This is a genomic window from Afipia sp. P52-10 (assembly GCF_000516555.1).
Lineage (GTDB): Bacteria > Pseudomonadota > Alphaproteobacteria > Rhizobiales > Xanthobacteraceae > P52-10.
Genome location: NZ_AZSJ01000004.1, coordinates 458,032 through 514,031, shown reverse-complemented (window position 1 = coordinate 514,031; position 56,000 = coordinate 458,032). Strand labels below are relative to the sequence as shown.

The window sequence follows — 56,000 nt, the reverse complement described above, 5'->3', positions numbered from 1 at the left end:
GCGCTCCGGACGCTGCCGCCGCATCGTCGCCATGTGCTTCTCACGGTCATCACTGTCGTCCGAACCTTCTGACGATGACGATCACGATGACGGCGATGAGTACCGAGACAAGACCGGCCACAAGAAACCGCGGCAGCCGCGGTGTGATGCGGACGGCGGCGGGATGATGCCGCGCAGCCGGCAATGCCATGGCGCGTGCGTGATCGCGGTCCGCGCTCGGCTTGCCTGGCTCGGACATCACGCTCTGTGCGTGAGCATGTCCTTCAACATAGGGCGGTGAATCAGGAGCGGTGAAGAGCGCGGCGGCCTGCGCTGCCCGCTTCATCTCATGGATCAGCTGCGCGTATTCGGCGGCGAGCTTGCTGAACGCTTCCTGCCTGTGGCGATCCGAAGCGAGATTGGCGATCAAATCGCATTCGGCGGCGGTTTGCTCGAGCGCTTCGAGTTGCTCTGTGCACTCCTGCAGCGAGTGCTGGACGGCGGGAGATTCGCGCGTCGCGGCAGTCGGCAGTTTCAGTGCGCTGATGAGGGCATGAAGGGAAGCGGCGAATGGCTTTTGCATGGGCGGAGCGTATGCACGCGTCTCAGCGCAAACATTGATCCGAAGACTTCGCATCTCCGGCTCAACGGCAAACGCCCCAACCGCAATCAGTATGCGCGAAATGGAACAGGTTTCAAACGGAATCTGACGCGGTACTTACTTACTGCGTCAGTAGAGTGCATTTGTAGGGTGCGGGATTGATGATGGCCGGGGGGCTGAGGCTTATGAATCCTCGCGTGAGGCATCGCGCATGCGACACATCGACCGTGATGCGACACATCGACCGCGAGTTTCTCATGCGCGGATGCATGCGAGGCCGCCGCGTGTGAGGGTCGAGCCTGCAAGCTTGTCGCTCGTCAATGCCACGTCGCGCGGGACGTGGCATTGCGTATTTGCGGCGAACCGCAGCTTAGCGGTTGGCTGGAGCAGATCCCGGATTCTGCGGTGCCTGTCCCACTGTTCCCGATGAGCCGGATGGGGCCGGTGCGGTCGTTGCAGGCGGCGTATTCGACGTCGTGGTCGTGTTTGTCGGCATGCCTGCGTAGAAGATCGAAACGGCAATGATCGCAAGGACCACCAGCGCCGCGATGATCGTGCCGGTCGCGGCCTTCGAGGGACGATCGGACAGACGACGGGAGGGACGCTCGTAAGGATCGGGTGGCAAGTCGCGTGGGTCGCTCATGATCGGTCTCCTTCCAATGTGAGGGAAGCGGCGGCGGGACGTTTTGTTCCTGCGATGCGTCAAAGCGACCACTTGCGCGTCGCTCTCGTCATTGTTGCTTCGACAATTCTCCTGCCTGCCTTCGCAGCCGCGAGGAACCTGGATGCCGGGAAGCGGTTGCTCATCGGGTCCGCGGTGCAGCGCGCGTGTTTGCGGCCAAAGCCGACCGTCAGGAGCGATGAAGCGATGCCCGAACTTGCAATCTCGAAGGATAAAGTTGCCTTCCTCGCGGACAAGGCCAGGGAGTTCGCCGGCAAAGATGTGCCCGTGGACACGGAAACCGGGTCCAACCCCGCCGATGACCGCACGATCGATATCCTGGAAGACCGGGGCGCGGGCGACGCCGTGGTTCGCGAATTCGTCGGATTCGTGAACGCCTTGAGTGTCGATGAACAAACCGACCTGGTGGCCTTGATGCGGCTCGGGCGCGGCGATGGAACAGTGGAAGACTGGCCTGCGATCCGCGCGGAGGCGGCGCGAGGGCAAGGCGAGCACACGGCGCGCTACCTTCTCGGGGAGCCGCTGTGCGGCAATTTGCTCGAAGATGGTTTCGACCAAGTGGAGCGCGCGACGTCAAGCGCCCAACAGGGCTCGAACTGATCGCCTGCGACGCGTCGCATTGTCCGAACGCGGGTGGCGAGCGATCGCTCTTCCGACATGGACCATTTCTCGGACCATTTCTCGGAGGAACGCAGCCTCCTTGAATGAATTAGCCCGGCCACGGCTCCGCGAGCGGGGTCGTCGAACGCATGCAACGGGAGAGCAAAACCATGAAGTTGAACGAAGCGGAGGTGCAGCGGACGTTGAGCCAATTCGAGGCGCGGGTCGTGCCCGAAAGCCATCCGGTCGCGACACATCTCAGCGAGGTGTTCGGGCCGCATACGTTCTTCATCGACAGTTCCGGCGTCAATGTGCTGGAACCGGCGGCAGCGCCCGATGCGGGGGCGCGACGGGGCGAAATCGTCAACCTGGCTTACTGGAGCGACGGCACGTTCACCGCTCTGAATGCGCACGAGCCGGAGCCGACCGGCGTTCTTGTCATGCTGGAGCCGGAGCCGCATTGAGGTTGTGGAACGCGCCGCTGGTTGCCCGATTGCAGCCGTCGCGATCGCGCCAATGTTATGCTGACGGGATTTGATGCTTTGCGAGCCTGATTAGGAGACGATGAACGTCGTTCGTTGTGTCGGACAAGGCGAGCAATCTTGGGATTGACGCAGTCGCCGGCGTGAAGCTGGCGGCTGCGCTCGCATACGCGTCATCGACCGGCTTGTCGCCGGCCCGGCGTCGGGTATTGTTGGCACCGGCCGATCCTGGCCGTTACGCCGCACCTGCCGCTTCCCAAAGCATGATCCGGAAAAGTGTGAGGCGGTTTTCCGAAACGATCATGCTTAAACAATGAGGTAAGCGTGAGGATTCATCCAAATCTCATCGCGCTTTAGCTCGCTTCTAGGACAATGCCATGACCGACGTCGTCAGCCGGATCGAACGGATCGTACCGGATCTCGTCGCCTGGCGGCATGACCTGCACGCCCATCCGGAAACGGCTTTCGAGGAGCACCGCACCTCGGCCTTCATCGCCGAGAAGCTGCGCGCCTTCGGCCTCGATGTGCACACCGGTCTAGCGGGCACCGGCGTCGTCGGCGTGCTCCGCTGCGGCGAGGGCGCAACCGTTGGCTTGCGCGCCGACATCGATGCGCTGCCGATCATGGAGGCGACCGGCCTGCCTTATGCGTCGGTGCATTCCGGGCGCATGCATGCGTGCGGGCACGACGGGCATACGACGATGCTGCTGGGCGCGGCCCGCATGCTTGCGGACAATCCGCCCCACAAAGGCACGTTCGTTTTCATCTTCCAGCCGGCCGAGGAAAATGAGGGTGGCGCGCGGGTGATGATCGAGCAAGGACTGTTCGACCGCTTTCCCGTCGCTGCGGTGTATGGCATGCACAACTGGCCCGGCCTCGACTGCGGCCGGATCGCCGTGCATGCCGGGCCGGTGATGGCGGCATTCGATACGTTCGAGGCGGTCGTTCAGGGCAGGGGCAGCCACGCGGCGATGCCGCATCAAGGCATCGATCCGATCACCATCGGCAGCCAGCTTCAGGCGGCGTGGCAGGCGATCGTCAGCCGCGCCATCGATCCGACCGATCCCGCGGTGATCAGCGTGACGCAGATCCATGCGGGCGATACCTGGAACGTGATCCCTGACAAGCTGGTGCTGCGCGGCACCGTGCGCTCGTTCCAGCCGCATGTGCGCGATCTGCTGGAGGCGAAGATGGCGCGGCGGGCTGAGCTGATCTGTGCGGCGTTCGACGCGCGCTGCACGTTCACTTACAGCCGCCGTTATCCGGCGACGATCAATTCGCTTGCCGAGGCGGAGATCGCGCGGCAAGCCGCGATATCATCGGCCGGCGGCGACAAGGTGCATACCGATTTGCCGCCGAGCATGGGCGCGGAGGACTTCGCGTTCATGCTTGAGCACAAGCCCGGCGCTTATGTTTGGATCGGCAACGGTTCCGACGCAGACGGGCGCAATCTGCACAGCCCGCATTACGACTTCAACGATGCGGTGCTGCCGCATGGCGTGCACTACTGGCTCCGCCTCGCCGAGATCGCGGCGGTGGCCTAGAGGGACGCTCCGCAAGCGTGCGGCTCATTGCAGCGGCAATGGTGGCCGAGGTGCGCTGTTGAAGCCGGGCTCAGGCGGAAGCCGTGCCGGCGGTGGCGGCGGAATGTAGGCATCGCGTTGCGTCGTGCCTTGCGAATACACCGATCCTTGCGTGGGATATCCTTGCGACGGGTATCCTTGCGGGTAAGTCCGTCCCTGCGGAGAGGGCGGCGGCACATAGGCTGCGGCAGGGCGCGCGGCCGGCGGGACCGGCGCCGCCGTGCGTTGCACGGGCGGTTGTGAGGCGGGCTTTGCTGTAGACTTCGCCGATGGCGCGGGTTTGCGCCGCGTCTCATGCTCGGCAGCCTTCGCCAGATCGCGGGTCAGCTGCTGCTGTCCGGCTTTCAAGTCTTCCACCGTTTGCTTCAGCGTTGCGATTTCCTGCGACATCGCCTCGACCGTCTGCGCGAGTTCGGGTGCAGCCTGTGCAGGCGCGGCGGACTGAGGTGGGGCTGCGGGAGCGGCGGCTTCCGTTGCTGGGGCTGCAGATTGAGTGGCGGGCGCTGACGGCGCTTCGGCCGCCGCCTGCGCTGGGGCTGTTTGCTCGGCCGGCTGCGCAGCGTCGGCCTGCGCGGTTGCATCCTGCGGCTCGGCGCCATTGGCGCTGGGCGCCGTCGCGCTGGCAAACAGTTGCGGCACGACAGAGGACAGCGTTTGTCTGGCGTCGTCGCCATAGGCCTGCCAGGCGATGGTGACGGCGGCACCGGCACACATGCTCAGCAGCACGCGCATGACACCGCGCTTTTTACGGGGGCGGGGCTCAGGCTCGAGCGTGTCGCCGCTGTTGTCGTTCGTCGGCGCCAAGCGCAGCGGCGGCTCGACTGCTGGCGCCGATGACGTCGCCGTGTGGCCGGATGCGCCAGGCGCGATGTTCAGCTTGGCGAGATCGCTCGTCTGACGCGGCGCGTGATCGCGCAATAGCGCGACGATTGCGTCGTGCGGATCGGAATTTGGATCGGCGTGTTGCAAGGGCGATTGCATTGGCGCTCCGTGATCTGGAGGTGCGATGCGCGGTGGCTGTTCCCTCCATTATGCGCGGAAAGGGACACCGCGCTTTGGCCGCAGCAAGGCGGGACGATGAAAAGTATGGGGCCAGGGAACCGGCGCGCGGCCGGTCCGGTCGGACCTCCACCCTGTTAGCGGATATCGCTCAGCGTCTGCGCCAATTTGCGCAGGGCGCGGCCGATCTGGGCGAGTTCGTCCTCGCTGCGCGAGCGCGCAAAGACCGAGGCCGTCACGCACATGGCGGGTTCCACCTGCGGGATCACGGCGGCCAGCGAGCAGACGCCCGCATGTCCAAAGCCGTCGTCGATCGCGTAGCCACGCTGCCGCGCGGCTGCGACCTGTCCGGCATAGGCGCGAAAGCTGAGCGGCTTCTGCCAGCGCACCACGGCGTATCGCCGTTCCAGTTCCGCCAGGTCGAGATCGGCGCCCGCGGCGATTGCCCGTCCGGATGCGCCGCTGCCGAGCGGTTGGCGTTGCCCTTCGACCATGTGGATGCGCGTGGCGGCGCCGGAATCCTCGAGCGCGATCAGGGCGACGCGGCCGGACGCCACCTGCCAAAGGCCCGCCGTCGCTTCGTGATCCTTGGCGAAACGCGCCAGCAGCGGGCGCGCCTGGGGAACCATGCGCTCCGGTTCGCCGTCTCGTAGCACGGCGAGGCCCGCCCAGCCGTCCGCCAGCCGATAGCGCTTGCCGTCGGCTTCGCGCTCCAGCGCGCCTTCGGCGACCAGCGTCCGCAGGAGATTGAGGCAGCTCGACGGACTGAGCCCGATGTCGCGGCCGATGCCGGATAGCGTCAGCGGCCCGCGCCGCGCGAGCAGGCGCAGGATCGCGAAAGCCTGTGAAACCGAGCGCACCGGACCGAGCATGGGCGGCAGTATAGATTTCAATACATTGAAAAACAATTCTATATATTGAATTCGGTGCGGCGCCGGAGTAAACGACCGCAAAAGATCAATGCCGCCGGTTGGCCGCCGATGTCACAGTCGGATGGGCGCCTCCGGAGGCGGGAGAAGGTAAGGGAAACATGAGTGCTGCGAGCCCCGGCATGGATGCCGACGTCTTCGAACAATTCATCGAACAGCTGCAGCGCTATGTCCGCCAACGGCTGATCCCGGCCGAGCGGACGATCATCGAGACCGATGAAATCCCGGCCGACATCCTGCAGGAAATGCGCGAGATGGGCCTGTTTGGTCTGACGATGCCGGAAGAATACGGCGGCTCGGGCATGAACATCACCCAGTATGCCCGCACGGTTCACACGATCAGCTACGCCATGCCGGCGTTCCGCTCGATCATCTCGATCAACATCGGCATGTTCTGCTCGGCGCTGAAGAACGGCGGCACCGATGCGCAGAAGGCGACATGGTTTCCGCGCGTGGCGGCCGGCGAGATCGCGTCGTTCGGCCTGACCGAGCCGGGATCGGGCTCCGACTCCGCAGGCATGCAGACCTCGGCGATGAAAACCGCGACCGGCTGGGTGCTGAACGGCACCAAGCGCTACATCACCAACTCGCCGTTCGCCAACGTGGCGCTGATCATGGCGCGCACCAGCAAGGATAGCCAGGCGAAGAACGCGCACGTCTCCGCTTTTATCGTGCCGATGGATACGCCTGGCGTCACCGTCGGCAAGGCCGACAAGAAGATGGGGCAGGCGGGCAGTCAGATCGCCGACATCATCCTCGAGAACGTGCATCTGCCCGATGACGCGCTGCTCGGCGGCGAGTTGGGCAAGGGGTTCGCCTACGCGATGAAGAGCCTCGACAACGGGCGCATTTCGGTCGGCGCTGCGGCGACCGGCTACGCCCGGCGGGCGCTGGATTCCGCCATTCGCTATGCCACCGAGCGCAAGGCGTTCGGCGAGCCGATCGCCAATTTCCAGTTGATCCAGCAGATGCTGGCCGACAGTGAGATCGAGATCTATGCCGCCGAGAGCATGATGCACGACGTCTGCCGCCGGGCGGATGCGGGCGAGAACGTGCTGCGCAAGGCTGCGGCGTTCAAGGTGTTCGCGTCGGAGATGTGCGGCCGTGTGGTCGATCGTTGCGTGCAGGTCTATGGCGGCGCGGGCTATCTCGCCGAATACGACGCCGAGCGGTTCTTCCGTGATGCGCGGATTTACCGTATCTACGAGGGCACGACCCAGATCCTGCAGCTGCAGATCGCCAAGCACATGCTGCGCGAGTTTCACGCGGCCTAACCGAGGCGCTGATGTACGACCTACTTTCCGGGCTTTCGGTCATCGAGGCATCGTCGTTCGTGGCCTCGCCCAGCGCGGGGCTGTACTGTGCGCAAATGGGGGCGGAGGTGATCCGGGTCGATCAGATCGGCGGCGGGCCGGATTTCCGCCGCTGGCCGGTGACGGGCAACAACGACTCGCTCTACTGGGAAAATCTCAACCGGGCGAAGAAGTCGGTGGCGCTGGATCTTGCCCGGCCCGAGGGGCGCGAGCTGCTGCAGGCGCTGGTACGGGCGACCGGGCAGGTGATCACCAATTTTCCCGCCAAGGGCTTTATGGCCCATGACGTGCTGGCGCAAGGCCGGCCCGATCTCGTCACCGTACGGGTGATGGGATGGGCGGACGGCTCGCCGGCGCTCGACTATATGGTCAACAATGCGGTTGGCTACCCGATGATGACCGGCGCCGGCCCCGAGCCGGTCAACCATGTGCTGCCTGCCTGGGATCTTCTGAGCGGCGCCTACGCGGCGTTCGCCCTGCTCGCGGCGATGCGGCGGCGTGTCGAGACAGGCGCAGGCAGCGAGGTGCGCGTGCCGCTCTCCGACGTCGCCATCGGCACCGTCGCCAATCTCGGCGGCATCGCCGAAGTGCTCTACGAGCGCGAGAACCGGCCGCGTCTCGGCAATGCGGTCTATGGTCTGTTTGGCCGCGATTTCGTCACTGCCGATGGCGTGCGGACGATGATCGTGGTGGTGACGCCGCGCCAGTGGGCCAACCTGGTCGAGGCGCTCGGGCTGACGCAGGCGATCGCCGCAGTAGAGGCCGAACGTGGCGTCAGCTTCGCCAAGGACGACGGCCTGCGCTTCACCCATCGCGATGCGCTATTCCCGCTGTTCGATCAGGCGGTCGGCGCGCGCAAGCACGCCGACCTCGCCGCAGCACTTGATGCCGGCGGCGTGGTGCATTCCGCCTATCGCACCATGCTCGATGCGGCGAACGACCGCACGCTGGTTGCCGACAATCCCATCTTCGGCACGGCGGAGAATCCCAGCGGCTTCAGCTATCCTGCCGCAGGCGCCTTTGCCACCGTGCCGCAGCTTGAGCGGCAGGCGCCGTGTCCTGCCCCGCGCAACGGTCAGCACTCCGAAGAGGTGCTGGCTGATCGTCTGTCGCTTCCCGCGGGTGAGATCGCCCGCTTCATCGATGCCGGCATCGTCGGTGTCGCCTAACCGGAGACTGTTCTCATGACCAAATTGCGTCGCGCCGCCATCGTGTCCCCGATCCGTACCGCGGTCGGCAAGTTCGGTGGTGGCCTTTCGAGCCTCGGCGCCGGTGAGCTCGGCGCCGTCGTGCTGAAGGCGCTGGTCGAGCGCACCAAGATCGATCCCGCCCGCGTCGATGACGTGGTGTTCTCGCAAGGCTACGGCAGCGGCGAAGCGCCGGCGATCGGTCACTGGTCGTGGCTCGCCGCCGGCCTGCCGCTCGAAGTGCCGGGCTATCAGCTCGATCGCCGCTGTGGCTCGGGCCTGCAGGCCGTTGTCAGCGCGGCGATGATGGTGCAGACCGGCATGTCCGATCTCGTCGTCGCAGGCGGCGTGGAGTCGATGTCGAATGTCGAGCACTACACCACGGAGCTGCGCAAGGGCACCCGCATGGGCGGCATGACGCTGCACGATCGCCTGTCGCGCGGCCGGGTGATGTCGCAGCCGATCGAACGCTTCGGCGTGATCAGCGGCATGATCGAGACCGCGGAGAACCTCGCGAAGGACTACAACATCACGCGCGAGGAATCCGATGCCTATGCCGTGCGCAGCCATCAGCGCGCCGCCGCGGCCTGGAAGAACGGCCTGTTCGACGACGAGCTGGTGCCGGTGCCGGTGCCGCAGCGCAAGGGCGAGCCGAAGATGTTCGCGCATGACGAAGGCTATCGCGCCGATGCGAGCATGGAGACGCTCGGCACGCTGCGTCCGATCGAAGCCAACACCATTCCCGGCGCGATCGTCACCGCCGGTAACGCCAGCCAGCAGAACGACGCAGCGGCGGCCTGTCTGGTCGTGGCCGAAGACAAGCTGGAAGAATTCGGCCTCGAGCCGGCAGCCTGGCTGCACTCCTGGGCTGCGGCGGGCTGCGATCCGAGCCGCATGGGCATCGGTCCGGTGCCTGCGGTCGAGCGGCTGTTCGCGCGCACCGGCCTCGGCTGGTCGGACATCGACCTGGTCGAGCTGAACGAAGCGTTCGCGCCGCAGGTTCTCGCGGTTCTGAAGGGCTGGGGCTGGAGCAAGGACGATTCCCGCAACGACATCCTCAACGTCAACGGCTCGGGCATTTCGCTCGGCCATCCGATCGGCGCGACCGGCGGCCGCATCCTTGCCAATCTCACGCGTGAGCTGAAACGCCGCGACGGCCGCTACGGCCTCGAGACCATGTGCATCGGCGGCGGTCAGGGCATCGCCGCGATCTTCGAGCGGGCCGCCTGAGCATGGCGGGGGCAGGGATGGTGGACCTGAAGCAGGCCCTGGCAGCGGCGCAGAGCTTCCGCGCCGCCGCCCAGACCGCGCTGGCGGGTCGGCTGGCCACAAAGCATATCGACGCCGATCAGCGCGCCGCTCACGGCTTCGCCTGGATCGCCACCAGCGTTGCGGCGCTGGAGGCGGTGCTGGCGTGGGTTGAGGCCGGGAACGGCGCCAACCCGCTCGACGCCCTGGTTGCGCGTCTGGCATTCGCAGAGACCATTGGCCAGTTGGCCGGTGGCCTGCCGATGGGGCAGAACGAATTGCTGCGCCCCGCCGATCTCGGCATTGCTCCGGCGGGCCGTGCGCTGGCCGACGCCTGTGCCGGGTTGCTCGACACGGACATGACCGCCGCACGCGCCGAGCTTGTTGCGGCGCTGGCGCAGGGCCATTGGCCAAGCGAGACGCTGCACGATGCGGAGCTCGACGCCATCCGCGATCAGTTCCGCCGCTTCACCGACGCGGAGATCGTTCCGCATGCGCACAAATGGCATCTCGCCAACGATCTGATCCCGGATGCCACGGTCCAGGCTATGGCCGAGCTCGGCACGTTCGGCGTGTGCATTCCGACCGCGTTCGGCGGCCTCGGCCTCAACAAGCTGGTGATGTGCATCGTCACCGAGGAGCTGTCGCGCGGTTGGATCGGCACCGGCTCGCTCGGTACGCGCTCGGAGATCGCCGGCGAACTGATCGTGCTCGGCGGGACACCCGAGCAGAAGAATACCCTGTTACCAAAAATCGCCAGCGGCGAGATCCTGCCGACGGCTGTGTTCACCGAACCGGACACCGGCTCCGATCTCGGCTCGCTGCAGACCCGCGCACAGCGCGATGCCAGCGGTGACTGGCTGATCTATGGCGCGAAAACCTGGATCACCCACGCCAGCCGCTCGGACCTGATGACCCTGCTCGCGCGCACGCTGCCGGACGAGAAGGGCTATGCGGGCTTGTCCATGCTGCTGGTGCCGAAGCCGCGCGGCACGGCGGATGACGCCTTCCCGGCCGAAGGCATGACCGGCAGCGAGATCCATGTGCTCGGCTATCGCGGCATGCGCGAATACACGCTGCAGTTCGACAGCATGCGGGCGCCGGCGGACGCGCTGCTCGGCGGTGAAGAGGGACAAGGCTTCAAGCAGCTGATGCGCACCTTCGAAGGCGCGCGCATCCAGACCGCTGCCCGCGCGGTCGGGGTCGCCCGCCGTGCGCTCGAACTCGGCCTCGACTACGCGCTGAACCGCAAGCAGTTCGGCAAGGCGATCATCAATTTCCCCCGCGTATCCGATAAGCTGGCGGCGGAGCTTGTCGATCTGATCACCGCGCGCGAACTGACCTATGCAGCGGCGCGGGCCAAGGATTCCGGCAAGCGCTGCGACATCGAGGCGGGCATGGCGAAGCTGCTGGCGGCTCGCGTCGCCTGGGCGAATGCGGACGCGTCGTTGCAAATCCACGGCGGCAACGGCTATGCGCTCGAATACGAGATCAGCCGCGTGCTGTGCGACGCGCGCATCCTCAATATTTTCGAGGGCGCGGCGGAAATCCAGGCGCAAGTGATCGCCCGCGGCCTCGTCAGCGGCCGAAACTGAGCCGCGCCGGATAAGTCTGTCGGCGGGTATGCCCGTAACAACAAACGCCAGCACACGCGGCATCGTGTGCTGGCGTTTCTGCATCCGGATTTACCCGTGGGGACCGGGTCAGCTACCGGCGGAGCAGCCGTGGATCAATGCTGAAGAACCCCGGGCGAAGGTTCAATGCAAAAATCCGAAAATCCAGAGCAGCAGGATGAGAGGGATGGGAATGCCGATCAGCCATAGCAGGACGCCTTTGCCCATGATGTGCAATCTTCCGATCGTATCGTTTGATGATGGAGAGAGCGGGTTGCCTCACCACTTCTGCTGGTTGTACCAGTCGTTGATGTCCTTCTCGGCCTGATCCTTGGCTATGCCGTAGCGCTCTTGAATCCGTCCTTCGAGCTGGTCGCGGCGGCCGGCGATCTGGTCCAGATCGTCGTCGGTGAGCTGGCCCCATTTCTCCTTGATCTTGCCTTTGAACTGCTTCCAGTTTCCTTCGATGCGATTCCAGTCCATCGTTGTATCCTTTCGTGTGCTGTTGGCGCCGTGCAGGCTGCATCAGGTGAGCGGACCGGTGCGGCGCGGTCGAGTGTGCGGACGTAGTTACGATTGTTTCGCGCAGGGACGAGCCGCCGCTTACTTGCCGTCGGCAATCCACTGAGTCTTGGTGCGGTCGTACTTGTACCCGGGCGCCGCCTTCAATGCGTCCTTGGTGGCGTTCACAACCAGATAAGTCTTGCCATCCTTCTGGGTGACGCGAACCGCTTCGAATGGAATGGCGACATCCTTCTCGCCTGCACCAAGGAATCCGCCGACGGAGATGATCATCCCGACGACGCGGCCGGTCTTGTCAACGAGCACGTCCGCAACGTCGCCGATCTTGGTGTCGGAGGGGTCATAGATGTTCTGCTTGTAGTAGTTGGTGACCGTGACCGCGTCGGCAGGCAGACTCGTCATGACGCGCGCGGTCTCGACGGTGGTCGTGGTGGTTTGAGCATAGGCTGCCGAGCAGAGAGCGGCCATCAGCACAGCGGCACCAGCGATTTTCCTCATAAGCAAGTTTCCTTCGTAGATCGTGTGTGGATACTCAAGGGACGTCGTGAGACGACCCGAACCATCGCGAAGGAAGGTAGGGTTTTCGCCTGATGCAGCAAGAAACAGAAGTACCAATCGATCTGGTATGTTTGCGCTAATCGCAGCAGGCGGCTTTCGCGTTAGCATCGCTCGCGCGGATAGAGTCCACATGCCGCTCGGATTGTTTGAACTTGCTGGAGAAGACGCCATGTCGCTCGGGACCATCGTCCTCATCATTCTCATCATCGTACTGCTTGGAGGATTCGGCGGGATCGGCGGCCGCCCGTTCTATGGAACCGGCTATTACGGAGGCGGTGGCCTTGGGCTGCTGATTGTCATACTCCTCATCCTGATCCTGTTGGGCAAGATCTGATACCCCTAGCCACCAACGAGGCATGCTGAACCGATGGCGCGGACGCTGAAAAGACCAAGCCGGGATTACCGCCAGCTTCAGCAGATCATTCGAGGTCTCACCGACGGCGTCATCCTGATCGGTACGGATCAGAAGATCATCTGGGCCAATGACGCGGCGCTGGCCATGCACGGTGTCCGTTCCATCGGTGATCTCGGGGCCACGGTCAGCCAGTATCGCCGGCGCTTTCGCCTCCGCTATCGCAACAACCAGGCGGTGGAGCGCGGGCGTTACCCGATCGAGCGGGTCATCTCCGGCGATCAGTTCAGCGATGTGATCGTCGAGGTTCGGCGGGCCTCCGTTCCGGATCAGTGCTGGGTTCATTCAATCAGAAGTCTGGTGATCACCGATGACGACGATGTGCCTGATTATCTGGTGCTGATCATCAAGGACGAAACCGAGCGGGTCCGGGCCGAGGAACGCTTCGAGAGTGCGTTCAACGCCAATCCGGCGCCTGCGATCATCTTTCGGCTGGCGGACCGTTGTTACGTGCGGGTGAACCCGGGATTTCTCGAGATGACGGGCTACGCGCGAAAGGATCTGGTCGGCGCCGGTTTCAAGCAGGTCGATGTGCTGGCCGATGCTCGCGACCGGGACCTGGCCCTGGAGCGTCTCCAAGAAGGGCAAACCATTCCGCAGATGGAAGCGCGGCTACCGTTGCCTGACGGCGGATACAAGCATGTGATCGTTGCCGGGGAGCCGATCGACATCAATGAAGAAGCCTGCATCCTGTTTACGTTTGCGGACCTCGACCCGCGCGTGAAGGCAGAAGCCGCTCTGCGCGATAGTGAGGAGCGATTCGAGAAATCGTTCCGGCTCTGTCCGGTGCCGATGGCGATCGGCACCTTGCGAGGCCTGACATTCCTGGAAGTCAATGAAGCATTCAAAGCCATGACCGGCTACGCCGAGGAGGAGGTTGTCGGACGAAGTGCCGTCGATCTGCAGCTATGGCCGGACAGAGCTGCGCAGAGGCAGTTCGAGCTGGCCGTTCAGAGGGAGGCGGGCGTTCGCGGCGGCGATCTGCAGGTGCGGGTGAGGGACGGGTCGGTGTTCGATTGTCTCGTTTCGATCGATACGGTCACCATCGGCGGCGAGCGCTGCGTACTGCTCGTTCTGCAGAATATCACCGAGCGTAAGCGGTCCGAGGAGGAGTTGATTGCCGCAATCGAAGCGGTGATGGCCGATACATCATGGTTCAGCCACAGCGTGGTTGAAAAGCTGGCGGCGTTGCGCCAGAATTCTCAGCCAGGCTTCGTCAGGACTGAGTTGGAGAGTTTGACTGACCGCGAACGCGACGTGCTGGGACTGATCTGTCAAGGCCAGAACAATCGCGAAATGGGGCAGATACTCAAGCTGTCCCCGAACACGATCCGCAATCATGTTTTTGCTCTCTATCAGAAGATCGGCGTGAACCGGCGCGGTGCAGCGATCATCTGGGCTCGTGAGCGCGGTATCACTGGACAGGAGGCGCTGGCTGGGCGCCGGCGCAAGCGGGGTCGCTCATGAGCCCGTGATGGGAATACCAAGGCACCCGGTATGTTCGTCTCTGGTAGCGGGTATCCGGCTGGTTACGGTTGCAGTCTCGGTCGGTGGTGATGAGGAGGACGTTGATGAGCGGGCGTCGTGCGGAGGGTATTGCAAAGCGGCGGGTCAAAGGGTCCGTGAAGGAAGCGATCGGCAAGGTTACGGGCGACGCCAAGCTTGAAGCCGAAGGCAGAACTGAGAAAGTCAGGCCGAACCTCAAGAAACGAAAAGCAAACGCCAGCCTTCGTCATCGAACCGGTGGCTGAGATGTCGCGCAATGCGGGGACGTTTCGCGCCCTCTCGCGTTACAGCTTGTAGGGATCGGCGACGTGATTGCGGATGGCGATGGTGAGACCGGCGAGCCCGGCGATCACAGTACCGCCGATGACACTGATGAGTTCATGTCCGAAGATCGAATCGGCCAGCATGAAACCTGCTGCTGCAAAGGTGCAGACCACGATCACAGAACGACATACGCTACGCATCCTACCATCCCCCTTAGAGGCAGCAGTTTACACCAGCTTGTATGAACGCTTCATCACCCAAACGGGTAAATGGGGTTCCCCTCGATCATTGCGCGACTTCGGCGGCGGCACAAGGGTTTCTGTCGCAAAAGTCCGCCCGTGGCGTGAGTGGCGAGGAACCATGGAACAAAAGTTCCCCCAGCAACCGCCGAATCAAAGGATCGAATCATCTGGGTCTCCGCAGCCGAAAGCCGCAAGCCGCATAGCGCTGCGATCAGGCGCGAGGGATCGGTCGTGTGATCGCCCGATTTGTGTGATTCCTTGGCATGGAAGACGAGGGATACTGCTGCCGCCGGAACCGCGCAGGGATTCAGTGACGTCATGAGGCGGTGGATCGGATCTTGCCGGCGGTCTCAACGCATGTGACGCTTGTGAGACATCGGTTGAATGTCTCGCATGTGACACCGGAATGACTCTTGGACGCGAGTGACGCCATGTCCGACGATGCCCGATTGCTGAAACCGGCCAAGCCCGCTCCGCCGTCGAATGTATGGTCTGAGTACGAGATCGAGGCCAAGACCTCGCTGACCGATCGCGCGCTGTGCAATCTCAAATATGGTGACGCCTTCGCGGTGATGGATGCGCGCGGCGATATTGGCGCACTCGGCGAGACCGCGGAAGGTCTTTACTATCGCGACACGCGCTTCCTTTCGAAATTCGAGGTTCGCTTGGATGGAAAGCAGCCGCTGCTGCTCAGCTCCGCCGTGCACGAGGACAAGGCCGCGCTGACGGTCGAACTCACCAACCCCGATGTGGAGTTCGACGACCGAGACAGGCTGCCGCGCGATACGATTTTCTTTCACCGCACCAAGTTCCTCTGGCAGACAAGCTGCTACGAGCGGATCAACATCCGCAACTATGGCCGGGCCCGGCGTCGCCTGCGCCTGGATTTCCTCTATGACGCGGATTTCCGCGACCTGTTCGAGGTCCGCGGCACAAGGAGGCCGAAGCGCGGACGGGTGAAAAGCCATGTCAGCGGCACCGACCGCGTCGAGTTTCAGTATCTCGGGCTGGACGAAGTCGAGCGGCGGACCGTGCTTCAGTTCAGTCCGGCGCCCACTGCGATCGGCGCCAATCGCGCAACGGTGGAGATCGAGCTCGATCCTTACCAGCACGTCTCGCTGTTCGTGACGATCTCGTGTGCGGTGGCGACGATTCCGTTCGCGGCGCCATGTGATTTCTTTCGCGGCTATCGGGAAATCCGCAAAGCCCGCTGTGCGGCGACGGCGGATATCGCGACCGTCACCTCGACCAATCCGTCGTTCGACGATGTCGTCTGCCGCGCGACCGCCGATACCTATACGCTGGTGACGCGGGGGGCGAACGGGCCCTATCCCTACGCCGGGATTCCGTGGTTCAACACCATCTTCGGACGCGACGGCCTCATCACGGCGATGCAGATGCTCTGGCTCGACCCGTCGATCGCGGCGGGCGTGCTGCGAACGCTGGCCGCGATGCAGGCAACCGAGATCGACCCTTATGCGGACGCCCAGCCGGGAAAAATCCTGCACGAGACCCGTCATGGCGAGATGGCCAGGCTGCGCGAGGTGCCGTTCGGTCGCTATTACGGCACCATCGATGCGACGCCGTTGTTCGTGATGCTGGCCGGCATGTATCTCGATCGCACGGGCGATCTGAAGACGATCCGACAGATATGGCCCAACATTCGTGCGGCGCTGACATGGATCGACCGCTATGGCGACATCGACGGCGACGGATTCGTCGAGTACAGCCGGGCGGAGGAAAGCGGCCTTGCGAACCAGGGCTGGAAGGATTCCCACGACGCGATCTTCCACGCCGACGGGAGTGATCCGGTCGGTCCGATCGCGCTGTGCGAGGTGCAGGGTTATGTGTTCGCGGCAAAGACCGCGGCGGCGCGCATCGCCAACCTGCTCGATGAGCCGGCGTTGGCCGTGGCGCTGTCCGCACAGGCGGAGCAGCTGCGCCAACGCTTCGAGCAGGCGTTCTGGTGTCCGCAGATCGACAGCTACGCGCTTGCGCTCGACGGGAGGAAAAAGCCCTGCCAGGTGATCGCGTCGAATGCGGGCCACGCCCTGTTCACCGGGATCGCATCGGCCGATCGTGCGCGTCGGGTGGCGCAGAGCCTGCTCAGCGCCGATGCATTCAGCGGCTGGGGCATCCGCACGCTGGCGCTGGGCCAGCCACGCTTCAATCCGATGTCCTATCACAACGGCTCGGTCTGGCCGCATGACAACGCCCTGGTCGCGATCGGCTTCGCCCGCTACGGGCTGAAGGCGGAGGCGGCGCGGGTGTTCGCGTCGATCTTCGATACCGCGCGGCATCAGGATCTGAACCGGCTGCCCGAATTGTTCTGTGGCTTCACCCGGCGGCCGAACCGCGGACCGACGCCGTATCCGGTCGCCTGCGCGCCGCAGGCGTGGGCGGCGGGGGCGGTGTTCGGCCTGCTGGGCGCGTGCCTCGGCATCGACATCCGCCACGATCGCGATGAGATCCGGTTTCGCGACCCGGTGATGCCGGATTTCCTCGACGAGATCGTGATCCGCAACCTGTCGCTTGGATCGTCACGCCTGGATGTCAGACTGCACCGCTATGGCCTCGATGTGGCCGCGACCGTGCTGGCGCGGCGCGGCAGTGCGGATGTCCTGGTGCTTCGATAGTTGGTGCTTCGATAGCGGCGTTCTTCGATGGTGTGGTTCTTCGATAGCGCAGCGTTTGTTCCTTGGGAACTGTTGGGAACGGTCTGCGCCAGCCTCCGTTAATCGGTATCATTCACGGAGGTCCATGATGAGGAAACTGGCTCTTATCGCGGCTATCGGTGCGAGCATGTGGTTCGGCGGAACCGCGGCTCAGGCGGCGTCAACAGGCGCCCCGGGGGTGAAGGCCGGACATGCGGTCGATCAATCGACCGAGTTCAGCTCGCAGCGTCGTCATTGGCGGCATCGCCACTGGCACCATCGACACTGGCACCACCGCCATCACTGGCATCATCACCGGCATTGGCGGCATTACGGCTGGGCGCCGTACTACCGCAGCTATGGCTACTATCCGGCCCCGGTTGTTTCGTTCGGCTTCGGCCCGCGCTGGGGTTGGGGACACCGCCACTGGCATCATCGCCACTATTGGTGATCCGGGGCGCGGCTTCAGGCCGCTTGAGGAACGGGAGTGGCCGTTGCCGATTTGAATCGTGATTTCCCGGCAGGGGAAGACGCCACGGGACGCCATAGAGCCGCCGCCGGGTGCATGCTGGCGCCCGGCGGCCGGGACGAATTCCCCAAACTCCAAAACATCGGCTGAGTTCGGTGCGTGCCGTTGTGGTGCGGCGCAGGTCGCTGCGGTACGCTCCAGCGCGAGTCTTGGCTGCGACCGCTGTGTCAGTCGCGAGCGGTGAGCAGCTGTCGCGAGGAGACGACCGATGGGGCCCAGGTTTCGCGCCGTACAGACATGGCTGCGGACGCGGACTGTTGAACTCGGGCTCGGCATCCGTGTCACGGCGGCTTCGCTCATCTCGCTCGCCGTCGCCATGGCGCTGCAGCTCAAGCTGCCGCTCTGGGCGGTGCTGACGGCGATCATCGTCACGCAGATGAGCGTCGGACGCTCGCTCAAGACCACGCGCGACTATCTGATCGGGACGTTGGGAGGTGCCGTCTATGGCGCTGCGGTGGCGCTGTCGGTGCCGCACACCGGCGAAGGCCCGCTGCTGTTCGTGCTGGTGCTGGTGGTGTTGCCGCTGGCTTTTATCGCCGCACTCAACCCCGCCTACAACTCGGCGACGGTGACGGCCATCATCGTGCTGCTGCTGCCGGTGATGAACCGCGGCGATCCGCTGGAGTCGGCGATCGATCGGGTGCTGGAGGTGACGGTCGGCGCACTGGCGGGGCTGCTGACGTCGTTTCTGGTGCTGCCGTCCCGCGCTCACAATCAGATCCGCAGCGGTGTGGCCAAGGTGCTCGGCCTGATGGCTGACGTGCTGGACGAGTTCTTGGCGCGCTCCTCGCAGACGCGTGATGTCAATTCACTGCACCGGCTGCAGGATGGGATCGGCGGCGCGCTGGCGGGCCTCAACACGCTCGGCGCGGAGGCCGAGCGCGAGCGCGCGGCGCATTTGTCGAGCGGGCCGGAGACCGGGCCGCTGCTGCGCACCACGCTGCGTCTGCGTCACGACCTGGTGATGATCGGCCGGGCCAACCTGACGCCGTTGCCGGATGCGATCCAGGCGCGCCTGGCAGCCCCGCTTGCGGCGGTGTCTTCCGCGATCGGCGGATATCTCCGTCAGGCGGCGATGGCCCTGCGCGATGGCGCCAAGGCGCCCGATATCACCATCGTCGAAACCGCGCTTGGCCATTATGCCGAACAGATCGCCCACGTCCGGGCTGAGGGGCTGACACGGGGATTGGCGAGCGAGGCCGCGGAGCGCGTGTTCGCGCTTGGCTTCTCGCTCGAGCAGATGCGTCAGAACCTGCTCGATCTGGACCGCTGCATCGGCGAGTGGAACGGAACGAAGGCCGACAAGAAGCGCTGAGCGCCGACGTATACCGCCGTTCCGGGAACGGTCGGCGCGGCTGGCAATTGACCCAGCGGGGGGGGGCGACCTCAGGCCAGGAGGAACCGGCCAGGAGAAAGCTTATGCGCGCTGTGTTGCTGTTTGCGGTTTTCGTCGCGCTGCTGGCTGCGACCGCCGTATTCGCCTATTACGGCCTCGCCGGGCCCGAGGAGGTCGCCTTGGGTGTCCATGGCTGGACCGCCATGATCATCGGCGTCATCTTTTCGATTCTGGTCGGGGTCGGGTTGATGGGCCTGATGTTCTTCAGCAGCCGCCATGGCTATGACGAGCCGCCGCAGGTGCGGAAGGACCGTTAGCCCGCTTGCCTGGCGTATCTGACATGACGCTGTCGGTTTGTCGATGCCGGCCAGGCCGTGGCGGCCCGGTTCGCGTCGGGCCGGACTGCAAGCATGCTCATCCAGGTCAGTGAGTCTCACTGTCCTTCCACTTTTCCAGATCGTGCTTCTTGCCTTTCGGCTGGTCCTTCTCGACGTTGCCCTTCCAAGGTTCGTCGGTCTGTTTGAAGGTCTCAGGATCGGTCTTCTTGCGCGGATCGTCGGTGGGCTTCTCGCGGTCCATGGCGTTATCTCCCAACAATGGCTTGTCTCGAACAGGCATAGCTTGCAAACCAGCGAGAGCATCGCTTCGTTCCGATGTCACTGCGTTCATCGGGCGCTTATGAACACGAAGGTTTGAGCCAGCCCTGAGGCGACTGTGGAGCCGCAACGCGCCGGCGGCGTTGATGCTGTCATGCTGCCGCAATCTCCCAATCTCAGGATCACGGCGGAGACGCCGATCGCCCGCGGGACCGGGACGTTGACGCGCGTCACCTATGAGCGGCGCAGCCAGGACGGGCACTGGAAGCGTTTGCGGCGCGAGATTTACGACAACGGCGACTCGGCCGTTGCGCTGCCCTAGTGACGGGCGGCGGGGAACGGTGCTGCTGGCAAGGCAGTCGCGCATTCCGCCGTTTCTAAGCGACGGGCGCGAAACGATGCTGGAGGCCTGCGCAGGCAAGCTGGACGGCGAAGCGCCTGAGGTGCGAATTCGCAAGGAGCTCGAGGAGGAGCTCGGTTTCCGCATCGCGACGGTCGAACGGCTGTTCAGCCTGTTCATGAGCCCGGCCGGATTTCAGGAGAGGATCACCTTCTTTCTTTGCGACTATACACCGCAAGACCGGGTTTCGGCCGGAGGCGGTCTCGCCGCTGAAGGCGAAGATATTACCGTGGTCGAGATGCCGCTTGACGAGGCATGGCGGATGGTGGCTGCGGGTGAGATCGCCGACGCCAAGACTGTGGTCCTGATCCAGCAGCTCATGCTGCGGCGAGGAGGAGAGGGATGATGCTTCGCCGGTCGTCGCTTGGAACCTTGGCGCCACGCCGGCTGTTTTTCCTGGAGCGATTGCGGCGCACCGCACGGCAGCGTGCGCAGACCGATGCAAGGAGAGCCGATATGCCCCGACACTTCGCGGAAATCGCCGCCGCCATCTGGAATGAAGACAGACAGGCGATCGCCGAACTTCAGGACATGACCGCCAACGATGTGAAACGGGTCGAAGCGGCTCTGTTCGCGGAGCGCGGTTTTCAGCTCGATCTGACGTCCGCACCGGATGACATCCTAGCCTCGGTCCGCGAGATCAAGACGCAGAAGAGCCAGCTCGCGGTTGATTGACGCGCCGCTTCATGGCGGTGGTTTATCTCCGGTCATCGACACCGTCGGGTTGGCCTCGGCCGGCTCGTGCGTTCCGGGTGCGGTGCGCTGAAATGCGTCCCAGATCGCATTGACCTCGTCCTCTACCAGGCGGACGTGCTCCGCGGCGAGCGCGGCCATGCCGAGCAGCGACGCATCTTGCTGCCCTTGCGGCGACTGGCTGACCGCGAGCAGAAAATCCCGGACGCTGTCAGCGCATTGCTGGGCGTTCTGCAGCAGCTGCCGGTAGTCGGGTTCGGTCGGCATTGGATGCCTCCCTTCGTCTTACCTTTCGTAGATGCGCTGGAACTTGTGCCACAGCCGATCGATCTCAGCGCCGGCAGTCTCCAGATGACGCTCGGCCGCTTCCGAGAGGCTGCGCAGCTCATGATCGTTCTGGGCGGCTTCCGAGTTGTGCACCGCGTGGGTGAAGGCCCTGCCGCTCTGCAAGCCTCGCCATGTAAGGTCGAGCAGGACGCGATAGTCGTCTTTGTCGTGACTCGGCACCGTAAAGCTCCGGGATGCGATCTGCCTGTTGCGTTGTCAGGTGAACGCGCCGGCGGGGGTGCTTGTTTCCTTCGGCTATCGGCTGATGTGAGGCAGGTTCCAGAGCAAGCCCTGGAACCTGCCCCCGTGTGGGATCAGAAACGTCAGTAAAGGTTTGCGGGCTCCGGGAAGGCTCGCGCGCGAACCGACTGCGAGTAGGCCGCGACCGCAGCGTCGATCCGCCCGGACAGGTTCTCGTAGCGCTTGACGAAGCGAGCCACCCGCTCGGTCATGCCGAGCATGTCGTCCACCACCAGCACCTGGCCGTCGCAGGCGGGGGAGGCACCGATGCCGATGGTCGGGCATTCGACTGCTTGCGTGACGGAGCGCGCCAGCGCCTCCACCACGGCCTCGACCACGATGGCGAAGGCGCCGGCGTTATCGAGCGCCTGGGCATCCTGCATGATCTGCGAGAAGTCCTCGTTGCTGCGGCCCTGCACCTTGTAGCCGCCGAGCGTGTGCACCGACTGTGGCGTCAGCCCGATGTGGCTCATCACCGGAATGCCGCGCGCCTTCAGGAACGACACGGTTTCGGCAAGGCCGATGCCGCCCTCGATCTTGACCGCGCCGGCGCCGGTTTCCTGCAAGAGCCACGAGGCATTGCGGAACGCCTGCTCGGGGCCCTCCTCGTAGGAGCGGAATGGCATGTCGATCACCACCAGCGCGCGCTTGGAGCCGCGCACGACGGCGGCTCCGTGCGTCGCCATCATCTCGAGGCTGACCGGCAGCGTGGTCGGCAGCCCGTAGATCACCTGGGCCAGGCTGTCGCCGACCAGCAGCAGGTCGCAGTGCGGATCGAGGATCTCGGCCATGCGGGCGGTGTAAGCGGTCAACATCACCAGCGGCTCGCTGCGCTTGCGGCGCAGGATGTCCGGGGCGGTGAGGCGGCCGCCGGCGTTGCGCTTGATCTCGGCTTCACGGGATTCGGGCAGGGGGAGTGTCGACATAGGTGATGATCCTGGATGAGGATAAGATGCGTCTCGGCGCGGTCGCCCGGCCGCCGAGGCGCGCATTTGAGCGGCGGCGTAGGATTTGTGCAATCGGCAACGCTGGAAGAGCCCTGCATGGACTGCATTGGCCAAGGCGCTGGGCGGGGGGCGCGTCATGAAAGGGCAAGGCTGAAGGCGCCCCGAAGGACGCTCGGCGCGAGTTGGTCCGGCCGATCGAGACGCAAACCAGGACGTGGTGAGGGATGCGCGGCGGTGATAGCCATATGATGGAAGCGGGCTTTCAAACGTGCGACGAATGATTTTAGGTCGCCCACGAACAAGAAGAAGCAATTGGGGGAAACCAATGTGGAAGCGCGCGCTTTGCTTGGCTGTCTGTCTCTTTGTCGGTACGCCGACCAACCTTTCCGCGCAGCCCTATCCGAATAAGCCGATCCGTTTGATCGTCCCATTTACGCCGGGCGGTTCAACCGATGCGACCGCGCGGATTGTCGGGGAAGCGGTCTCCGAGATTCTCGGGCAGCCGGTCGTGATCGAGAACAGGCCTGGCGCTGCGGCGACGCTGGGGATCGATATCGTTTCGAAGTCCAAGCCAGATGGATACACGCTCGGAGTGAGCGGTGTCGGCGCCACCGCGATTATCCCCATCATCGATCCGAAGCTGTCATACAATCCGACCCGCGATCTGGACGTCATTTCGGGACTGAATAGCGTTTACGGTGTCGTCGTCGCGGCGCCTTCGCTGAAGCAGAACGACGTTGCCGAATTGCTTGAGTTTGCGCGTGCCAATCCCGACAAGGTGACGTATTCGACGGCCGGAGTCGCAGGTCCGGCGCATCTCAACTTCGAGTATCTGCAGAAGCTTGCCGGCGTTAAGATGCTTCACGTCCCTTTCCCCGGCGACACGCCCGCCATCACCGCCGTTCTGACCGGCGACGTGAGTGTCGCCGTGGTCGCCACGGCCTCGGCCACTCCTTATCTCACCGCCGGCAAGTTAAAGGCGCTGGCGGCGAATGGTCCCGGCACCGAGCGGATGAAGCTCTTTCCTGACGTTCGTCCCGTTCAGGAGCAGACGGGTTTCAACGAGTACGATCCTCACACATGGAGTGTTCTCGTCTCGGCCAAAGGCACGCCGTCGGACGTCATCACCATCTTGAACAAGGCGGTGAACGAGGCGCTCAGCAAGCCGGAGGTTCGGGAGAAGCTGGAAAATCTCGGCTTGCGGCCGCTCACCGGCGATGTGCAATGGGTTCAGGATTTCGTAAAAAAGCAGATCGCTGAAAAGGAAAAAATCATCGGACTGGTCGGCCTCAAACGCGAGTAGAAGCCGAGCCTCGTAAGCGTACGGGACTTCGCCGGTGAAGAACGACGGATCATTGTGTACGGATCGCTGTGTACGGATCACTGTGTGATGTCTGACGCTCCGGATACGTTCGACCACTTCGTCCGAACATGGTGCAGCGAGAACGTCGTCTCGCTCCACCAATGCGCGGAGCCGCGCGATCGGCTCTACATGTACAGGGTTTTGGGTGGGCGGCTTCAGGCCGCCGCGTCCGCGGCCGGGTATGAGCGCGAGTTCGCGCGCGCGGTCTTGATCGATGGCGCGGCTGCATTTGTTGAGCAGCAATATCGGCAGATGGGATTGTAGCGATTCCGGAGAAGCCGGCGCCCTTCGCTGGTCAGACTGTCGGCGTCGCCTGCTGCCGTGAAATAGGGCTTGCACGTTGATGCGGACTTCCGGGGCATGAAATCGGCACCTCAAAGGAGAGAAAGGCGGGACGTTTTGCGCTGCCCCTTTCACAGTACAGACCGGCAGCGAAAACGTCGTGGCATCTGTCCGACGTCGACGGCATCTTCTAAAGCGCGATGAGATCTCGATGAATCATCCCACGCCCTAGCTCATTATTGAAGTATGATCTCTTCGGAAATCCGCTTCACATTTTTCGGGATCATGCTTTAACGCTTCGCGCAGCTTTCAAGCGTATCACCGATCTCTCGCAGAAGTGCTGCGGACCATCGTTCGGCGCTGTCCGCTGAAAGGTGGCTGCCATCGAAGCTCGTCAATCCGTCCAATTTCGGCAATGCCACGCGTACGCCAAGTAGCCGCCCGATCTCCGTGAGATAATAGTCGCCAAAACCGGGTGAAGAGCAATAGGCTATGAAGTGGCCGGCCGGCGGCGGTTGGAAGCAGCCGAGCGACATAATCGTACGATCGAGCGCACGATAGGCAAGACCGGTTATGCCGGCGACGACAAGACATACGACGATATAGCCCCGCATTCCCCAGCGCATACTCAGAACCGGAAATAGAGGAAAACGGTCTCTCGGCCGAATGTGCCGGCGACCGCGATGCCGAACAAGCAACCGATCATGATCGCCCAGATTGGACGAGGACGCCAGATGATGCGCGCGCGTTCGGCGACCCAGGGGTGAGCCATTATTTGCTGTGTACTCGGGGCGTAAAATGCAATGATCGTAAGTGCGACGATCCAAGCCGATGAGATCAGGGGTGTGTCGGTTATCGCTGTGGCTGGGCTACCGCCCAGCATTGCTGTCCAGATCGTGGTCGAGACAGCCAACGTGTCCGCACGGAAAGGCACCCATGCGAACAGGACAATAAGCAACGTGAACACCCAGCCGACGGGCGAAGGGAGCGATGAACCCGAGCGCGCTGCAATCGCGCGCCAAAGATGGTTGAGGGCGAGTCCGGCGCCATGGATCGAGCCCCAAACCACGAAATTCCAACTTGCTCCGTGCCAGAGCCCGCCGAGCACCATCGTGATCAGAAGATTCAGATAGCGGCGGAACGGGCCGCGTCGATTGCCGCCGAGCGGCACGTAAAGATAATCACGCAAGAACCGCGATAGCGTCATATGCCAGCAGCGCCAAAAATCAATCAGCGAGCGTGCTTTGTAGGGCGAGTTGAAGTTGATCGGAAACGTGATGCCGAACAATAGGGCGAGCCCGATAGCCATGTCCGAATAGCCGGAGAAGTCGAAATAGATCTGTAGCATGTAACTCACCGCGCCAATCCAGGCGTCGGCAGGGCCTACGCGCCCCCTTTTGCTGCGGCGTTGAAGACTCTGTCGGCGAACGGCGCGATGCTATCCGCCAACATCACCTTCTTGAACAGTCCGATCGAAAGCCAGCCAAGGCCTTTGGCGACGCAATCGGCCTGTGGTTTATAGATATCCGGGCGATCGAACTGCGGTACGGTTTCCTTGTGATGGAGGATCGGGCCAGCGATCAGGTGCGGGAAGAAGGTGACGAAGAGGCTGTACTTCGAGAGCGCATACTCTTTCGCTTCCTTACGATAGACATCGACCAGGAAAGCAATCTGCGTGAACGTGTAGAACGAGATGCCGATCGGTAGCGGAATATCCGCATGTGGCATCGCATACCCGGTGATGTCGGAGATCGTGCCTAGCATAAAGTTGGCGTACTTGAAGAAGCCCAACAGCAGGAGATTGCCCGTCACGCCTACGATCAACAGGGCGCGGTTGCGCGCAAGTGCCAGCGAGCGGCCGACGATAAAATTGAAGCTGATCGATAAGAGGATGAGCGGGAGTTGCAGTGCAGGATTGTCAAAGCCGTAAAATACCAGCGACACAAATCCGAGCCACAGGACCGCCAGATGTCGTAATCCCAAATGTCCCAACGCAAAGAATCCTGCCAGGACTACAGGCAGGAAACCGAAGATGAACTGTGGAGAGTTGAAGAGCATGGGAGTGGCACATCGATCGGCGCGATTGGGGATGGGATACTCGATTCCAAATGGGCGGCGTGCACATTAACCGCTGCCCTGTCCGAAGATCGGACCCTGTAGAGTGTGCTCGAATGGAGGTTCTGCTCGCGCATGCAAGCCGTAATTCAGTCGCTCCATCAAGATAACAATATGATCTACAAGTGTATTTTCTACTTTAAGCATCATACGATGATGAGTCAAAATTGGTAAATGCAGGCCCTCGCCCTATTCTGGAAACGCTCGGACGCATTCGCGTAAGCAACGGAAAGCGATTGCGGTCTCGATCAGGCGGTTCGGATCCAGACACCCATGCAGATTTCGATGACATCGAGTTGATCGACTTCTAGCGCGGGGAGATCGATGTGATTCTTGCTGATAACACCTCTGGCAGCTTGGCTCCCATACCTGTTGAGTTTTCTCCATTCCGAGATATCCACGAAGCGGGCTTGCCGGCATCGATGTAATCAACATACAAGCCGTACTGCGCAATTAAAATTGGACGGCCATTCGTAGCCACTTTACCCGAGTGGGCTTTCAGCCAAGCTCATAAACCTTAGTTCTTCATTGACAAATGCCAAGGCGGCGAGCGTCGCGTCGATGTTGACGAATTGTCGACATCTGCGCGGCAATCGGGATCGATCCCGTCAAGCTCATTGGGCGCTAGTAGCCTAGTCCATTTGCGTCTTTGCTTGCTGCCCGATCTTACCGAGATGACGCGCGACGAATTGGCTTCGTTTTGTCAGACAACAATCGCTCCAAAGAGCAACAAGATTGCTCATGGAGGGACTGGACTTGTGCTGGAACTAGCGGTGATGCTGCGAATAAGATCGCTCAGGAGCGCGCTTTCTATGCACGATGCCGCCGTTGCCCTTCACTTGACCGAACTTAGTCGTCGGCTTGATAATGCCGCAGAACTTGGTCGAGCCGCTGCAGCTTGTCTGTCTGCGGGTAGCCATGCCGCTGCTCTCGATGTCGCGATGGACATTGAACAGCTGCTCTACGAGACCACCACACTCTTGAATGCTGCCAGCTTGCTGCATCGTATGGAGGACTAACGAGGAGAGGGCGCTTTTAACGAAAGGGTTGGCTTATGGTTTCAGCGGATTGTAGGCATTCGCTTAGGATGATAAGTTCGAAGCCCGACATTTGATGAGTTAATCTCAATCTTAGTTTGATGGTATGACGTCGACCGCTCGCGTGCTGGAGATCGGAGAAAATCCGGTCATGGGATTGGCATTTCCCGACTCTACCGATCATTGGTCGACGAAACCTGTTGCGAAACTAGAAAGTGCCGGTCCACGGGATCGTTTGGTCACCTTGGCGTCGTTGCCATGTCTTGCGAAAGCGCTTGCAGATCCGGCNTACGATATCGTTGTCATTCAGCCCGGTTCATTTCGGCCCTGGCATTGGCAGGGAATTTCTCGATCGCTGTTTCGTAGATCGGCGTTGCGTGGAAACGTGCCGTACTTTCGGATGTTCGGGCAGGAGTTAATCCGTGGTCGTGTGGCAGCGCCAATCGCTATTTGGGACATGGACGATGCGCCCCTGATTCATCGGAGGCATCTGTTCCTACTTGATCGCTCGACACTCTATTTCAAACGTGAACTGCCAGCAGATCATTGGCGCGTGTTCATGGGGACTGTTCACCGTCATCTGCCAACGCAACGCTTCCGGTTGGCGAAGAGAAATCGCGAGCGCCTGGCAAAACTTCGCCCGATTTCCCTTGGTCTGCCGATCGGGTTTGACACAAGTGTGCAGCCTGTTCCGGATAGCGAAAAGACGTCAGACGTTTTCTTTGCAGGCCGTGTCAATGGTTCATCGACCGTGCGAGAGAAGGGTCTACAAGAATTGCTTGCGTTAAGAGAGGAGGGCTATCGAATAGATATTCCCGAAACCAACCTTTCTACAGACCTTTATCTCAAGCGGATCGCACAGTCCTGGATGTCATGGGCTCCGGAGGGCTATGGTCACGAGACATTTCGCGCCTATGAAGCGTCGATGTGTGGTTCTGTGCCTATCATCAACCACCCATCGATTGAGCGCTACAAGCCTCTACGCGAAGGTGAGCACTGCTTTTATTACGACACTGAGCCAGGTGGGCTAACGCGTGTCATCAAGGCGAGGCTTTCGGATCGAGCAATGCTTGCGAGTATGGCTCGTTCAGCGCGGACCTTTGTCAAGGCAGAACATACGTTGTCGGCAGTTGCGCAATATATCATTCAAGCGACGTTACAACGAGCGGCGGTCGAGACGTTGAGTTAGGTTTTTCGATCGAGGATGTTCTCCCCCTTTTGGAATGAGCGAATAGTTCTTTTTTGTCGTTGTCTTGCTAAACGTTCATAGCGATCAAAACTGCCAAGGTGTTTGAGCGTTTGTGCATCGCTGCTGTCGTCGAGCGCGGTCATCAATAAGCTCAGTGTATGGTTGCGTGCGACCCTGACGCGCCGGATCTCAAGATGAGCGAGCGCGATGTGCATGTGGAGCTCGCGCCTCTCTGGATCAGTTGCTGCTCCGAAGATCGCGTCTGCCAGTTGGCGTGCCGCTGCAAGTGTGCGTGGATCATCTGTCAGCGGCTTTGTCAGGCCGTGCCGGAAGGCATTGCGGCTGGAGGCAGCGCGACCGACGAGAGTCTTCGGGCCGGTGCTCTTCAGCGCGTTGCGGCGGTTGGCGGCGATCTGCTTGTCGGTGGCCATGGTGGGCTCGAATAGCGGTTTGTGGCAGGCAATCCCAGTCCTTTTTAAGCAGACAAAACGAAGCCAAAGACGCAAGAAGATTGCTCGAGAAAGGACTGGTATTCGCGCGTGATCGGAGCAGTTCTGTCAGAAGCCGGAGGCACTCCGGGATACTCCGCCCCACGAGCGCAGCGCTTTGGTGGGGCTTCGGCACTGCGGCGGACGGCGCCGCTTGTGTTGGAAGGAGATCACCGGTGAGTTCTGTCGCATTGCGTCATCGGCCTGGTAAGGGCCAACGATCATCTGGCCCGCTTGATCGGCGCGGGTTTATCGGTGGCTCCGATGCCCGCATCATCATGGGCGCGGACGAACAGGCTTTGTTGCGCCTCTGGCAGGAAAAGCGCGGCGAGGTCGAGCCCAGAGATCTGTCGGGCAGCCTGGTGGTCCAGCTGGGGCACGCGACGGAGCCCTTGAACCGGCTCTGGTTCGAGCGGCATGCCGGCACCATGGTGACCAGCGTCCAGAAGCATGTGCGCCATCCGGCCCTCAGCTGGATGGGGGCGACACTGGACGGGATCGTTCGTTCGACCGGCGCGGTGTTCGAAGCCAAGTTCATGCTGCCCTGGTCGTTCTCGGAAGAGGCCGCGGCCGAGAAGCATATGGCGCAGCTGCAGCACAACATGTGGGTAACGACATCCCGAACGGCTGTGCTCTCGATCATCACCGGTGGCGGCAAATGGGTGAAGCTGAGCATCAATGCCGATCCCCTGTACCAGCACCTGTTGATCACCGCGGAGAAGAAGTTCTGGCGCTGTGTCCAGAGTGGTGAGCCGCCTCTGGTGTTCGAGGTCGAGCCGCCGCAACCTCGCCTCAGCGCGGTCCGGATCGTCGACATGAGTGCCTCCAATGCCTGGGCGGAGTTCGCCGGCGCCTTCCGGCGGACCCACGAGGCCTTCTGCGAGCATGATGTGGCCAGGGCGGAGCTGAAGAAGCTGGTGCCGTTGGATGCCAAGGAGGCGGTGGGACACGGCCTGCGGGCCAAGCGCTCCAAGTCTGGCGCTGTCAGCTTTGAGCTGCTTGCGACGGAGACGGTCGATGCACAGCAGCAGTGACACCATCGGCAAGATCGCTGCGGCCTTGGCGCTCGCACAAAAGCAGTTGCAGAACCCGGAGAAGACCTTGTCGGCAATCATCCCGTCGCCGTTCCCGCGTGAGGGTGTCCGTTCGTTCCGCTATGCCTCATTGGCGTCCGGGCTTGAGATCATCCGCAAAGCCCTGGGCGAGCACGAGATCGCCATCATCCAGCGCACGGCGACGGACCAGGAGACCGGGCTCATCCAGCTCAACACGGTGCTGGCTCATGCCTCCGGCGAGTGGATCGCCTCGGACTGGCCGGTCTGTCCGGCAAGCGAAGTGGCCTCGCCACACAAGCTGGGCGCAGCCCTGACCTACGCCCGCCGTTATGCCCTGTTCACGATCGTCGGCATTGCCGGCGAGGATGATCTGGATGCGCCGGAGCTCTCGGCACCGCCGGCCCCTATAAGTCCTCCCAGCGCCCCGCCGCGTTCATTGGCGCGCACCGCTAAGTCAGCAACGCTGCTACCGGCCGATCGCTCCCGCGCGCTGTGCGAGCGGCTCTCGACTGAACTGGCATCCCTTGCGACGGTGGAGGACCTGACCTTGTGGGCGCTACGGCGATTGCCGGCCAAGAACATCCTGCAGGGCCCGGACGCAGAAGCCATCAATGCGGCCTACCAGGCCAAGCTCGATACCTTACAAGCGGCTGTCGGCTCGGATCAGCTCGGCTCGCCAACCGAGCCTCAGGATAGCGACTCCCAGACCTCCATCACCGCTGCACCTGCGCCACCGCTGAATGATGGCGCGAGCAATGGCACGGACACGAAAACCTCAAAGGCGGTGATTCCGCTTCCCAAAACGCTGCGCCGTCGCAACAAGCAGCACCTCACATTCGTGGCGTCGCACCCATGCCTGGTCTGCAAGCGGACACCCTGCGATGCCCATCATCTGAAGTTTGCACAGCCGCGGGCGCTGGGACGCAAGGTCAGCGATGAGTTCACGGTGCCACTCTGCCGGGAGCATCACAACGCGCTGCATCGATATGGTGACGAGCGCGCCTGGTGGGGCAATCTGGGCCTCACGCCGATGGAAGCTGCAGCTGAGTTCTGGGCAGCAAGTCAGGTGCTATCAGCCGACGGTGCAACTGCCAAGCCTGCAAGGAAGGTCGGCTGATGACGCCAGATACCGCGACACCGGTCAGCTATCGCACCAACGAGCTCGCAATCCCGGAGCGGCTACGGCCGTTCGCCGAACCGGCCCTGATTGCCGGTGAAAGCCGTGAGGACTACGAACTGCTGCGCCAGTTGCTGATCGAGGATATCCAGCCGCAATCCAATCTCGAATGGCTCTGGTTGTTCGATCTTGCCGAACTCTCCTGGGAGATCCTGCGCTATCGCAAGCTTAAAGTCCGCACCATCGAGATGCATCGCGTCAAAGCTATCGAGGCCCTACTACTGCAGATCGACGGGGCGGGATTGCCGGACAACGATCCTGTTCTGCTCAAACACGCAAGAATCAATGCCGTGGAATGCAGAACAAATCCATCCACGATGCGGGAAATTGAGGCGCGCTTAGCATCGCATAAGCTGGACCATGACATGATCACTGCAGCAACCCTAGTTCAAGCGCACTCGGCGGTAATGCTATTCGAAGCACTCGTTCGCAGGGCACAAGAGCGACGCGTTCTGTTCGCGCGACGTCAGGCCGATCGTCCACACCGCTTCACCGACTGATCAATCTTGATCAAGCCATTCAATCTGTGTTTGGAGACCGTACCTGAACGATGTTCCAGAGCGCGACGCTCAAGAAGAACGCAATAAAGAACCCTTCACTCGTTGGCTTTGGGTTCGAGGTGAGTAACTTCCAGAGTGCGAACGGCAGCAATAAAAGGATGCGCATTATAATTGAAGTTCTCATAACCGATCGTGTGGCGTTGTACTATTAGGCCGAGCTGTGGCCAACTTGGATCGTCAAATAGCTCGACGGACCTCGGAACGAACAGAGAGATTCCGCGAGTTAGGCGGTCGCCGGAAAACGTCTCTGTATAGCTCGATAACGCAAGACCCGGGAGACCAATAGTCTGCAAGATAATAAACTGTGACTGCTCACAATACAAAAATTCATGTGACTGTGGCGATCGAAAAAAAATATCGCAATCAAAGCTTCAAGTGGGGGGCACTGCAAATCTGCCTCCCTACTGGAGCATCTCCTAATCTTGCAACAAGGCAACATAGACAAAATCCTGCTGTCATGGTGGCAAGGATGGAGCGTGCTGGATGACGCTACGCTCCGTCAGTAGTGAAGTCACCATCAAGGTGGGGACGATCACAAGGACGTAGAGAAAGGAAACGAAGAGACCAGATGTGCGGTCGATGTGGTGTGGTAGAGCGGCGGCTTGAATGGCTGTCAGAGTGGCCACAGCGACGATTGTAAGCGCAGAAGGTGAGAAAAAATTCAAAGCCGTAGCTTTTCCAATTGCGATGAAGATAATCCCGATAAGCGACAAAAGATCGCTGCGGCATACACGAGAGAGAGCAAGGCTCTTGTTGGGGCTCCCCATGAGACCCGCTCGGCGTGGTGGTGAAGCCAATTGAGCATTTCTTAGTTAGAATCGTCGGGATGACGGTGCTGAAAATGGGCGAGGAAGATAACAAGAAATGCCCATTAGCAAGAGTGCGGCTACGTGTGGCTGGCAAGATCGGCGGTGCGCCAGGGTATCAATGTCGAGGTCGGCGATCGTTTGCAATGCATCGTGGACGGGTCGGCGCGAACTGGTGGATCACCCAGGCAAACACCGATGGCGCTGATCGGACATGCTGGCGCGAAAAACAATGGTTTCTCCCGGTTCGATGGAACGTCTGGAAAGTTACTGAAGAATAGGGCGGAAACGGTTGCGCTTGGCTCCGAGGCGTCTGGTGTTCTGCCAGTGGCGAATGGGGGTTCCGGCGTTACCGTTGCATCGAAGTTCATCGTGTACCTTTCAGAAGATCAAAGCATCCCGAACGCGACACAAATGAAAGTCACCTTCAACGTTGAAGGCCTCGACAACAATAACAACTTCGATTCGACCACGAACTACAGATTTCAGCCGACAATTCCGCCATTGACGGAAACGGTGGAGCATCGTTCGCGACGTTGAAATTAACGATCTGCCAACGTCTATCCCGGCGTTGGAGGTGCTCTATGGAACGACGCCGGGACAATAAAGATCAGCTAGTCTGGAGTGTGCGACCTTGGCTCGCCGCAAAGCGTGAAGAAAAGAAGCCAAGCAAACCCGCCAAATGAGAGAAGAGTGGTAAATATTGAGGCGTTTAGCAGAGCGAACGTTAGGGGAAGGAGCGCAGGAATTGCGAAGCGCAGAGCCCACGTTCTCGATGCACGATTGATGGTGAATATCAGGATGGCGAAGATCGCGCCAACAACCAAGATGCCGACTGTGCCAGCGGCAGCTATCCCGTCGCTAGCAAAGATGTTGGCATTCTGATTGACGCCTCGGCTGGGATAATAGTGCTCTCCGACAATCCGACCTATAACCGGCCAGTCTGCGTTTTGAGCGTGCTCTGTTACTGGCGCGAGTTGGCCGATTATTCTAACGTTTGACCACCATGTGAATCCGTAGTTAGCAAAGTAATCATAGTATTGGGTGAAAGTCTGAGCCGGGATTCCGATTGTCCTTACTGCGAAGACCGAAGCAATCGCTGACCCTTCTGGGGACGTGCCAATCTTGACGCAAATTATGAGGGCCGCTGTTTCAACGAGCAGAATAGTAATCGTTGATAGTGCGATGTTTGGCATCCATCGGATCGCGAAGTAAACGCAGGCGATCGCTACCGGCATCGCAATGGCGACCTTCTGCGCATCGATGCCATAGATGAGTGCGAATCCAAAAAGACTTAACAGCACATAGTGCTTGATGCTGAGCAACAGCCCAGTCGCTAGCAGTAGCGGGTTGATCATCCAAAGGTAGTATGTTTGCGCGTATCCGATCAGTGTCCCGACGGCACCTTGCGTAACAGCACGCTGGTCGTAGGTCCCGCTGATCCCGACAAACCGTATTTGACCTCCATACTGGGCGAGGAGGATAGCGGTTGCAGCTATCCAGGTCACCACGACTGCGCGGATTGCCCATCTTGCCGGTATGACCCCGCCGTTTGGCATGCCGCCCAAACGAGCCGCTAGGAAGGCAAGTAAAAGCGAGAACGAGAGCGCAGTCAGCGCCGGGAGATAAATCGAAGTGTCTGGAGCAATGGCGAGTGTGATTACGATCGTTGGGATATAGACGGCACAATAGAATGGAACCAAGATAAGGTCAGCCGCAGAACGAATTGCGGTTGGAACGGCGCAGGAGACAGCGATTATCGATGATGCAGCGAAAATGTACTGCCACTCAAAAGGGGCAAAGAACTTGAATCCCGAATCTTCCCAAACTGGCGTTAAATAGTTTTGATGGGTGAAGTGGATTGTCGCCGCCAGGATCAGCGATGATGCCATCACCGCCAGTCGTTTTAGCGGGTCGAAATCATCCTCTTCGCAGTCAACTCGCTCAACGGGTTGCATTTCTGAACGGCCGCGTTTCATTCCGAGATGACAACAGGAATAACGTATATAGCAGCACTATAGTCAAAATGAGGGTTGCTAGCGCGGCTATGACAGCTGTCGCAACTTTTCCGCCGACAGCCTCTGGTTCGGAAGGCCATTCAAGGACGTCAGCTGATGAGGGCCCTTCCAGGCCTCGCTTCAGCGAGCTGAGTTTCACTTCTTTTTCGGAGATGTCATTCTCGATCGAGTAGAGCGTCGATGGTATTTGCTCGATATTCGTCGTGTCTTGGGGCGCTTGAGCCGCCGCCAACTTCCCGTACAGATTGCGTAAATTGGAGATGTTGTTTTCGAGCATGCGTATCTGCTCAAGACGTTCGCTCCGGTCGGAACCGACTGGGCGGGATAGATTGAGCGCCTCGTTGACAACGGCGGTCAGATATTGTTTCGACTGTTTCGGGTTCTTTGATGTCGCTTCGACGCGGTACAGACCGTAGCTTCCATTCATTTCTTTAGGTGACGCCAGTTGGCTTCCAACCTTAAGGTCCTTGGTTGGATCGCCGCCCGAAAGTTTAGAAGAAAACGCCTTAGAGCCCAGAACTAACTTTGCGTGAGCGGAAAGCGGTAGTGCAGCTTGAGACCGATAATAAGTCGGCGACAGGTACAGTATTGCAGATGCGATGGATGCGGAGAGCGCGACACCAGCCAACGCGACCCACCAGTTGGATCGTATTGATCTTAGGAAGCCGGTCGCTCGCTCAAAAGCATCATTAGAGCTCGAAAAGTCGCGAGCCAGCATGCCAATTTACTCCACGCTGTAGGCCATGGCTGCGTCAGCACAAGCGCGCAGCCCATTCGAATGATAGCCGAGACCATATCTCGGCAAAAGCGGCGGCGGGTCATTTTCTTGAGTTAATCCATCAGGGAGACAACGGTGACCAGCACGTCGATCGGAGCATTTCCGACGACACTTTGTCGCGTGATTTAGATCGAAGCAGGGTCGCGACTGCCTGTCCTAGGGGCGACCTCCATAAAAGGTGATGAGTGGCAACCTTCAAGTGAGTCAATATCCCAATAGATCGCGTACGGCCAGACGACGACGGACGAGTTACTTAGACCGCCGTATCAGTTGATGCCTTGCTGCTCACTTCGCAAGGAGAGTTGATACAGAGAATAAAGCAATAATGCAGTTAGTAATATAATGGTGACTGCAACTAGTGCAGCGATAGCAGGCCTTTCTCCAGTTTTTCTGGATCGGATGGCCACTCTATCACATCCTCAGTTGCGTTTCCATCGAGCGAGCGCCTAAGGGAGGCTAGTTTCGTTTGCTTTTGGGAAATGTCGTTCTCGATTGAGAACAGCGTTGCCGGAATGCGATCTAGATCTAGCCGATCTGGGTTTGATTTAGCTTGAGCTAATAGCTGCGAGTAAAGTTTCCGTAGGTTCGGAATGTTGTTTTCCAGCGTCTTAATCTGATCTAGTCGTATTTCCCGGTCTGATCCGATCGGGCGCGACCATTTTATGGCCTCGTTCACAATCGATGTTAGAAGCTCTTTCGCCTTCTTGGGACTGTCCCACGTGAGCTCAACCCGATAAAGGCTCGTAACGGGATCCAATTCTATAGGAGTGCTTAGGCGTTCCTGCAAACGAAGGATAGCGGCTGAGATGTCGCCTTTGAATTCTTCCGTGAGGCTATTACTTGCGATTGGGGTAAGGAAGGCGGTTGAGCGAAGGGCTATTCTCGCATTGACCGTTAATGGTAACGAGCTTTGAGAACGATAATAATTGGGAAGCATGTATAGGAGCACTGAAGCGACGCCTATTGCTAAAGTTGCGCCGCCTATCGGAATCCGCCAGTTTGTGCGGACGAAATAGTAGAAACCTTCCGACCAAGAAATGATGTCAGAACTCGAACGATCCCGAGTCAGCATGTCCGGTCTATTCTCCCGAGGATTGTCTTAGATTTGCTCAAAGAACGCCCGTGGATAGTAGATCAAGCTACGGATAGTACAAGCGGCAACAGTTACCGTAGCGGACGATAATGACATGGAGGAACTCCGGATCCCCGGATGATTCATGGAATTAAGGGAGCTTCGCTTCTCCAATCAGATAATCTTCATTCTCGAAAACGACCGAAGTAGGCGGTCGATTCTTCATATGAGCTTTTTCAAAAATAAAGTAGCGAATTCCATATCGTCTGCTCATGTCGCGAAACCAGCTTTCTGGTGCGCTATAGTAGAACTGGCGGGCGTCTTCGAGAGCCTTGGTGCGGGCGATGTTCGGGTCCATTTTAAGATAGTTGCGGGCGTCAAGTCCAAGCTCCGAGTATCGCTTAAGGCCTTCGTCGAATACGGCTTTGGACGTGTTGTAGGCAAATGACGTATAAAGCCATTCGCGTGTAGATCCGAATGATGGACGTTCAGATGCTTCGCGCCAACCATAGGCGTGCGCAGGGTCTGGCATAAAGAGGGCGTCCGGAGATGTTTCCAAGCGAGCCCATTGTTGTGCTGCAAGATAGTTGCGAGCGACCTTGAGCGCCGCTGGATACGTGAACGGATTAGCGATCGGCGACCAGTAAATGGCTCCCAGTCCAACAAGCACAAGAAGGGAAGTGCTACTGCGTAGTCCCAATCCAACAGCCGAAAAGATCGCGATTGTCGCAACAGCCCATGTAGGCAGATTACTTATGGTATCATATGCAAAGTAGGCTTCGCCGATGGGGCCTTCTAGTCCGCGCAGAGCGAGCCATCCAAAAACAGTGATCGCAAAGATTGCCAGTATGGCAAGCGTCAACGACCGCTGACTTAGGGGATTCAAACGCCAGCAACGTATAGTCGCTGGCAGAACGAGGCAGATCGCTATAAACGCAGGCATCCCATAAGTCACCCCGAAGGGGAATATTAGGATGAAGAGTGCAATCGTTGCCAAGACGATATTCTTCTTCTGAATGTCGTTCCATATACCTGGAATAATTATTATGGCGCCAAACAGCAAAAGTATGCCGCTGGCTCTTTGCAGGGCGAGCTTGATAAGGACCGGAGAATTTGAAAACTCCGAGGCAAGAACGCCAAACACGGTCAGTAGGACTAGCGTAAGGAAGCCAGCGGCGAGCTGACGGTTCAGTCCAGTCAAGCGATCCTGATCCCCAAAGAGATAATGTGCCAGCAAGAAGAGAAGCCCGGTCAGCGGCACAAGGCTCATAAAGTAAAGACGATCGAACATACCAATCGATATAGGGTACCAATGATAGCTCATGAATCGCGTTATACCAATGTAAAGATCCGCGGGTATCTGCGAGCTCGTTACCCCGGCCCCTCCCATTGCAATAGCAGTATATGCGCCGGCGAAAGTGATGAAGATCGCGGCGGACTGAAAGAGTGCGATAATGTTGTAACGTCGGAGTTCGCTTAGAACGGCCGTACCTGCGAACGACAGCATCAATAATCCAATAACGGGATGCGTCATGTAAGCTAGCGACAATAGTACGGCACCGATGTGGACGCGGCCGGTAATCAAAAGGGCGGAGCCGGCTAAGCCTGCGCCGTAAGCGTAGTTGTAGACGGAGCCGTAGTATGGGTGCCACCACTGAGCCAAGCTTGCATTGATAAATCCGCTCGCAAACAGTAATATTGAAATGAGGAGCCCTTCTACTAGATAAGCACCCGGACGTAATAGACGTGTCGCGAGGACCGTGCCCGCTACTATGGACGCTATCTCGAGAAACATCATTATTTTGAAGATCAGAATTCCGCTAATTCCGTGCCGGCCGAGCATCGGATAGACTAGCATTGGTAGCGACTTGAGAACCTCAAGCTCGCCGTTCGGGAAATCTTTAGCGAAGGCGGGCGTGTTGCTGACCTGGTTAGCGAGCCACGATGGCGAGAATGCATTGAAGGCGCCCGCCTCGGCGGCGTTCACCGTTCGGAAATGCCAAACGGCGATGGCTGCGCAAAGAGTTATCCCGATAGCGATAACGCTTTCAATTTTCGCGCTCGGTATTATTAATGTCCTTGCTGTGAGCGCTCTTAGTTTATTCATAGGTGCTTCTTAGCTTGCGACTTTTGGCGGGGCAAACTCAATAGAGTAACATCAGTTAATTGCAACCGCGTGCACCGCTAGTCTCAAGCCTCACAGCGTTAGTTCTACATAAACGGTAGCACATTTGCGTGACGCAGAATAATCTTTCAGTTTCGTGCCGACAGCATCATCTCCACTGCCGGGTGTGATCCCCGACGAAACGGGGAGCTATTCACTTGCATTCAGCGCGTCCTAAGTCGCGTCAATACGCGGCTTGGTCAACACTGCCAATCCGTCACGTTCAAATCTCATGCAATGACGTTTTAGCGCGGTCTTGGGCTGATATCGTCAATCGGTCTGGCGGTGCTATAGTAATTTCTAATGGATCGTTGCGGGCAATCTGAACTTTAGCGTTCCCCTAGCTGCCAGCGGATCAAGTGCGGGGGCTGTGTGGTTTCTGAGGTTGGAGTGTCCGGCAAAAGCACTACGTCTTTGTCAAGACGTTGATTGTTGCATTATCCCGTTTTTATGACGGTCATATTCTAGTGTTGACGGCGTCGTCTGCTCGTTAGTGGTTGTTATGAGGCTATCTAATATCCGGAAACTGGATACTACCTTGATGGGGTATTTCTGCGTTGATCGTATCTATGCAGATGCTTGCTTTCTCTTCAGAGGCGGGCAGACATCAGCTCTGCCGTAATCTCCTGTCTAAAGTTCGTCGGAGCAACCGTGAACCGGCGGCGTATGCGACGGCCTCGTTCGCCGCGTAGCTTCGATCTGCGCTTAGAGTGTATGGCTCAGTATCGAGCACTTCGCCATCGTCGATGCGAGATGTAACGACGTGTAGAGTTGCGCACTGATGAAATGCTCTATCGCGGAGGGCGCGGGAGATTGACGCAAGGCCGCCGTACTCGGGAATCTTGGCAGCGTGAAGGTTCCATATAGGCAGGCCGCTACTAAGAAGCTTGCCGTTAACTATCAGTCCTGCGCGAAACAGGATAATCTTAGAGGGGCTGTATGTCTCGACCAACTTTAGAAGCTCATTGGACGAGGATACCTCTTCCGCAGAATACGCTGGGGCTCTGGCTCGAGATGTTTCGGCGAGGGCGATCTGTACGACCTGCTTTGGTGTTAGCACTCCCTTGCGTACGAGGCGCAAAATACGACCTATCCCCGCACTCGATTTGTCGCGAATCAGCTTGACGCTTTCCGGTACTACATTGTCGCGAACAAATGCACGACAGATTTTATCGTCACCTAATACTAGAAAAATCATTTCAAAGTCCGGCCGTGAAGAGCAGTCAACTGTAGCGCGTGCCCGTTCGCTCGCGCAATCTACAAACGAACGAGATCACGAGATTAGCATCGATGCTAGGTACTCGAGTAGGCCAGTACGCTCGGCGCTCAAATTCGAAACTACCGGCTATGCAAGCCAAGATCTCGTCAGCGAAGTTCGGGTGCTCCCAGCAAATGAGTTTGTACAGGTCGATGTTTGTGTTCTTTTCAAACCACCGGCGAGAAGTGAGATAGCGTCCGACTCCCCAGGCCAAGCCGCCCTCTGATGGAATTGCTCCTGCGAGTAGGCCATTTGGCTTGAGAACCCTTGTTATCTCGTTGAGGTGATCTTCTAGCGGGTGCAAGTGCTCGAGGTTGGCAAAGCTCAAGACAATATCGACCGACTTTTCACGAATATCGCTTAATGCCGGACCGTGACGGCTGACCAGATGGCTCTCCACAGCGATGTGCATGGGGCGCAACGTTGCCTCAGCGGAGGTCAGAAAATCCTGGGATTGATCGACAAGAATATAGCGCTCAGGAATTCCGACCCATTGATTGGTATGGGTTAGTTCGCCAGGGCCAATCTCTAGAACGGTCTTACCGGATAGGTCGATTGTTCCGAGAATTCTATAGCCTGCGTTGTTTACGCGGCTTCCAACGCCCGCCTTTTGGTTCGCTCGGTAAATTTCTGGCTCGCGGTTGACCCATTCGATCCACGAAGGGTCTTTGGTGTTTGGAGTCTTTCCCCATTTCTCACGATCACCGAACAATGTGTTTGAATACCATTTGGGTAGCGCTGATCGTAGAGGCATCTGGCTCTGGGTCCGGGTGATATGGTCAAGTGGTAGTGCGCACGCAACAGCTTGAAAGCTCGCGGGGGAGACATCAGCAAGAGCGGATTAGTCGTTACTTCGGGCGGCTTTTTGGAGCAGGCGACTATCCAATACTTCGATGCTGAGGAGACAGCTCAACGTGTTTGTTTAAGCGTCGTTAATCGATAGATATGCTAACTCCGTGCACCTTTTCAGTTTGGCGTAACCAGCTTTCTAGGCAGAGTAGCATCCATATCCGATGAGTGGGGATTTCGTCCAAAATTCGAATATGCTTTCGCCACGACCCGAGATAGTTTGAAGTAACATTCGCCAAATAGGCATCGCTGAATATTAGATTCAGACGTGTATTAGGACCACAAAGGCGCTCTTTCAGCCATTCTGCAAGGGGACCTCGTAGCCATGCCGGTAACGGTGTTGGAAAGCCTCGCTTTGGCATGCTGAAGATCCTGTCAGGTAGGGTGCCGCGTGCGACACCCTTGATGATGGCCTTTAGCGTTCCTTTTTGAAGCTTGGTTTCTTCCGGCAAGCTAAGTGAGTAATCGACAATTTCGTTGTCGAGAAACGGCGTCCGAGCCTCAAGCGCATGCGCCATTGAGATATTGTCTTCTATGACAAGCAAACCAGGAAGGTACACCTGAAGATAAGTCGTTAAGATGCGCTCATAGTCAGAGCGCATGGGGGCGAGCAACGTTTGCAGCGATTTTTCGGGGTTTGTGCGCTTGACCGCCTCCGATGCTCTTTGATTGAGAATTCTGCTTTGTTCAGCCTTGTCAAACAGCACGGGCAAGAACGATCCGACTCCGCTGATGAGGCGCATGGAGAAGTAGACCAGGTGAGGTAGTTCGTGAAACTTTAGCGAGCTTAAGGTGCCGGCGAGCTGTTTCGATCGGAGATTCTTCAACAGCATTGCCAGCTTAAAGACCGGATAGCCTGAGAACAGCTCGTCGCCGCCATGACCGGTGAGGATAACCTTGCGTTCTTCTGCAGCAGCTTTCGCCACCATAAACTGTGAGAACGCTCCCATACCCATGCGGGGGTGGTCCAAGGCGATAATCACGTCGTCGAGGTGCTTCGCGAAATCGTTTGCGTCGATCGGCACCTTGCGCACGGGAATGCCGAGGTGGGTCGCAATATCGCTGGCGCCGGTGCTTTCATCGTACCATGCGCCTTCCGAGAAGTGGCCGGTAAATGCTATTGGAGGCTCTGGCATGAGTTTCGCAGCTGTTGCGCTCACCATCGAGCTATCGAATCCAGAGCTCAGGTAGCAAGCAATCGGTACGTCACTCATTAGGTGTCGTTCAACAGAGCGGGAGAACAAGTCGCGAAAGCGCTCGATTTCTTCAGAGAAATCATTGCACTGCTTTTGTGAGAATATTGGCTCCCAATATTTTGAGATCTTTATGCCATTTCGATCATACTCGACATAGTGTCCGGGTGGCACCATTCGTATGCCATCGTATAGTGTTCTGTCTCCAATCAGATTCTGATAAGTCAGGTATTGGGCGAGGCCCTCGGCATCAATGAGCCAGCGGTCTCGACCCGCTGCGGCCAAGATCGCTTTGATTTCCGATGCAAAACAGAAGCTGTTGCTCGATGGATCAACCCAGTAATAAAGCGGCTTAATGCCCAATCTATCGCGTACGAGGAACAGCTTCTGGACCCGATCATCCCATAGTCCGAACGCGAACATGCCATTGAACGTTGAGAAGGAGGTTGTGCCGCTGTCTTGATAGGCTTGGAGTACGACCTCGCTGTCGCTGCGGGATTGAAAGACGGCTCCCTTTGCTTCTAGTTCGCGGCGCAGGGCGGGATAATTGTAGATCTCTCCGTTAACAACGGTCGTCACGTTCCCGTTAGCCGACGTCATCGGTTGATGACCGCTGGGCGACAGGTCGACAATCGATAAACGTCTGTGGCCGAGCGTTATAACTGGCGATTGCCAAGTGCCTTCACCATCCGGACCTCGATGACTGATCCGACCGAGCATGGCTGAAACGCGCCTCGAATTGTCGGGCGAACCAGCACATCCGCAGATGCCACACATCAGCCTTCCTTCTCAGACTCGAGTTGCTTCAATCGCAAGTTCATTCGATTCAACAAAGTGTACAGCTCTTCGTAGTTTTTCTTTGTTTGCTGCGAGGCAAAGTAGAATGCGATGAATATTGCCGATATGACCAGCGAGCCTACCGAGATCGACAAGGTGAGTTGGCCTCGAATGAGCGTCTCACGGAGTGCGACATAGATCGTCATGAGTCCAAAAGGGTTGGGAGACTCGATCAGCCGGTCGACAAAGCTATATACGGTCAGCATGATGCCCAGCAGAGCGATGAGCAGCATCCCTAATACAGGGATGGTGAGAATTGTTCCAGGACGGAGGACATAGTTGTAAGAAAGGTGGGAGGCGATCGTCCCTGACATCGAGATGAAAGGAATATAATCTCGCAATCTGTTTTTGCGTTTACGGCCACGGTCGCGATCGCGCCACTTCAGATGGCCGGGTATCTCGACGACCCGGAGGCCGAACAATTCGGCCTTTTGAATAATCTCCAGATGCAGGTCCTTCCCATCGTTAATTAGTTCGAGCTGATCTAATACTTCGCGCGTGAAGCCGCGAACGACACAGGTGACGGTGCTGAACTTGCCCTGTACTCCCGCACTGAGTATGCGATTCCCCCAGCGAGACAGCAGTGCCCGAGAAAGGGGCACATTGCTGACGCTGCCATCAGGATGATAGGCGGACGCAAGCGTGATGTCAGCTTGGTCGTTCTGGAGCGGCTTGAGCAGATGGGGAATGTGCTTTGGTGAATAGGAGAGGTCCGCGTCGAGGCAGATAACATACTTGCCTCTGCTGCCAGAAAAGCCGGTTCGAATTGCGCGCCCGCGTCCCTTGTTGCCTTTGTGGTGTAGGGGCCTTAGCAGGGGATCGTTCTTCGCGCGTTCGTCGATCAGCTGTCCCATGGCATCGGTAGAGCCGTCGTCTACAACGACGATCTCGTATGCTAGGTCCGGCATGTTCTCCTTCATCCAGCCTTCGATCTCCTCGATGTTGCGGAGGATAATCGATGATTCATTGTAAGCTGGGATGATTAGACTGAGTATTATACCGCCATCCATGTCCATTGAAAGGTCAACCATCCTCAACCGGGCCTGCCAAATTGCGGTTATTCTCTATTGGAATGGTGTTGGCAACAGTTCATCGTATTCTGAGCTTGGCCTTCCAGCTGCTGCTGGTCGGGTGTCCGCTTGTTGTCTGCGTGGTCGAGGGGCATAGGCTCGGCAAGAGTCTCAGTTCGGAAGCGCTGTAACAGGCGGTTGCTGCTCCAGAATCTTGCGGAGAACCTTCGCGATGCGCTCGGCATTCTTGACATTGAAGCGGCCTGCAACAGGTAAATTGATCGTCTGCCGGGAGAAGGCCGCAGACATCGGAAAGGCTCGTAGATCGCTGCCCCGGCTGCGATAGGCCGCCATCTCCGGGATGGAATATTCGATCACCTCGCCGAGTTGGACTCCCGCAGCGTGCGCCCTATCCATGACATCGCGCTTGTCTGCGACGCGGGCAGCGATGTGAGAAAAACTGGAGCCGGGCGGTGCGGCGATCCAGGATAGAGTGGTTAAACCGGCAAGGCTGTTTCGGAAGAATTCAGCATAGGCGCGATGAGCTTCGACAAATGGTCTGAGCCGCATGGCTTGAATCTGGCCGACGCGCGCTTCTAGTCGCGACATTCCGATCAGGAAGTCGCGAGGCATGTCGATTATGTTCTCATCATAGTATCGGGTGAAGCGATCGAGGAGACCGCTTTGCCGCAATGTTTCGGTGACGCCGTAGAACGGTTGCCAGAACGCCGGATACAGAGCCAGGAGGTACAGAAGGCGCGCGATGGTCTTTCCCGCTGGTGCGGCGAGAACATTGTGATCGCGAATTTCCCGCAGGCGTTGGGCTAGCGTGGCATCGTCAGTCGTGACCATGCCTCCGAAGACCGACATCATCATCTTGCTGGCGTTCATTCCAAACACAGCTGCGCGTCCTGCGCGATGGACGGGTTCTCCTTGCCATTCGGAGAGAAACGAATGCGCGCAATCCTGGACGATGATCAGGTCGGGGTGTCGCCGTTGAATGCCAGCCAGCTTGTCGAGGTCGACGGAATGGCCGAATATTGACGTGGCAATCAACGCCTTGGTTTGCGGACCGATTAGGGCTTCCGCCGCGTCGAGATCCATATTTGCATCGCTGCCGCTGTCAACAAAGACAGGGAAATTTCCACTTAGAACGATGGCGTGTGGAACCACCACGCATGTATAGGCTGGACAGATAATTTCCGCTGATTGGAGGCCGAGAGCTTTGAGCAACATCAGAAGCCCGGTTCGACCGTATGGAAATGCTACGGCGTGTTGTTGCCCGACTTCTCTTGCGAAGGAGGTCTCAAATCGCACGACGTCCAGATTGTCGCCGGCTCTTAGGGCCGCGAGAATCTCCTGTGTGCCCAGCGCGGGTTTGAACCGTGGGATCATGTGCGATCGTCGCCTATCTGCCAGTACCCGCTGCTCGCCATGTGGATCGCTCGAAATGGCTTTGTGAGCGGAATTCGCTTTGCATCGATAGGCCCAATGAGTTCGTCATGAACAGTCAAGTCCGCGCCCCATGTGATAATTCGACGGTTCTTTAGATCTATTGTCTTCTTTCCCGTAATAAGACGGCGGACGAGCATTCGTTTGAAAAGTTCGAGCAGCGGGCGAATGCGGAATGCCGTTAAAGACAATCCCCTCAGGATGATCATCGTCAACGGCGTTTGCTGTTCGGAGATCACCGCTGCGAACTCTGCTTCGATAACCAGCTGATCGTCGCGTATCGTGACGGGGTTGTTGCGATTGAATGCTTGGGTAGTGTAAATCTTGTCGTTCGCAACAACAGCAACTCCTGCGTCCAGCAGTGGCTTGGTCTTTCTATCTTTCATGAAATGGTAGACGATGCCGCCTTTGAACGACGAAACTATTGTATAGTGACCCGGTCCGTTATCGATGGTCAGTCCGGATTTTGGCATGCTCTTTCGCCAAGTATTCGCTGTCTGGTGGGGTAGAAGAAGCTGTTGGGAATCGACGAATGTCGGCGCGCTTAAGGCACGGCAGTAGGCGTTAAACATCGGTGCAAGATTTGTATCGTCCATTGAGGACAGGACGGGGATACTGCGCGTAGCGATGCTGTTCCTCGCAAACGCGGCCAGCGCGACTGCTACGGGCAGAGAGGATGCCAGAATTTCGAAACCCGCCGGATATATGAAGCGAGTGTTTCTGCTGCCGTAGCTTCCCCCGAAAGAGCCGTCTGGGTGCGCGGCGTAACGAATGAATTGCAAGGACCGCTCTAGAGCAGTCTCAAGCTCTTTCGAGGGGTGGCGGCCATAGATGTCCGCCAAATAACCAAGTCCCAACGTTTCATATCCTGGGTCTGCGCCGTCGTACTCTAGAAACCAGCCCTCGCTGGATTGGTTCTTGAGAATGACGCCAAGAAGATCCTCAGCTCGTTGTTTTGCACGCGCGTCACCGCCTTCGGACCACCGAAAGAGCGCGGCGGATGCGGTGGCAAGGTGATTGGAGATGATGGCGTGTGTTTCGTCGGCCTTCATCAAGAACGCTATCATTGGTGCGACGCAGTTGCGCCACCTGATCGAGCGCGAGCGTTCGATGTGAGGTTCCAGGATGTCTATGCAGCAAAGAATATCATAGGCGACAAGAGCGGTGACGCAGAATGATCCCTCGTGAGGGAAGGCTTCCACGAGGCTTCCGTTCGAGGCGCATTGTCTTGACGCAGCATCAATCGCGGCATCTATCCTTTCGAGGATTGTCGACGGGTTGATATTCCAAGGGAGCTTTCCTGCCGCGATCAGCAAGGCGAGTCCGTGAACAAGTCCTTGCGGGGTCGCATTTGGATAGTCGATCAGCTTCCATGACCAGTAAAGTCTATCTGCCGTACCGCGGGTGTTGCTGACCGGGTTGTCATCGAACAATGCGAGGACTCTTGGCAGTACGGCATGGATCTCGCGCTCATACACCTGTCGATCATGGCCGGGGTGGGGCATGGCGTCCTACACGTTCGGATGGCGGCGCAGCGTACTGCTGCTGGTTCCTCTCTGCCGTTACATTATAGATGATGGCCGTACAATACTGCCCAAAGACGCCCCCGCGCCCTCAAATTGAGTGATACTTTGTAAAATGCGCAGTATAGCAGGTCCCTAGGCTGATGATCTCTGGACCGACTTGTCCATGTTTTCAGCGTCATAATCATCTTGAGCCCCGAGTGTAGTTGCGATGCATGCGAGCGTTGAACTGAACGATACTGCAAGTTCAGCCCGGTTGAATGCGCGCCGGGAATGGGTTCTGGACGCCGGTGCGCGCTATTGGCCGGGTAGATTGCGCGACTTGATCGCTAAGCTTCCGATGCCTGTGATCACAGGCGAGGCGACTCGCCAGTGCACCATGGTCGAGCTGCCGGATTGGGCGGCGGACATAGGCGTCGGCGAGAAGTCTGCTTTGTTGGTCGATTGCAGCAGTATCGCCGAAGGGCCTGGGCCGGAATTTGATCGTTGCAATTGGATCATGGCGGCCTTTTTCTTTCTGTCGGGAGGGCAAGAACCGGTCGGGCTGACGTCCTCCTACTCTTTCCTCACTAAGGAGGTGGATGTCCGATTGTATGATCGGGCTTGGGTCAACCGCATGTTTCTCCTCTTACGGAGGATGGCGGCGAGGGCGACGCAGTCCGACGAGGTTCGGCTCTTTGTTCAGACGCCGGTCGCGAAGATTGATCTCACGCACGACGTGGATGCGATCTCGAAGACATTCGAGATCCGTTCAAAGCAGACGGCTTTTCACCTGTTCAATGCTGGTCGAGCAGCTCTTCATTTGCAGGGGCAGGAGGCCGCACGGCGGGCTCGTCATGCGCTCTACTTTGCAACGACTAGCCCAGATTATCGTAAAATCGATGACGTCCGGAAGTTGGAGACAACCTTCGGATTGCGAAGTACATTTCATTTCTACGGTGGAGCTCCAGGCTTGAAGCGCGGCTCATTGCGCCGCATGCTGGTCGACCCTGGCTACGACGTTACGCAAGCCGAGCTGAGGCCTGAGATCCGTTTCCTTCTCGATGGCGGGTGGACGGTAGGCCTTCATCCTTCGTTTGATAGCTACGATGATTCCTCGCGTATCGCTGAGGAGTTGGCGCGCCTCGTTCAGGCAACCGGAACCTCTGTGGTGCGCTGTCGTCAGCATTGGCTCCGTTTCGATTGGCGCAAGACATGGACTGCTCAATCCGCCGCGGGGCTCAAGCTTGATTCGACCCTCGGATTTAACGACCGGCCTGCTTTTCGTTGCGGCGCGGCTCTTCGTTTCAATCCATGGGATGCGGATCGCGAGCGTCCGTTGCAGATTCTTGCTATCCCCATGGTTTTCATGGACTCGCATTTTTACGATTACATGCGTCTCGATGCCGTGGAGAGACAGGCGTCGATGGCTCGCTGGATCGATGAGGTTCGTGTAACTGGAGGTGAGGCGAGTGTGAATTGGCATACACACACGCTGGCGCCGGACTATGGTTGGCGCGACGGTTTCATCCGGTTGCTGGAGCTGCTTGCGGCGTAGTAAAGCGGAATAACGAGTTGGTCGTGCACGCTGGCGCCACCAATACAATGCTGCGTACTCTTGTCTTTTATTCTCGGACTCTGTCGCCTCGGCCGGAGCCAGCAAAGGCAGTTTGATAAAGCAACTTCATATCGAGCAAAAAGCTCTGCTGACGCAGATATTCTTCATCGGTTTCGGCGAGGCGAACCGGGTCTGACATGTCAATTCCACGGGTCTGGGCGAGACCGGTAATGCCTGGACGCAAGGAGAGTACGTTGCGGCGCGATCGCTCGTGAACAAGCTCGGTCTGGGTGGGCAGACAAGGACGCGGGCCGACGAGACTCATCTCCCCCTTCAGCACATTCCATAGCTGAGGCAATTCGTCGAGTTTAGTGTGACGAAGAAAGCGCCCCATTTTGGTGACTTGCGCAGCTGTTGAGTGATGGGTCGGAACGTTTGGCGTTCCAAATGTCATGGTCCGCAGTTTGTAGCATCGAAATACCTGGCCGGCGCGGCCAACCCGCTCCTGCGCAAAAATCCCCGGCCCCTCGGAATCTCGACGAATCAGAATGACCATAATGAAGATGATAGGCGTGCAAACCAGCAATCCCGCTGTCGCAGCAAGTATGTCGAACGTTCGTTTCACGGCAGGCTCGATGTTATTGGGCCGCATGTGGTGCGGTATGGTTTGCCTGCTGGGTGCTGAACTTGCAACACCGATTGGCGATCGGATCTCATCATTCGATGGGATGCCTGAGACGAGAGGAGTTCTCGCTTCTAGTCCGTCGTAATCGTCGTTCTTGCGCGGTTGGACTGCGCCCTTCCCAGTCGTTGGACGGGCCGTTATCAGTTGGCGGCAATCATACTGCGACCGGTCCGTCAACAGCGTTCACGTGATGAACGCTGTTGACGTTCATGGCGTGAACAGTCTATCAGGCTTCGTGCACGGGGTAAGGTGACTGCGGGCCGGATGTCGATTGCGCCGAAAATAGACCCGGATGAAGCAAAGGTGGTGCTGGATCTGCTGGTTTCCATCGAGCGAGATGGTGCGCAGAGTCAGCGCCGTCTTGCGCAAGATATCGGCGTGGCCTTGGGATTGGTCAATGCTTACCTGAAGCGTTGCATTAACAAAGGTTTGGTCAAGGTTAGGCAGGTTCCTGCGCGGCGTTATGCCTATTATCTCACCTCGAAGGGGTTTGCCGAAAAGTCCCGATTGACGGTGAGCTATTTGAGCCATTCGCTTGAATTTTTTCGCCGATCTAAGGCCGATTGCGGCGCGGTGTTGGCAGAGGCCCGGATGCGTGGTTTTCGCCGAATCGCGCTCGCAGGCCGTTCAGATCTGGCGGAGATTTGTATCATCTGTGGCATTGAGCATGGCGCCAACATCGTCATGGTCGTCGACCCGGATATAAAAGCCGAGCAATTCGTCGGCGTGCACGTAGTTCAGTCATTCGACGCTGCGGCCGGTGAAGTCGATGCGGTTGTGGTTACAGATCTGCACCATTCGCGAAAGACGCTCGAGTTGGCTCGGAAGTATTTTGATCGCGGCCGGGTCCTGGTGCCGAGCCTGTTGAACTTGCATGCTGATCGGACTGGAGCTGATGAGTGAGCGAGTCGCTGGATCTAGCTCTGACGGTCTGCGCGCATACGTGCTAGCGGAGGTCTCTCTCTTGATCCGCAAGTTCCTGGAAGAGCTAAGGGCGCGTGCTTTCGTTCGCGCTGTGGGTGTGCTGGTTGGAGGAGCCGGCCTTGCAGCTGCGATCTCGGCATTGGCCTTGCCGGTTCTGACGCGTCTCTACACGCCGGGTGATTTCAGTGTGCTTGCGGTATTCACCAGTCTCTTGTCGATCTTTTCAGTCTCGGCTTGTTTGCGCTTCGATGTTGCTGTGGCTATCCCGGAGAAGGACGGCGACGCGATCAATGTGCTTGGGCTTGCGTTGCTCTGCGCATGTGCAGTCTCGCTGATGTTGTTTTTGGCCATTTTTGCCGTGCCGTCGTCGGTTTTCAGATGGTTCGGGCAGCCGGATATTGAGAGGCATCTGTGGCTGTTGCCGATTGGCGTTCTCTTTGTTAGCGCGTATAGCGCGCTGCAATTCTGGTTTGTGCGCGGGAAGAGCTTCGGTCTGATTGCGAAGAACCGTATCGTGCAAACGGCTGGTGCTGCGGGAGTGCAAGCCGGTTGGGGGTGGCTTCACGCAACCCCGTTCGGGTTGGTGGTTGGGCCCGTGCTGAACGGCGCCGTCGGTTGTTGCGGATTGGGGTGCAGATTTGTCCGTGGCGTAAAAACGTTCGAGGCGCTGTCCTGGTCGGGTATGCGTGCGATGTTTTCGCAGTATCATCGATTTCCGAAATATTCCGCATTAGAGGCGCTCTGTAACGTTGCGGCGATCCAATTACCCATCGTTATGATTGCGGCAATGGCGGCGCATGCTGAAGCCGGATTCCTGCTTCTTGCGCTGACGGTCATGCAGGCGCCCATGAGTATTCTTGGTAGCGCTATCGCTCAGGTGTATCTCTCTCAGGCTCCGGCTGAGTACAGGCTCGGGCGACTCGGTGATTTTACCGTGCAGGTGTGCGGATCGTTGATCAGAACCGGCATTGGCCCATTGATCTTTGGAGGGGTGCTGGCGCCCGATCTTGCAGCGAAAGTCTTTGGCGAGGAGTGGCGACGTGCCGGTACGCTGATGGCATGGATGACGCCCTGGTTTGCAATGCAATTCCTCGCGAGCCCGGTGTCCATGGCGCTACACGTTACGAACCAGCAGCGCTTTGCGCTCTTGCTGCAAATATTCGGCTTGGTTCTCAGAGTCGGAGCCGTTGTTGTCGTGCCTGCGGTATTGTTGTCGGAGGCCTATGCCGTATCAGGCCTTCTGTTTTATGGCACATATCTCGTTGTGGTGTTGATGGTGGTTCATTCGAGCTGGTCAGGCGTTGCGCGAGAACTGCTCTCCTCATCGAAGGTGGTTTGTATTTGGGCCGTGCTTGCTCTGGGCGTGAAGGTCGGGGCTGCGGCGTTCTCCCTGTTGTGATGAGCGGCGGTGGCGATGTTTTTCGCTGTGTTCGGTTTTTTGGTGTGACAATGCTTTGTAAATGTTCGCGAGCGGTTTGATGCCGTCGATCACGAGGGTTCTAACGGTAGTAGGTGCTCGGCCGCAGTTCGTGAAAGCGGCGGTGGTCAGTCGTGCTCTGAGAGATCATGGAGACATGAACGAGGTATTGGTCCATACCGGACAGCACTTTGACAACAACATGTCGGACGTTTTCTTCCACGAGCTCGATATTCTTGCGCCCAAGTTCAATCTTGGAATTGGGGGCGGCTCTCATGGTGAAAATACCGGGCGCGCTTTGCAAGCGCTCGAACGGGTGATGGACGAGGAGCGTCCCGACTGTGTTCTGGTTTACGGCGATACAGATTCGACACTCGCTGGCGCGCTCGCCGCTGCCAAGATGCAGATACCGATTGTTCATGTCGAGGCCGGACTGCGTTCGTTCAATCGGAGAATGCCCGAAGAAATCAATCGTGTTCTAACGGATCATCTCTCAAGCCTTCTGTTTGCGCCATCTCCTGCCGCCCTGAAGAACCTCGACGAGGAGGGGATCAGAGGCGAGAAAGTCAAGCACGTCGGCGATGTTATGTTCGATGCGGTGAGGATATTCACTGACGTCGCTTCGCGCCGGTCGCAAATTCTTGGAGCGCTCGATGTTTCTCCCGGGCGCTATGCGTTGGCGACGGTGCATCGCAAAGAGAACACCGATGACCCGGAGAAGCTGAGGCAAATTCTCGAAGGGTTATCCCATAGCGCGATGCGTGTGATTTTGCCGTTGCATCCGCGTACGCGTAAGCGGTTATCCGAGTTCGGGCTTCAGCCGTCTGCGGCGATCGAGATAGTAGAACCTGTTGGCTATCTTGACATGCTGTGGCTGGAGAGAAATGCGGCCATGATCCTCACGGATAGTGGAGGCGTACAGAAGGAGGCTTATTTCCACGGGGTTCCGTGCGCGACTTTGCGTGAGGAGACGGAGTGGGTTGAGCTTGTTGACGGGGGGTTTAACAGGCTGGTGGGGGCAGACGTCGATGCGATCGCAAGAGCCCTGCGCGAGCATAGCTTTCCGACCGATGTCCCGAACATCTACGGGAGCGGATATGCCGCGAATGAGATTGCTTCAATTTTGGGGGCGTTCCGTTGATGCTAGGATTTCGGAATGAGCACCGGTCTGGATTCCGTAGCAGTGCTGGCACCAGGAATCATGTTCTTGATGAGAGGGAGGCGGGCAATTTGCGCCGGATCGCCTGTGGGTGGTGCTGCTTTGATTATGATTTGGCAGCCATTTTGGCTGTCGTGCCGAACAAAGTCGGGCTAGAAAGACGGGTATCAAATAGCGTGGGCTGCGACCCGAGCTGGCCTTAAATGCAAGATGAAGGTCTGACGAGCGACAATGACACGAGCATACTGTATTTGCACCAACTGCATCATGGACACGTCAGATTCGAACATCACGTTCGACAAGCGTGGATGGTGCGATTACTGCAATAATTATCATCGCAATATCTTGCCGAACTGGCATCCGGACGAGCGCGGAGAGCGGGAGATGCTGGCCGTAGCGGCCGGGATACGCGAGGAAGGAAAGGATCGCGATCACGACTGTATTATCGGCGTCAGCGGCGGCGTTGATAGCTCCTACGTTGCCTATCTCGCCAAGGAGAAGCTGGGGCTGCGCCCGCTGATTTTCCATGTTGATGCCGGATGGAATTCCCAGCAGTCGGTCAACAACATCGAAAAAATGGTCGACGGTCTCGGCCTTGATCTTCATACCGAAGTCGTCAATTGGGAGGAGATGAAGGATCTGCAACGCGCTTTCTTCAAGGCGCAGGTCCCGCATCTCGATACGCCGCAGGATCACGCTTTCTTTGCCGCGCTGTACAATTTTGCAGCTGAACATGGCTTCAAGTACGTCATCACCGGTGCCAACTATTCGACCGAGTGTGTGCGAGAGCCACTCGAATGGCACTATCACGCATCTGATTTGCGGCAGCTGAAGGATATTCATCGCCGATTTGGGGAGCGGCCGCTTTCGACGTTTCCGATGGCGGATATCTTCAAGTTCAAGATCTACTATCGGTTCGTTAAGGGGATGCGGGTCGTCAAGCCGCTGAACAATTTTCCTTATCTTAAGGATGAGGCCATGCAGGAGCTTGCCGATAAGTTCGGCTGGCAGAAGTACGCGCACAAACATTATGAATCACGCTTCACTCGCTTCTATGAGGGGTACTGGCTGCCGACGAAGTTTGGCTATGACAAGCGGCGCGCGCATTTCTCCAGTCTGATCCTCACCAAGCAGCTGTCGCGGGATGAGGCGTTGGAGAAGATCGCGCAGCCGGCTTACGATGAAGAGTCCATGCGGCAGGATTTTGAGTATGTCGCTACCAAGCTCGACATGACCGTTCCGGAAATGCAGGAGCTCCTGAAGGGTCCGAACAAGACCTACCGCGACTACAGCCACAGCATGGCGCTTATCGATCTGGGGACGCAGGTGCTGCGAGGGCTGGGTCTGCAGAAGATGATTGTGCGATGATCACGATTGTCGATTATGGGCTGGGTAACATCGCGGCCTTTGCGAATGTTTATAATCGGCTGAATATTCCGATATCAATTGCGAAGCATGCAGACGCGCTGGCTGGGGCCACGAAGTTGATTTTGCCTGGTGTGGGGCACTTCGATCACGCGATGGAGCTCCTTGATCGTTCAGGCATGCGGAGCGTGCTTGATGATCTGGTGGTCGACAAGCGAGTGCCTGTCATTGGCATCTGTGTAGGCGCGCAGATGCTGGCTCGCTCGAGCGATGAGGGGCGTCTTGCTGGCCTTGGTTGGATCGATGCGGAAGTAAAGGCATTCAAGTCATGGGAAGCAACCAAGGATATGCCGACACCGCATATGGGCTGGAATGATGTGCAGTCCGTGGGCGATAACGCGCTCTTCAAAGAGTTGCAGTCGGGTGCACGTTTCTACTTTCTGCACTCCTACTATTTGAAGTGCGACCGTGCCGAGAATGTCATTGCGACTTCTCAGTACGGCGCAGAGTTCTGCTGTGCCGTGAATGCGGCTAATATCTACGGCGTTCAATTTCATCCGGAAAAGAGCCACCGCTTTGGTACGCGGCTGCTACAGAACTTCGCGGAGCTGTAACGTGCTGCGTCCTCGCATCATCCCAAGCCTTCTGGTTCATCGTGGGGGACTGGTGAAAACGGTACAGTTCAAGGATCCCAAGTATGTGGGCGATCCGATCAATGCCGTGAAGATTTTCAATGAGAAAGAAACGGACGAACTCGCAGTCTTCGATATTGATGCGAGTGTGAATGGTGTGGAACCAGACTTCAAGATGATCGCCAACCTGGCGGTCGAATGCCGTATGCCGCTTTGTTACGGTGGCGGCATCAAAACCGTCGAGCAGGCTAGGCGCATTATCGCACTTGGCGTTGAGAAGGTGGCGATCAGCTCCGCGGCGATCGAGAATTCTGAACTTATCTCAGCCACGGCTCAAGAGATCGGCAATCAGAGCGTCGTGGTTGTTATCGACTACAAGAAGGATCCGCGGAGCGGTGCGTATCACGTTTGGACCCACAACGGGACGCGGAATACCGGCCGCGAGGCATTGAGCGTCGCGAAGCAGGCCGAGGAGCTTGGAGCGGGTGAGGTCGTGATCAACTCGATCGACAATGACGGCAAAATGAAGGGTTACGATATACCCTTTGCTCGCGACGTTCGCTCGGCCGTTGGGTTGCCGATGACCGTTCTCGGGGGCGCGGGTTCGCTGGGCGATATGAGCAAACTCCTTGCCGCATGTGGTGTGATCGGCGCTGCCGCGGGGAGCATGTTTGTGTTTAAAGGGCCGTACAAAGCAGTTCTCATCAATTATCCGTCTTTTGAGACGAAGGACGAGATGGTCCGCTCTCTCGTTGTCGGTGGACGAAGCTGACGGCGGCTGACATATAGGCAGGCTATTGTGCACGGCAGTGCGGGGAAAGCCTCGTGGAGTTTGGGACTAGGATGTTCAAAGATCGTGTTCTTTTGATCACTGGTGGGACGGGCTCTTTCGGGAAAGCGGTTCTCAATCGCTTTCTGGATTCGGATTTGCGCGAGATCCGGGTATTCAGCCGTGACGAGAAGAAGCAGGACGATCTCCGGAAGCGTTATGCGAATTCCAAGCTGAAGTTCTATATCGGCGACGTGCGCGATCAACGCAGCGTGTCGGCGGCTATGCGTGATGTCGATTTCTGCTTTCACGCGGCTGCGCTGAAGCAGGTGCCGTCTTGCGAATTCCATCCGATGGAGGCGGTTCGCACCAATGTGTTCGGTACTGAGAATGTACTGGAAGCGGCAGCCGCGGCAGGCGTGAAGCGCGTCGTTTGTCTGTCTACAGACAAGGCGGTTTACCCGATCAATGCCATGGGCATGTCGAAGGCCATGATGGAAAAAGTTATGATTGCTCATTCGCGCAATCTTGAGGGGACTGTTGTGTGCGGCACGCGTTACGGCAATGTGATGGCCTCGCGTGGATCGGTCATTCCGCTGTTTATTCAGCAGGTTCTGGCAGGTGAGCCGATCACGGTGACGGACCCGGCTATGACGCGATTCATGATGACGCTGGATGAATCGGTGGAACTGGTTTTGTATGCCTTCCAGCATGGCAACAACGGCGATATCTTCGTGCAGAAGGCCCCCGCTGCAACAGTGCTAACGCTTGCACGTGCGCTCCTCGATCTGATGGGGAGGTCTGACCATCCTATCCAGGAAATCGGTACACGTCATGGTGAGAA

The 56,000-nt window shown here is 58.7% G+C and carries 59 protein-coding genes (1 of these 59 running past the window's edge); 33 read left to right on the top strand and 26 right to left on the bottom strand.

The genetic code is table 11. The features are described from left to right. Positions 1–49 precede the first annotated feature (49 nt). Positions 50–562: a hypothetical protein gene (locus X566_RS17185; protein WP_034469661.1), complete on the bottom strand. Its 513-nt coding sequence runs from the start codon at positions 560–562 to the stop codon at positions 50–52. Positions 563–950: 388 nt separating this feature from the next. Then, a complete protein-coding gene (locus X566_RS17180) occupies positions 951–1,223 on the bottom strand; it encodes a hypothetical protein (RefSeq protein ID WP_034469660.1) in 273 nt (90 codons plus the stop codon). Between the two features lie 225 nt (positions 1,224–1,448). Here X566_RS17180 and X566_RS17175 point away from each other — a divergent pair, with 225 nt between their 5' ends. From X566_RS17175 to X566_RS17165, 3 genes are all read left to right on the top strand, one after another. Continuing rightward, a complete protein-coding gene (locus X566_RS17175) occupies positions 1,449–1,862 on the top strand; it encodes a DUF3775 domain-containing protein (protein ID WP_051444301.1) in 414 nt (137 codons plus the stop codon). Positions 1,863–2,032: 170 nt separating this feature from the next. Then, a complete protein-coding gene (locus X566_RS17170) occupies positions 2,033–2,326 on the top strand; it encodes a hypothetical protein (protein WP_034469884.1) in 294 nt (97 codons plus the stop codon). A gap of 395 nt (positions 2,327–2,721) precedes the next feature. Continuing rightward, positions 2,722–3,888, top strand: a complete 1,167-nt coding sequence (locus X566_RS17165) for a M20 aminoacylase family protein (protein ID WP_034469658.1) — start codon at positions 2,722–2,724, stop codon at positions 3,886–3,888. Positions 3,889–3,912: 24 nt separating this feature from the next. Here X566_RS17165 and X566_RS17160 read toward each other — a convergent pair whose 3' ends face one another. Beyond that, positions 3,913–4,908 carry a hypothetical protein gene (locus tag X566_RS17160; RefSeq protein WP_034469656.1) on the bottom strand — a complete coding sequence of 332 codons (996 nt, stop codon included), beginning with the start codon at positions 4,906–4,908 and terminating at the stop codon, positions 3,913–3,915. A gap of 155 nt (positions 4,909–5,063) precedes the next feature. Continuing rightward, on the bottom strand, positions 5,064–5,798 hold the full coding sequence (locus X566_RS17155; RefSeq protein WP_034469654.1) for an IclR family transcriptional regulator: 735 nt from the start codon (positions 5,796–5,798) through the stop codon (positions 5,064–5,066). 158 nt (positions 5,799–5,956) lie between these two features. Here X566_RS17155 and X566_RS17150 point away from each other — a divergent pair, with 158 nt between their 5' ends. The 4 genes from X566_RS17150 to X566_RS17135 are packed head-to-tail and all read left to right on the top strand — an operon-like array spanning position 5,957 to position 11,198. Next, complete coding sequence (locus tag X566_RS17150; RefSeq protein WP_034469652.1) at positions 5,957–7,129, top strand: acyl-CoA dehydrogenase family protein; 1,173 nt, start codon at positions 5,957–5,959, stop codon at positions 7,127–7,129. 11 nt (positions 7,130–7,140) lie between these two features. Beyond that, entirely contained in the window at positions 7,141–8,337 is a 1,197-nt protein-coding gene (locus X566_RS17145; RefSeq protein WP_034469648.1) for a CoA transferase, read from the top strand. Between the two features lie 15 nt (positions 8,338–8,352). Next, on the top strand, positions 8,353–9,585 hold the full coding sequence (locus X566_RS17140; RefSeq protein WP_034469645.1) for an acetyl-CoA C-acetyltransferase: 1,233 nt from the start codon (positions 8,353–8,355) through the stop codon (positions 9,583–9,585). A 17-nt stretch (positions 9,586–9,602) separates the two neighbouring features. Beyond that, the gene (locus X566_RS17135; protein ID WP_034469882.1) at positions 9,603–11,198 is read left to right on the top strand and encodes an acyl-CoA dehydrogenase family protein; all 1,596 of its coding nucleotides are present in this window, start codon (positions 9,603–9,605) and stop codon (positions 11,196–11,198) included. Positions 11,199–11,495: 297 nt separating this feature from the next. On the opposite strand, the gene X566_RS17130 is transcribed toward X566_RS17135, so the two are convergent. Both X566_RS17130 and X566_RS17125 read right to left on the bottom strand, forming a co-directional pair. Then, positions 11,496–11,699 (bottom strand): CsbD family protein, encoded by a 204-nt coding sequence (locus X566_RS17130; RefSeq protein WP_034469642.1) that lies wholly within the window; start codon positions 11,697–11,699, stop codon positions 11,496–11,498. A 120-nt stretch (positions 11,700–11,819) separates the two neighbouring features. Further along, positions 11,820–12,236, bottom strand: coding sequence for a PRC-barrel domain-containing protein (locus tag X566_RS17125; protein ID WP_034469640.1), 417 nt, complete (start codon positions 12,234–12,236; stop codon positions 11,820–11,822). Positions 12,237–12,465: 229 nt separating this feature from the next. On the opposite strand from X566_RS17125, the gene X566_RS17120 reads away from it, so the two are divergent. The 3 genes from X566_RS17120 to X566_RS24420 all read left to right on the top strand — a co-directional run bounded on the left by X566_RS17120 (position 12,466) and on the right by X566_RS24420 (position 14,459). Beyond that, positions 12,466–12,630: a DUF3309 family protein gene (locus X566_RS17120; RefSeq protein ID WP_081740303.1), complete on the top strand. Its 165-nt coding sequence runs from the start codon at positions 12,466–12,468 to the stop codon at positions 12,628–12,630. 33 nt (positions 12,631–12,663) lie between these two features. Beyond that, complete coding sequence (locus tag X566_RS17115) at positions 12,664–14,175, top strand: helix-turn-helix transcriptional regulator (RefSeq protein ID WP_034469637.1); 1,512 nt, start codon at positions 12,664–12,666, stop codon at positions 14,173–14,175. A gap of 104 nt (positions 14,176–14,279) precedes the next feature. Then, positions 14,280–14,459, top strand: a complete 180-nt coding sequence (locus X566_RS24420) for a CsbD family protein (RefSeq protein ID WP_081740302.1) — start codon at positions 14,280–14,282, stop codon at positions 14,457–14,459. A gap of 39 nt (positions 14,460–14,498) precedes the next feature. Here X566_RS24420 and X566_RS24780 read toward each other — a convergent pair whose 3' ends face one another. After that, the gene (locus X566_RS24780; RefSeq protein WP_152539952.1) at positions 14,499–14,678 is read right to left on the bottom strand and encodes a hypothetical protein; all 180 of its coding nucleotides are present in this window, start codon (positions 14,676–14,678) and stop codon (positions 14,499–14,501) included. A gap of 473 nt (positions 14,679–15,151) precedes the next feature. Here X566_RS24780 and X566_RS17110 point away from each other — a divergent pair, with 473 nt between their 5' ends. The 4 genes from X566_RS17110 (at position 15,152) to X566_RS17095 (ending at position 19,556) form a co-directional block, all read left to right on the top strand. Then, a complete protein-coding gene (locus X566_RS17110; protein WP_034469635.1) occupies positions 15,152–17,356 on the top strand; it encodes an amylo-alpha-1,6-glucosidase in 2,205 nt (734 codons plus the stop codon). 124 nt (positions 17,357–17,480) lie between these two features. Beyond that, positions 17,481–17,825 carry a hypothetical protein gene (locus X566_RS17105; RefSeq protein ID WP_081740292.1) on the top strand — a complete coding sequence of 115 codons (345 nt, stop codon included), beginning with the start codon at positions 17,481–17,483 and terminating at the stop codon, positions 17,823–17,825. Positions 17,826–18,111: 286 nt separating this feature from the next. Continuing rightward, positions 18,112–19,218: an FUSC family protein gene (locus tag X566_RS17100; protein ID WP_034469631.1), complete on the top strand. Its 1,107-nt coding sequence runs from the start codon at positions 18,112–18,114 to the stop codon at positions 19,216–19,218. A gap of 104 nt (positions 19,219–19,322) precedes the next feature. Then, positions 19,323–19,556, top strand: coding sequence for a hypothetical protein (locus X566_RS17095; RefSeq protein WP_034469628.1), 234 nt, complete (start codon positions 19,323–19,325; stop codon positions 19,554–19,556). 106 nt (positions 19,557–19,662) lie between these two features. Here the strand turns inward: X566_RS17095 and X566_RS25165 are convergent, their stop codons facing one another. Beyond that, positions 19,663–19,818, bottom strand: a complete 156-nt coding sequence (locus X566_RS25165; protein WP_173402593.1) for a hypothetical protein — start codon at positions 19,816–19,818, stop codon at positions 19,663–19,665. Positions 19,819–19,989: 171 nt separating this feature from the next. Here X566_RS25165 and X566_RS25340 point away from each other — a divergent pair, with 171 nt between their 5' ends. The 3 genes from X566_RS25340 to X566_RS17085 all read left to right on the top strand — a co-directional run bounded on the left by X566_RS25340 (position 19,990) and on the right by X566_RS17085 (position 20,910). Next, entirely contained in the window at positions 19,990–20,157 is a 168-nt protein-coding gene (locus tag X566_RS25340; protein WP_244434819.1) for a hypothetical protein, read from the top strand. A gap of 19 nt (positions 20,158–20,176) precedes the next feature. Beyond that, the gene (locus tag X566_RS17090; protein WP_244434818.1) at positions 20,177–20,581 is read left to right on the top strand and encodes an NUDIX domain-containing protein; all 405 of its coding nucleotides are present in this window, start codon (positions 20,177–20,179) and stop codon (positions 20,579–20,581) included. A gap of 110 nt (positions 20,582–20,691) precedes the next feature. Beyond that, positions 20,692–20,910, top strand: coding sequence for a hypothetical protein (locus X566_RS17085; protein ID WP_152539951.1), 219 nt, complete (start codon positions 20,692–20,694; stop codon positions 20,908–20,910). 9 nt (positions 20,911–20,919) lie between these two features. On the opposite strand, the gene X566_RS17080 is transcribed toward X566_RS17085, so the two are convergent. The 3 genes from X566_RS17080 to panB form a co-directional block, all read right to left on the bottom strand. Continuing rightward, complete coding sequence (locus tag X566_RS17080) at positions 20,920–21,195, bottom strand: hypothetical protein (RefSeq protein ID WP_034469625.1); 276 nt, start codon at positions 21,193–21,195, stop codon at positions 20,920–20,922. Between the two features lie 18 nt (positions 21,196–21,213). Further along, positions 21,214–21,435, bottom strand: a complete 222-nt coding sequence (locus X566_RS17075; protein ID WP_034469624.1) for a hypothetical protein — start codon at positions 21,433–21,435, stop codon at positions 21,214–21,216. A 143-nt stretch (positions 21,436–21,578) separates the two neighbouring features. Continuing rightward, positions 21,579–22,421, bottom strand: a complete 843-nt coding sequence (gene panB / locus X566_RS17070; protein ID WP_051444290.1) for a 3-methyl-2-oxobutanoate hydroxymethyltransferase — start codon at positions 22,419–22,421, stop codon at positions 21,579–21,581. A gap of 367 nt (positions 22,422–22,788) precedes the next feature. On the opposite strand from panB, the gene X566_RS17065 reads away from it, so the two are divergent. Both X566_RS17065 and X566_RS17060 read left to right on the top strand, forming a co-directional pair. After that, positions 22,789–23,745 carry a tripartite tricarboxylate transporter substrate binding protein gene (locus X566_RS17065; protein ID WP_160170493.1) on the top strand — a complete coding sequence of 319 codons (957 nt, stop codon included), beginning with the start codon at positions 22,789–22,791 and terminating at the stop codon, positions 23,743–23,745. 87 nt (positions 23,746–23,832) lie between these two features. Next, positions 23,833–24,069 carry a hypothetical protein gene (locus X566_RS17060; RefSeq protein WP_034469623.1) on the top strand — a complete coding sequence of 79 codons (237 nt, stop codon included), beginning with the start codon at positions 23,833–23,835 and terminating at the stop codon, positions 24,067–24,069. A gap of 308 nt (positions 24,070–24,377) precedes the next feature. Here X566_RS17060 and X566_RS17055 read toward each other — a convergent pair whose 3' ends face one another. Genes X566_RS17055 through X566_RS25470 form a run of 3 tightly spaced genes read right to left on the bottom strand, consistent with a single transcriptional unit; the run spans position 24,378 to position 26,145 of the window. After that, positions 24,378–24,701 carry a hypothetical protein gene (locus X566_RS17055; protein WP_152539950.1) on the bottom strand — a complete coding sequence of 108 codons (324 nt, stop codon included), beginning with the start codon at positions 24,699–24,701 and terminating at the stop codon, positions 24,378–24,380. 14 nt (positions 24,702–24,715) lie between these two features. Continuing rightward, positions 24,716–25,435, bottom strand: coding sequence for an MBOAT family O-acyltransferase (locus X566_RS25220; RefSeq protein ID WP_051444288.1), 720 nt, complete (start codon positions 25,433–25,435; stop codon positions 24,716–24,718). A 35-nt stretch (positions 25,436–25,470) separates the two neighbouring features. Next, positions 25,471–26,145 carry an MBOAT family O-acyltransferase gene (locus X566_RS25470; RefSeq protein WP_051444287.1) on the bottom strand — a complete coding sequence of 225 codons (675 nt, stop codon included), beginning with the start codon at positions 26,143–26,145 and terminating at the stop codon, positions 25,471–25,473. A 731-nt stretch (positions 26,146–26,876) separates the two neighbouring features. Between X566_RS25470 and X566_RS24775 the strand changes: the two genes are divergently transcribed. Both X566_RS24775 and X566_RS17040 read left to right on the top strand, forming a co-directional pair. Beyond that, positions 26,877–27,221, top strand: a complete 345-nt coding sequence (locus X566_RS24775) for a hypothetical protein (RefSeq protein WP_152539949.1) — start codon at positions 26,877–26,879, stop codon at positions 27,219–27,221. Positions 27,222–27,363: 142 nt separating this feature from the next. Beyond that, positions 27,364–28,428, top strand: a complete 1,065-nt coding sequence (locus X566_RS17040; protein WP_160170492.1) for a glycosyltransferase — start codon at positions 27,364–27,366, stop codon at positions 28,426–28,428. Here X566_RS17040 and X566_RS17035 read toward each other — a convergent pair. Further along, positions 28,425–28,859, bottom strand: a complete 435-nt coding sequence (locus tag X566_RS17035; RefSeq protein ID WP_034469612.1) for a hypothetical protein — start codon at positions 28,857–28,859, stop codon at positions 28,425–28,427. The genes X566_RS17040 and X566_RS17035 overlap by 4 nt on opposite strands. Before the next feature lie 248 nt (positions 28,860–29,107). On the opposite strand from X566_RS17035, the gene X566_RS17030 reads away from it, so the two are divergent. The 4 genes from X566_RS17030 (at position 29,108) to X566_RS17015 (ending at position 33,054) form a co-directional block, all read left to right on the top strand. Continuing rightward, positions 29,108–29,950, top strand: coding sequence for a YqaJ viral recombinase family protein (locus X566_RS17030; RefSeq protein WP_051444285.1), 843 nt, complete (start codon positions 29,108–29,110; stop codon positions 29,948–29,950). Continuing rightward, complete coding sequence (locus tag X566_RS17025) at positions 29,934–31,088, top strand: ERF family protein (protein WP_034469610.1); 1,155 nt, start codon at positions 29,934–29,936, stop codon at positions 31,086–31,088. Before X566_RS17030 ends, X566_RS17025 begins: the two co-directional genes overlap by 17 nt. Next, a complete protein-coding gene (locus tag X566_RS17020; protein ID WP_051444284.1) occupies positions 31,088–31,648 on the top strand; it encodes a hypothetical protein in 561 nt (186 codons plus the stop codon). Before X566_RS17025 ends, X566_RS17020 begins: the two co-directional genes overlap by 1 nt. A gap of 950 nt (positions 31,649–32,598) precedes the next feature. Continuing rightward, on the top strand, positions 32,599–33,054 hold the full coding sequence (locus tag X566_RS17015) for a hypothetical protein (protein WP_152539948.1): 456 nt from the start codon (positions 32,599–32,601) through the stop codon (positions 33,052–33,054). A 74-nt stretch (positions 33,055–33,128) separates the two neighbouring features. Here X566_RS17015 and X566_RS17010 read toward each other — a convergent pair whose 3' ends face one another. The 10 genes from X566_RS17010 to X566_RS16970 form a co-directional block, all read right to left on the bottom strand. Next, positions 33,129–34,493 carry a hypothetical protein gene (locus tag X566_RS17010; protein WP_152539947.1) on the bottom strand — a complete coding sequence of 455 codons (1,365 nt, stop codon included), beginning with the start codon at positions 34,491–34,493 and terminating at the stop codon, positions 33,129–33,131. Next, a complete protein-coding gene (locus X566_RS24770; protein WP_152539946.1) occupies positions 34,459–35,250 on the bottom strand; it encodes a hypothetical protein in 792 nt (263 codons plus the stop codon). Before X566_RS24770 ends, X566_RS17010 begins: the two co-directional genes overlap by 35 nt. Before the next feature lie 415 nt (positions 35,251–35,665). Next, positions 35,666–36,382: a hypothetical protein gene (locus X566_RS24765; RefSeq protein ID WP_152539945.1), complete on the bottom strand. Its 717-nt coding sequence runs from the start codon at positions 36,380–36,382 to the stop codon at positions 35,666–35,668. Positions 36,383–36,533: 151 nt separating this feature from the next. After that, complete coding sequence (locus X566_RS16995) at positions 36,534–38,489, bottom strand: hypothetical protein (protein ID WP_034469600.1); 1,956 nt, start codon at positions 38,487–38,489, stop codon at positions 36,534–36,536. A gap of 664 nt (positions 38,490–39,153) precedes the next feature. Next, on the bottom strand, positions 39,154–39,744 hold the full coding sequence (locus X566_RS25595) for a formyltransferase family protein (RefSeq protein WP_081740289.1): 591 nt from the start codon (positions 39,742–39,744) through the stop codon (positions 39,154–39,156). 25 nt (positions 39,745–39,769) lie between these two features. Continuing rightward, the gene (locus X566_RS24405; protein ID WP_160170491.1) at positions 39,770–40,516 is read right to left on the bottom strand and encodes a class I SAM-dependent methyltransferase; all 747 of its coding nucleotides are present in this window, start codon (positions 40,514–40,516) and stop codon (positions 39,770–39,772) included. 220 nt (positions 40,517–40,736) lie between these two features. Then, positions 40,737–42,623, bottom strand: a complete 1,887-nt coding sequence (gene asnB / locus X566_RS16985; RefSeq protein ID WP_081740287.1) for an asparagine synthase (glutamine-hydrolyzing) — start codon at positions 42,621–42,623, stop codon at positions 40,737–40,739. Continuing rightward, the gene (locus X566_RS24025) at positions 42,623–43,714 is read right to left on the bottom strand and encodes a glycosyltransferase family 2 protein (RefSeq protein ID WP_051444283.1); all 1,092 of its coding nucleotides are present in this window, start codon (positions 43,712–43,714) and stop codon (positions 42,623–42,625) included. The genes asnB and X566_RS24025 overlap by 1 nt, the downstream gene beginning before the upstream one ends. 150 nt (positions 43,715–43,864) lie before the next feature. After that, positions 43,865–45,088 (bottom strand): DegT/DnrJ/EryC1/StrS family aminotransferase, encoded by a 1,224-nt coding sequence (locus X566_RS16975; protein WP_081740286.1) that lies wholly within the window; start codon positions 45,086–45,088, stop codon positions 43,865–43,867. Further along, positions 45,085–46,623 (bottom strand): hypothetical protein, encoded by a 1,539-nt coding sequence (locus tag X566_RS16970; protein WP_152539944.1) that lies wholly within the window; start codon positions 46,621–46,623, stop codon positions 45,085–45,087. The genes X566_RS16975 and X566_RS16970 overlap by 4 nt, the downstream gene beginning before the upstream one ends. A 256-nt stretch (positions 46,624–46,879) precedes the next feature. Between X566_RS16970 and X566_RS24020 the strand changes: the two genes are divergently transcribed. Next, positions 46,880–48,205: a polysaccharide deacetylase family protein gene (locus X566_RS24020; protein ID WP_051444282.1), complete on the top strand. Its 1,326-nt coding sequence runs from the start codon at positions 46,880–46,882 to the stop codon at positions 48,203–48,205. 67 nt (positions 48,206–48,272) lie between these two features. On the opposite strand, the gene X566_RS16960 is transcribed toward X566_RS24020, so the two are convergent. Beyond that, the gene (locus tag X566_RS16960; RefSeq protein WP_244434816.1) at positions 48,273–48,830 is read right to left on the bottom strand and encodes a sugar transferase; all 558 of its coding nucleotides are present in this window, start codon (positions 48,828–48,830) and stop codon (positions 48,273–48,275) included. 324 nt (positions 48,831–49,154) lie between these two features. Here X566_RS16960 and X566_RS16955 point away from each other — a divergent pair, with 324 nt between their 5' ends. The 7 genes from X566_RS16955 to X566_RS16925 all read left to right on the top strand — a co-directional run. Continuing rightward, positions 49,155–49,793, top strand: a complete 639-nt coding sequence (locus X566_RS16955; RefSeq protein WP_034469589.1) for a winged helix-turn-helix transcriptional regulator — start codon at positions 49,155–49,157, stop codon at positions 49,791–49,793. 61 nt (positions 49,794–49,854) lie between these two features. Next, entirely contained in the window at positions 49,855–51,213 is a 1,359-nt protein-coding gene (locus X566_RS16950; RefSeq protein WP_160170490.1) for a lipopolysaccharide biosynthesis protein, read from the top strand. A gap of 61 nt (positions 51,214–51,274) precedes the next feature. Continuing rightward, a complete protein-coding gene (gene wecB, locus X566_RS16945; protein ID WP_343213106.1) occupies positions 51,275–52,372 on the top strand; it encodes a non-hydrolyzing UDP-N-acetylglucosamine 2-epimerase in 1,098 nt (365 codons plus the stop codon). A gap of 249 nt (positions 52,373–52,621) precedes the next feature. Next, on the top strand, positions 52,622–53,758 hold the full coding sequence (locus tag X566_RS16940) for an N-acetyl sugar amidotransferase (protein ID WP_034469587.1): 1,137 nt from the start codon (positions 52,622–52,624) through the stop codon (positions 53,756–53,758). Next, on the top strand, positions 53,755–54,369 hold the full coding sequence (gene hisH / locus X566_RS16935; RefSeq protein ID WP_034469585.1) for an imidazole glycerol phosphate synthase subunit HisH: 615 nt from the start codon (positions 53,755–53,757) through the stop codon (positions 54,367–54,369). Before X566_RS16940 ends, hisH begins: the two co-directional genes overlap by 4 nt. Before the next feature lies 1 nt (position 54,370). Beyond that, positions 54,371–55,159 (top strand): AglZ/HisF2 family acetamidino modification protein, encoded by a 789-nt coding sequence (locus tag X566_RS16930; RefSeq protein ID WP_034469583.1) that lies wholly within the window; start codon positions 54,371–54,373, stop codon positions 55,157–55,159. Between the two features lie 71 nt (positions 55,160–55,230). Beyond that, positions 55,231–56,000, top strand: partial view of a polysaccharide biosynthesis protein gene (locus tag X566_RS16925; RefSeq protein ID WP_034469582.1) — the 5' portion only. 259 nt of this gene lie beyond the right edge of the window; 770 of the gene's 1,029 nt are visible here — the first part of the coding sequence; its start codon is at positions 55,231–55,233; the stop codon falls past the right edge of the window.

Excerpts from the sequence above, each read along its gene's own strand:
- X566_RS17185 (WP_034469661.1), bottom strand. The coding sequence starts at position 562 with ATGCAAAAGCCATTCGCCGCTTCCCTTCATGCCCTCATCAGCGCACTG.
- X566_RS17180 (WP_034469660.1), bottom strand. The coding sequence starts at position 1,223 with ATGAGCGACCCACGCGACTTGCCACCCGATCCTTACGAGCGTCCCTCC.
- X566_RS17175 (WP_051444301.1), top strand. The coding sequence starts at position 1,449 with ATGCCCGAACTTGCAATCTCGAAGGATAAAGTTGCCTTCCTCGCGGAC.
- X566_RS17170 (WP_034469884.1), top strand. The coding sequence starts at position 2,033 with ATGAAGTTGAACGAAGCGGAGGTGCAGCGGACGTTGAGCCAATTCGAG.
- X566_RS17165 (WP_034469658.1), top strand. The coding sequence starts at position 2,722 with ATGACCGACGTCGTCAGCCGGATCGAACGGATCGTACCGGATCTCGTC.
- X566_RS17160 (WP_034469656.1), bottom strand. The coding sequence starts at position 4,908 with ATGCAATCGCCCTTGCAACACGCCGATCCAAATTCCGATCCGCACGAC.
- X566_RS17155 (WP_034469654.1), bottom strand. The coding sequence starts at position 5,798 with ATGCTCGGTCCGGTGCGCTCGGTTTCACAGGCTTTCGCGATCCTGCGC.
- X566_RS17150 (WP_034469652.1), top strand. The coding sequence starts at position 5,957 with ATGAGTGCTGCGAGCCCCGGCATGGATGCCGACGTCTTCGAACAATTC.
- X566_RS17145 (WP_034469648.1), top strand. The coding sequence starts at position 7,141 with ATGTACGACCTACTTTCCGGGCTTTCGGTCATCGAGGCATCGTCGTTC.
- X566_RS17140 (WP_034469645.1), top strand. The coding sequence starts at position 8,353 with ATGACCAAATTGCGTCGCGCCGCCATCGTGTCCCCGATCCGTACCGCG.
- X566_RS17135 (WP_034469882.1), top strand. The coding sequence starts at position 9,603 with ATGGTGGACCTGAAGCAGGCCCTGGCAGCGGCGCAGAGCTTCCGCGCC.
- X566_RS17130 (WP_034469642.1), bottom strand. The coding sequence starts at position 11,699 with ATGGACTGGAATCGCATCGAAGGAAACTGGAAGCAGTTCAAAGGCAAG.
- X566_RS17125 (WP_034469640.1), bottom strand. The coding sequence starts at position 12,236 with ATGAGGAAAATCGCTGGTGCCGCTGTGCTGATGGCCGCTCTCTGCTCG.
- X566_RS17120 (WP_081740303.1), top strand. The coding sequence starts at position 12,466 with ATGTCGCTCGGGACCATCGTCCTCATCATTCTCATCATCGTACTGCTT.
- X566_RS17115 (WP_034469637.1), top strand. The coding sequence starts at position 12,664 with ATGGCGCGGACGCTGAAAAGACCAAGCCGGGATTACCGCCAGCTTCAG.
- X566_RS24420 (WP_081740302.1), top strand. The coding sequence starts at position 14,280 with ATGAGCGGGCGTCGTGCGGAGGGTATTGCAAAGCGGCGGGTCAAAGGG.
- X566_RS24780 (WP_152539952.1), bottom strand. The coding sequence starts at position 14,678 with ATGCGTAGCGTATGTCGTTCTGTGATCGTGGTCTGCACCTTTGCAGCA.
- X566_RS17110 (WP_034469635.1), top strand. The coding sequence starts at position 15,152 with ATGTCCGACGATGCCCGATTGCTGAAACCGGCCAAGCCCGCTCCGCCG.
- X566_RS17105 (WP_081740292.1), top strand. The coding sequence starts at position 17,481 with ATGATGAGGAAACTGGCTCTTATCGCGGCTATCGGTGCGAGCATGTGG.
- X566_RS17100 (WP_034469631.1), top strand. The coding sequence starts at position 18,112 with ATGGGGCCCAGGTTTCGCGCCGTACAGACATGGCTGCGGACGCGGACT.
- X566_RS17095 (WP_034469628.1), top strand. The coding sequence starts at position 19,323 with ATGCGCGCTGTGTTGCTGTTTGCGGTTTTCGTCGCGCTGCTGGCTGCG.
- X566_RS25165 (WP_173402593.1), bottom strand. The coding sequence starts at position 19,818 with ATGGACCGCGAGAAGCCCACCGACGATCCGCGCAAGAAGACCGATCCT.
- X566_RS25340 (WP_244434819.1), top strand. The coding sequence starts at position 19,990 with ATGCTGCCGCAATCTCCCAATCTCAGGATCACGGCGGAGACGCCGATC.
- X566_RS17085 (WP_152539951.1), top strand. The coding sequence starts at position 20,692 with ATGCCCCGACACTTCGCGGAAATCGCCGCCGCCATCTGGAATGAAGAC.
- X566_RS17080 (WP_034469625.1), bottom strand. The coding sequence starts at position 21,195 with ATGCCGACCGAACCCGACTACCGGCAGCTGCTGCAGAACGCCCAGCAA.
- panB (WP_051444290.1), bottom strand. The coding sequence starts at position 22,421 with ATGTCGACACTCCCCCTGCCCGAATCCCGTGAAGCCGAGATCAAGCGC.
- X566_RS17060 (WP_034469623.1), top strand. The coding sequence starts at position 23,833 with ATGTCTGACGCTCCGGATACGTTCGACCACTTCGTCCGAACATGGTGC.
- X566_RS17055 (WP_152539950.1), bottom strand. The coding sequence starts at position 24,701 with ATGCGGGGCTATATCGTCGTATGTCTTGTCGTCGCCGGCATAACCGGT.
- X566_RS25220 (WP_051444288.1), bottom strand. The coding sequence starts at position 25,435 with ATGCTACAGATCTATTTCGACTTCTCCGGCTATTCGGACATGGCTATC.
- X566_RS25470 (WP_051444287.1), bottom strand. The coding sequence starts at position 26,145 with ATGCTCTTCAACTCTCCACAGTTCATCTTCGGTTTCCTGCCTGTAGTC.
- X566_RS24775 (WP_152539949.1), top strand. The coding sequence starts at position 26,877 with ATGACGCGCGACGAATTGGCTTCGTTTTGTCAGACAACAATCGCTCCA.
- X566_RS17035 (WP_034469612.1), bottom strand. The coding sequence starts at position 28,859 with ATGGCCACCGACAAGCAGATCGCCGCCAACCGCCGCAACGCGCTGAAG.
- X566_RS17025 (WP_034469610.1), top strand. The coding sequence starts at position 29,934 with ATGCACAGCAGCAGTGACACCATCGGCAAGATCGCTGCGGCCTTGGCG.
- X566_RS17020 (WP_051444284.1), top strand. The coding sequence starts at position 31,088 with ATGACGCCAGATACCGCGACACCGGTCAGCTATCGCACCAACGAGCTC.
- X566_RS17010 (WP_152539947.1), bottom strand. The coding sequence starts at position 34,493 with ATGAAACGCGGCCGTTCAGAAATGCAACCCGTTGAGCGAGTTGACTGC.
- X566_RS24770 (WP_152539946.1), bottom strand. The coding sequence starts at position 35,250 with ATGCTGGCTCGCGACTTTTCGAGCTCTAATGATGCTTTTGAGCGAGCG.
- X566_RS24765 (WP_152539945.1), bottom strand. The coding sequence starts at position 36,382 with ATGCTGACTCGGGATCGTTCGAGTTCTGACATCATTTCTTGGTCGGAA.
- X566_RS16995 (WP_034469600.1), bottom strand. The coding sequence starts at position 38,489 with ATGAATAAACTAAGAGCGCTCACAGCAAGGACATTAATAATACCGAGC.
- X566_RS25595 (WP_081740289.1), bottom strand. The coding sequence starts at position 39,744 with ATGATTTTTCTAGTATTAGGTGACGATAAAATCTGTCGTGCATTTGTT.
- asnB (WP_081740287.1), bottom strand. The coding sequence starts at position 42,623 with ATGTGTGGCATCTGCGGATGTGCTGGTTCGCCCGACAATTCGAGGCGC.
- X566_RS24025 (WP_051444283.1), bottom strand. The coding sequence starts at position 43,714 with ATGGTTGACCTTTCAATGGACATGGATGGCGGTATAATACTCAGTCTA.
- X566_RS16975 (WP_081740286.1), bottom strand. The coding sequence starts at position 45,088 with ATGATCCCACGGTTCAAACCCGCGCTGGGCACACAGGAGATTCTCGCG.
- X566_RS24020 (WP_051444282.1), top strand. The coding sequence starts at position 46,880 with ATGCATGCGAGCGTTGAACTGAACGATACTGCAAGTTCAGCCCGGTTG.
- X566_RS16955 (WP_034469589.1), top strand. The coding sequence starts at position 49,155 with ATGTCGATTGCGCCGAAAATAGACCCGGATGAAGCAAAGGTGGTGCTG.
- wecB (WP_343213106.1), top strand. The coding sequence starts at position 51,275 with ATGTTCGCGAGCGGTTTGATGCCGTCGATCACGAGGGTTCTAACGGTA.
- X566_RS16940 (WP_034469587.1), top strand. The coding sequence starts at position 52,622 with ATGACACGAGCATACTGTATTTGCACCAACTGCATCATGGACACGTCA.
- hisH (WP_034469585.1), top strand. The coding sequence starts at position 53,755 with ATGATCACGATTGTCGATTATGGGCTGGGTAACATCGCGGCCTTTGCG.